This is a genomic window from Microbulbifer celer (assembly GCF_020991125.1).
In the GTDB taxonomy this organism is placed as follows: domain Bacteria; phylum Pseudomonadota; class Gammaproteobacteria; order Pseudomonadales; family Cellvibrionaceae; genus Microbulbifer; species Microbulbifer celer.
This window is the reverse complement of the sequence record NZ_CP087715.1, coordinates 2,165,648-2,223,318: the sequence shown is the minus strand read 5'-3', so window position 1 is coordinate 2,223,318 and position 57,671 is coordinate 2,165,648. Positions and strand designations below refer to the sequence as shown.

Below are 57,671 nucleotides of genomic sequence, written 5' to 3'. Positions count from 1 at the left end.
CCCACCGGTAATGGCATTGGCGGTGACTTGTTCGCCATTGTGTGGAGCGCCAAAGACAAGAAGCTGTTCGGGCTGAACGCCAGTGGCCGCTCCCCGAAGTCCTTGCCGTTCGAGTACTTTGCCAAGCAGGAGCTGGAGAGCATCCCATCCCACGGCCCGCTGCCCGTATCCGTACCGGGCGCGGTGGATGGTTGGTTCGAGCTGCACGAGAAGTTTGGTCGTCTGCCGATGAAAGACCTGCTGGCACCTGCGATACGCTATGCAAACCAGGGGTTTCCGGTCACTCAGTTAGTGGCCTACTACTGGAATCGGTCCGTCCCCATTCTGGAAAAATATCCGGGGTTTCGCGAAACCTACATGCCGGAAGGTCGCGCGCCACAAGAGGGAGAACTTTTCCGCAATCCAAGGTTGGCCAAGACACTGCAGAAAATTGCCGATGGCGGCCGCGATGCCTTCTACAAAGGGGAAATTGCCCGGGAGATTGATCGTTACATGAAGGAGAATGGCGGGTTTCTGTCCTACGAGGATCTTGCCAGTCACCAGTCCGATTGGATAGAACCCGTCTCTACCAACTACCGTGGTTATGATGTCTGGGAGTTGCCGCCGAACGGGCAGGGCATTGCCGCGCTACAGATCCTGAACATCCTGGAGGGCTATGACCTGGCTTCTCTGGGCCGCACCAGCCCAGAGTACGTACACCTGTTTGCAGAAGCAAAAAAGCTCGCGTTTGAAGATCGCGCCAAATATTACGCCGACCCGGACTTCAATCAGATCCCGGTTGAGGAGCTGATCTCGAAGCAGTACGCTGCCGAGCGTCGCAAGCTGATAGACCGCGAACGCGCCGCCAAGCGCTACGATGCAGGTAATGTCGCCCTGCGCCACGGCGATACCATCTACCTCACCACGGCCGACAAAGACGGTAATATGGTGTCGTTGATTCAGAGTAATTATCGCGGTATGGGCTCCGGCATGACACCCGGGGATCTTGGCTTTATCCTGCAGGACCGCGGTGAGATGTTCAGTCTCCAGGAAGGGCACTTCAACCAGTATCAGCCGGGCAAACGTCCGTTCCATACTATTATTCCGGCCTTTGTAACGAAAAACGACAAACCCTGGATGAGCTTTGGCGTAATGGGCGGCGCCACCCAACCGCAGATGCATGCACAGATCGTAATCAACATGGTGGACTTCGGCCTCAATGTCCAGGAAGCGGGGGACGCGCCGCGAATTCTACACAGCGGTTCGAGCCAGCCTACTGACGAAATCATGATCGATGGTGGCTATCTGAGTCTGGAAGATGGTTTCCCCATGGAAACCCGACGTGCGCTCGTGCATAAGGGGCATCAGATCCGGTTTGAGAGCGGCCCGTACGGCGGCTATCAGGCTATTCTGCGGGGAGACAACGGTGTCTACCACGGCGCTTCAGAAAGTCGCAAGGATGGCCAGGCTGCCGGATACTGAAGCCGGCAGGCGATGTTGTTTGAGAGTTTAAAAGAGAAGTTACGGGATGAAAGAAGCACAAGCACGCACTGTATACTTGAAGGACTATCGGGCACCGGATTACCTGATTGACCACACCGATCTCCATTTTGATCTGGAGCCGCAGGCGACCCTGGTCAAGTCCCGTCTGAAGGTCCGGCGCAACCCGGAGGCAATCAACGCCGGTGAAAAGACATTGCCGCCGCTTTGGCTCGACGGGGTTGACCTGGAGCTTCTTTCTATTGCCATCGACGGGAAATTGCTCCCGGCGCAGCGTTATCACGAGGGAGAAGGGGGGCTCACACTGGATGTGGAGACTCCGGAGTTCGAGTTGGAGGTTCATACGCGTATTGCGCCAGAGGCAAATACTTCCCTGGAAGGGTTATACCTTTCCAATGGTATGTACTGCACCCAGTGCGAAGCAGAGGGCTTTCGCAAAATCACCTACTACCCGGACCGTCCGGATGTCATGTCGGTGTTTACTACCACTATTGTCGCACCGAGCAAATATCCCGTGCTACTGGCCAATGGCAATAAAGTAGACAGCGGTACAACCGAAGACGGTCGGCTGCGTGTTACCTGGGAGGACCCTTTTGCCAAGCCCTCGTACCTCTTTGCTCTCGTTGCCGGAGACCTTCAGTACGTAGAAGACAGCTTCACCACTGCCAGCGGCCGCGAGGTGAAATTGCAGCTGTTTACCGAGCCGAAAAATATCAGAAAGTGCGATCACGCCATGATCTCACTCAAGCACGCGATGCGTTGGGACGAAGAAGTATATGGGCGGGAGTACGATCTGGATGTTTTCATGATCGTTGCGGTGGATCATTTCAACATGGGGGCGATGGAGAACAAGGGACTGAACATATTCAATTCCGCCTGTGTGCTCGCCAGCCCGGAAACCGCGACCGATGGCGCCTTCCAGCGCATCGAATCCATTGTTGCCCACGAGTATTTTCACAACTGGTCTGGTAACCGGGTAACCTGTCGCGACTGGTTCCAGCTGAGCCTGAAAGAAGGGTTCACCGTATTCCGCGATGCGGAGTTCTCCGCAGATATGAATTCTCGTGCTGTGAAACGTATTGAAGATGTTTCCCTGTTGCGCACCGCACAGTTTTCCGAAGACGCCGGGCCCATGGCGCACCCGGTTCGCCCGGACTCGTACATGGAAATTTCCAATTTTTACACCCTGACCATCTACGAGAAGGGCGCTGAAGTGGTGCGGATGATTCACACGCTTCTGGGACCAGAGGCGTTCCGTCGTGGCAGTGACCTCTATTTTGAGCGTCACGATGGATCAGCGGTGACCTGTGAAGACTTCATCTGTGCGATGGAAGATGCCAACAATGCGGACCTGCGGCAATTCCGCCGCTGGTATGAGCAGGCCGGTACACCGGTGCTGACGGTGACGGACCAGTATGATGAAGCCAGTGCGACTTATCGACTCACAATCGCCCAGCGCACACCGGCTACACCGGGGCAGACGGAAAAGCCTCCGCTGCATATCCCGGTATCGATTGGCCTGATCGGCGCAGACGGTAGGGATCTACCGCTGGACGACAGCGGTAAAACCTCGACGGTGTTGAACCTGACTGAGGCCGAACAGACATTTACGTTCTCAAATATTCCCCATGCGCCTCTGCCGTCGCTGCTGCGCGGCTTTTCTGCGCCAGTGAAACTGCATTACGGCTATTCGGAAGATCAATTATTGTTCCTGATGCAACACGACTCGGATGCGTTTAACCGTTGGGATGCCAGCCGGCGTTTGGCGATCAAGGCACTGGAATCGTTACAGGCCCAGTATCGCGATGGCTCGGAGATGACCGAGCCGGCTGCATTGATCAAAGGCCTCTCCGCGGTGCTGGAAAATGCGGCACTGGATCCGGCGCTGGTGGCAATGATGCTGGCGCTACCCAGTGCCCAGGAGTTGGCGGAAGAGTGTGAGGTGGTTGATGCCGGGGCGATTATCGCTGCGCGTAAATTTGCCCGGAATAGCCTGGCCAATGCATTGAGCGCGCCGTTACTGGCGCGTTATCAACAACTGGATCAGCGTAAACCCTATCGCCCTGTGGCGGACGATATCGCGGAGCGCAGCTTGAAGAATACGTGTCTGGGCTATCTCTGTGCCACGCTTGATCCATCTTCGCTGGACCTTGCTCGCCTGCAATTGCAGCGCGATGAGAATATGACCGACGTGGCTGCCGCTCTGGGTGCTCTGGTGGAATATGCGCCCAGAGAAGAAGCGGAGAAGTATCTCGGGGCATTCTATGATCAATGGCAGCAGGATACCCAGGTAGTGGAGAACTGGTTCCTGTTGCAGAGTGGCAGTGCCAGTTTTGGCACCCTGGAGAGGGTGCGTGAACTGATGCAGCACCCTGCGTTTGAGATCACCAATCCCAACAAGGTGCGTTCAGTAATATCCGGGTTTGCCTCGCGCAATTTTACCCAGTTCCACCGCGAGGATGGCAGTGGGTACAGATTTCTGGCGGAGCAGGTGAGCGTGCTGGATAAGCTGAATCCCCAGATCGCAGCTCGCCTGGTGATACCACTCACGCACTGGAAAAAATATTGCGACCACGAGTCTGCAAGAATGCGCGCCGCGCTGCAGGGGATTATGGACGCCGGCGAATTGTCGAGAGATCTGTATGAAGTGGTAAGCAAGAGCCTCGCCTGTGCTTGATACCTGACGTGGTACCGGCGGGACTTACTGAATCCGGTTCTTTTCCTGCGTACGCTCACGGCCCAGTTTCACAATCTCCAGATCCCCGTCTTTCAGGGCAAGTTCTGTACACGACGTATAATCTGGATAAAACTGGGCAACCTTGTCGTCATTACGCAGGGCCGCCACAACAGCGTTGATCACCATAAAGTGGCAGAACACCAGGCTTACGTGGTGGTTGCTGTCTTGGTGAGATTTCAGATAATTTATCAGGCCTTCTCGCCACACCTGCTGCGCGGGCTCGAGAGTATTCCACGAGCCCGCCAATAATTGCTTAATCCAGTGGCCGCGCTTTGCCAGTCCGACCCCCTGTGGCGATGGAACCTCTACCACCGCCGGCTCTTCCCGTACTTCGCACTGCCAGCGATCCGCGGTGGGGAACGCAGTCTGAAGGGCGCGGGCTTTAGGGCTGGACACCAGCTTTACACCACTACCGCCGGGAAATTCTGAGTCAAGCCAACTTGCCAGTTCGTGCGCCTGTTGCTGGCCGAGCTCGGTCAGTCTAGGGTCGGCATCCGTATTGGATTTCGCGGCTTCGCCATGGCGTATGAGTATGATTCTGTGCAAGATACGTGCTCCGTGACTTGTTCAGTACCAGTATACCGTGATGTAAACCGGGGGTTGCAAGCCGGGAACCTCTCACAAGTAGCCGCGTAAATGTTCGTCTTCCAGTGATTGCCAGAGTGCCGTGAGTTGATGGATATCGACCCTGTGGCCTGATGGGTGGTCTCCGAAGTGCCAGCTACCACCGCGGTCAAATGAGGGCCAGTCATCCCCCGGGCTGCCGGTCTCAGCAAAGCTCAGCCATGCCTCGCGCATCGCACTGCTTAGATGGTGGGGGTTGGATTCCGCACCATAAAAATGCGCGAGTTCCTCTTCATGATGGGTGCCAAACACATAGCCTAGCTCTGCGGCATGGCAGGCGCCCAGTACCGGCTGTGCAGTGAGTGGCTGAGTAAACTGGTAGTGATAGCAGGTTCCCCGGTGGGCACTGAGCAGTCTCAGTCCCGGCAGGGTAAATGTCATATCGGTGAGCAGCTGGTTCCAAGCTCTGCTCCATAAGGGCCAGGGGCTGCTACCCATGGCGGCAGCGCGCTGATGATAGTGGGATAGCAAAGGATCAATCAGGCCCGATGGCAGGCGTCTTTTCAAATGCGTGCGTATCTGTTGCTCATCCAGAGAAAAGGTTTCCGGTCTCGCCGCACTGAACAGGTTCCACTCCTCCAGATTACTGCCTGCCATCAGGGTGATGTCAGCCCCCGCTCCTTGCTGTATTGCCTGAAGAGGGGAGGTTGAGACTAAGCCGCCATCCAACACGGGTTTGAATGGCAGCTGTCCCCAATGGGATTCTATGCGCGGGTCGGCGATAATTGCCTCCTGCGCTTTCAGGATATCAGCGACGGGCGCGCACGTCAGGTTGCGGTTACCCGTGAGTTTTTGCAGGTAATCGCAAAAAGTGCTGGCGATCTCGTTGGCATCGTCAACTTTGTGCAGGGCCTCCGGGTTACCACTTTGCAGAATCGCCTTGTGAAATAAACGCGCCTTCTTTTTCCGTCCGTCAAGGGGTTGCGCAGCCAGCAGGCAGGTGATACTCATGGCGCCAGCAGACTCACCAAACAGGGTGATATTATCCGGGTCCCCGCCAAAAGCTTTAATATTTTCTTTGACCCATCGCAACGCCGCGAGCTGGTCGTGCAGCCCTTCGTTGCCGGTCGCGGGGACATCCGAGATATCGCACAGTCGCAAAAAGCCCAGTGCACCGAGACGGTAATTGGTGGTCACCACAATCGCGCGACCGGAAGCGGCCAGTGTGTTTCCGGAGTAAAGGGACTGACTTGCAGCCCCGAGATAGAAAGAACCACCGTGAATCCAGAGCATCACCGGCAGTGGTTTGTCACTGCAATTTGGCGGTGCAAAAACATTCAGGTAGAGACAGTCTTCGTTATCCAGTGGCGTTCCATCCGCCGCAGTAACCTCAAACAGGGGAGAAGGGCTTTGCGGTGCCGGTCTGCCATATTCGCAAGCAGAGAAAGGCGCGCTCCATGCGGAGAGTGGTTGTGGCGGCTGCCAGCGTAACACCCCGGTAGGCGCGGCGGCATATGGGATCCCCAGAAACTGGCGAACAGGAGTCTCAGTGTGTGGGCAGTGCGCGAATCTGCCCTGGATAGGTCCGGCGGGGGTGAGCACCCGTAGTGGCGCGGGTTCGGGTTGATTGGGTTTTCTGCGACGGCGATTCTCACATAAAGACCTATCGTCGAACCTGGGGTTGCGTTCGTTGACCATGTATCTGATTCCGCACCTGTTATCCAAATCATGACGAGAGTTCTTCAGTATAGGTGCTGCATTTCCCTCCACAATTTGTAAATAAACCGTAATATCACACGCGACACATTGAATGCTGCGTTCTCGATACATTGCGCGTACTCAAATGAGATCAGATTTTTCTGGTCACTATGCTGGTCAACGTGCTGAAGCTGTTTATTTACGCCCATAGGGACTCGAGCAATATCTGACTCAGCCCGCGAGATCACCGGCGGGGCCGAAGAACTCGAAGTGGACATCTGCTTCGTCCACACCGCGTGCTTTCAGTAGCTGCCAGGTGTGCTTCAGCATGGGGGTCGGGCCGCACAGATAGAACTCTGCGCTGCGCTCACCCAGCAATTCCCTCAGCAGCGCCGCATCCAGGAAACCTTCGCTATCGTAGTCTCCCCGTTCGCGGTCACTGTCTGACGGCTCGCTCAAGCGCAGGTGGGTGGTCAGATTCGAGTAGTCACGCTGCAATGCCGCCAGCTCTTCCCCGAAAGGCCGTACCGCATTATTCAGCGCACACTGGATGAAAATTATCTCCCGACCCTGCTGCCCGTCCAAGGCTGCATACAGCATGGACAGCAATGGCGTGATACCCACACCGCCGGCCATTAGTACCAGAGGACGTTGTATTTCATCCGGGCTTTGCAGGGTGAATGCGCCACAGGGCGGTGCCAGCTCCAGCATACCCCCTTCCTCAATCCGGTCGTGCAGGTGGTTGGAACAGACCCCGTTCGGCGCCTCATCCATAGCAGCCAGTTCCCGTTTCACACTGATCCGGTAGTAATCCACTCCCGGGCGGTTGGACAGGCTGTAGTTCCGCATCACCGGCTCGCCTCCTTCCGGGCTCACCCGCACGGTGATGTATTGCCCCGGCTGGTGGGCCTGGAGCGGCTGGCCATCCTCCGGCACCAGATACAGGGACATGATATTGTCGCTGGCCGCTTCACGCTTTTTGACCACAAAGCGCTTGAAGCCGGTCCAGCCGAAGTCCGTTTTCTGGTTCTGGTAAATCTGCTGCTCCCGGTTGATGAAGATGTCAGCCAGCGCGCCATAGGCTGCCGCCCAGGCATCAATGATTTCTGGGGTGGCCGCCTCTCCCAGCACTTCCTGGATGGAGGCCAGCAGGTTTTTACCCACGATGGGGTAATGCTCGGCCTGAATCCCCAGGGAGACGTGTTTCTGAGCAATCAGCTCCACCGCATCCGCTAGTGCTGCCGGGGTCTCGATATGCTGCGCATAGGCACAGATTGCCCCCGCCAGCGCCCGCTGTTGGGTGCCCGCCTGCTGATGGGCCGGATTGAAGAACGCCAGTACCTCCGGGTTTTCCCGGAACATACGCTCGTAGAAGTGCCGGGTCAGTACCTCGCCATTTTCCTGCAGTGCGGGAACGGTTTGTTTGATCACTGCCACCTGGTCCGCTGTCAGCATGATTGCCTCCTTAAAGTGGTATTTTACATGCCTGTTTTTAAAAGGCATATTAGATACCTCTTTTGAACGGGTCAAGCCATGCAACTCTCCACCCATACCGACTATTCCCTGCGCACCCTCATTTATCTGGCGTTGAAAGAGGGAGAGCGGCCGGTGACCGTGCAGGAAATCGCCCGGGACTACGCCATTTCTGTCAACCATATGGCCAAGGTGGCCCAGACCCTGTCGCAACTGGGTTATGTGAAGAGCCTGCGTGGCCGTGGTGGCGGCCTGGTACTGGCCGAGACCCCTGCGGCCATCAGCGTCGGCGCCCTGGTTCGGGAAACAGAAAACCTGAAACTGCTGGAATGCTTTGGCCCGAGCTCGTCCTGCCCCATCGAACCGGGCTGCAAGCTGAAAAATGTACTGAAGAAAGCGCAGAAGGCCTTCCTGGCGGTACTGGACGAGTACACCCTTGAAGACCTGATTAAAAATGACAGGGAACTGGAAAACCTGCTGTACCGGGGCGAGCCGGCCTGAAGAGAATGCTGGACAAAAAAACCGGCTCTGCTAATCTCAGGCCATGAACCCGATTCGTACCATTGTTGCCGTCAATGACGGCCTGATGTCTTGTCACTCTGCCAGCGCTTCTGCCCTGGTTGCGAGCACCCCTGCCTTTCTCTCCTGACGCCGAACGCCCGACAGAAACCGGGGGTTCGGCGGCCCCGGCGACACATTCATAACACCGTCAGGAGAATACCGTGAACACACTACCCCCTATTACCGTCAGCACTGCCGACCGCGATCGCCTTTTTGCCATGCTGGATAACTTCAACGGCGACTCGGACCAAATCGATTATCTCTACGATGAACTGGCCCGCGCCCAGTTTGTCGAAGTTGATGCCATGCCGAAAGACGTGGTAACCCTGGGTAGTCGTCTGCGTTTTCGCAATGAAGCCACCGGCAAGGAGCACGAACGGGTGCTGACCCTGCCCCACGCCCACGAAGCACAGTCAGTCAGCGACGCCGTCTCCATTCTCACCCCTGCCGGGGCGGCCCTGCTGGGCCTGAAAGTGGGTGATGAGATCCAATGGCCTCATCAGGGACATTTTCTGCGCTTGCGGTTGCTGGATGTGAGCCGTTAACTGACCGTTGAAATAGCGGAGTCCTGGTATCTGTGCCACCGGAGCGTGGCTGGCGGTGCAAAGACATTCGGGTGTAGCGACAGTTTTCGTTGAAGGCATTCGTTGACCATGTATCTGTCCGAGCACCTGTGCCCCCAGTAAAGACGAGAGTGACTCAGTGTAGCTGCTGTATATTCACCTCCATCATTTTTAAATTACCAGTAATATTGCGAACGGTGCTTGCAACGTTAGCAATCTCTTATATGATTACTAGATTGCTTTATGGCAATTCGTCAGGTAATCCGCTTTCCGGACAGGTTTCGGTACAGTCGGGTTCATTACGGGCCACACGTTTTCTGTATGGCTTAATTTCAGTTTGAGTTGATTGATTAGAATTTTCACATGAATTTCACCCACCCGGTCGCAACCGTCGAATCCCTGCAACGCTGTGTAGAATCTCAGCTGCTGGGCCGTGCTGCCGTGTGTGCAATCATGTGGTGTGCTATTGCTCTGCATGCGCTGACTGTGTCTGCACTGGTTATCCGTACACTCAAGACTCGCTATGTCGCTCGCAAACTGAAAACCTGACACCTGAAACACATTTGTGCTGGAAGGTGAAAACCTTCCAGAAGAAAACCCGGAAGGTTCGCCTTCCGGGTTTTTTTTTGCCTGCACGTATCCTGTGTAGGGACTCAAATGGAGGTGATGTATGGATAGAAAGTGGTGGCAGAGCGCCTATACAAGGTCGCAGGTAAGGTCACAGTTTTCATGGCCACCACTGGTGTGGGTGGTACTGATTGGCAGCTTCTTTGGCCGCGGCACCTACTATATGGTGTGGCCGTTTCTGGCCATTCTGCTTCATCAGAAGTTTTCCCTGGATCCGGCGGAAATCGGTACGGTGCTCGGTGCTTCCGCAATGGGGGCAGCTGTGCTCGGGTTTTATATGGGCAGTCTGTCCGATCGATACGGTCGCAGAAGTATTCTGCTGACCGGTACAGCAATCAATGCGCTGTCGTTCTTCCTGCTCGCTTACGCGGACACCTTGCTGGAAATCATTGTTCCTATCGTTCTGAGCTCGATCGGGCGGTCTATTTGGGAGCCCACGGCCGGTGCATTATTTGGCGATCTGATCCCTGATAGATCCCGCCGAGCACTGGCATTGCAATTCCGCTACTTCCTGGTCAATGCGGGTGCAGCACTCGGCCCAATTGTGGGCATCTGGCTGGGGCTCAGTGCACAACAATCAACATTCACATTGACAGCTCTCAGCTACGTCTTTCTGTGGGTTGGGTTCTTGTGGGCATTTTCTCACACTGCCAGCGGTGTGAGTTTGAGGCTGAAGCGGCAAGCTGAACATCGCTTTCGCGATACATTACGCGTGCTCAAACAGGATCAGGTTTTTCTGATCATTATTCTGGCCAACGTGCTGACGCTGTTTATTTACGCCCATATGGACACCAGCCTTGTGCAATATCTGACTTTGGCTGGTGCGCCAAAGCTGGTGGAGCTGATTTCCGCCATGATTCTGGTTAATGCTGGAACCATTGTCTTTTTGCAGTTTCCTTTGCTGCGGATTCTACGGCGCTTCTCCACCGCCGAGAGAATCAAGATCGGACTGTTGGTGTTGGCGGCTGGTCAGGTTGGCTTTGCGGTGTCGCCAGTTGAAGGGTACTGGAGCTGGTTGTGGGTCACTTTTGTTGTCAGCCTGGCAGAGGCGGTGTTGTTCCCGACCATGAGTGTTCAAGTCGATGAAATGGCACCGGATCATTTGCGCGGGAGCTATTTTGGCGCGTCGTCTTTCTACTCCCTCGGCTGGTCTTCCGCGCCGTTTATTGGCGGGATTGTTCTGCAATGGTGGAGTGGCGCGGTTCTTTATTGGGGGACTTTCCTCCTTTGCGGTGTTGCTCTGATGTTGTACCGGTTGAGTAAAACAGCAAACCGTCCAAGCTGGGAGTTAGTGAACCAGAACACAGCAACGGCGAAAGAAGTTTAATCAGAGCTTGGTAATTTATCTGCAACCGGTGGGATGAGAAACGGATAGGTAACTTATCTCATTTTGCGTGGAAACTGGGGGCATTCTTTGAAAAATTGAAATAAGTCGGCCATACCAAAGCTGAAGGTCGTGTGTTTTTTGCTCAATTTGAGTGGTGTGTCGCCACTTCTGCGATGGGTGACACACGGTCCAGCTTGAAGGGGTCAAGGAAGATCAATATTCGTAGTAGGTATGTAGGATGCAAACTCAGGTTGTAGATAAATTAAGCGGCGCACTGTCCGCGTTCGAAACCTCTAATGTGGTACTCGACTCACCGGCCTTTGTGAAGTTATCGCTTGCGCAGGATGAGGTTCAGTCAGTATCCCGCTTAGGTGCAGACTTGATTGTCACGCTGGAGTCGGGAGAAGTCGTCACAATAGAGAACTTCTACGCATTTAATGACGATGGCAAGCAAAGTAATCTGTTTCTTCAGCAGCTTGGGACAGATGACGTTTTGCTGGCACAGCTTGGCCCGGACGGTGCCTTATTTTCGCTGGCCCAGGTAACCTCCGCTAGTGATCTCGGGGATATGACATCTGAAGAAGATGACGATGATGGCCTGCTCCCCTGGATTTGGGGAGGCTTGGGGGCCATTGGACTGGGTATTTTGGCACATAACCTGGATGATGACTCCGGTCCCGGTGAGAGGGTATTCCTGAACCCGCAAGAACCGACGGACGGTGATCTGCCCCCACCTTCTTCCCCTCCTACCCCTCCATCGGATAGCGATGCGGATGCAGATTCGGATGCCGATGCAGATGCCGACGCAGATGCCGATGCTGATGCCGATGCCGATGCCGATGCTGATGCCGATGCCGATGCCGACGCCGACGCCGACGCCGATGCCGATGCCGACGCAGATGCCGACGCCGACGCCGATGCGGATGCCGATGCCGATGCGGATGCCGATGCGGATGCCGATGCCGATGCGGATGCCGACGCAGATGCCGACGCCGACGCAGATGCCGACGCCGATGCCGATGCCGACGCCGACGCCGATGCCGATGCCGATGCCGATGCGGATGCCGACGCAGATGCCGACGCAGATGCCGATGCCGACGCCGATGCCGATGCCGACGCTGACGCCGACGCAGATGCCGATGCCGATGCCGATGCCGACGCCGACGCCGACGCCGACGCCGATGCCGACGCAGATGCCGACGCCGACGCAGATGCCGACGCCGATGCCGATGCCGACGCGGATGCCGACGCGGATGCCGACGCCGACGCTGATGCCGATGCCGATGCCGATGCCGATGCCGATGCCGACGCTGATGCCGATGCCGATGCCGATGCCGATGCGGATGCCGACGCCGATGCCGACTGCGACAAGAAGTGCGATTTCAACGTGGAAGTTGATGTCGACCTTGAGTGCGATGCCGATGCAGACTCTGACGCGGATTCAGACTCCGATAGCGACTTCGAGTACGGTTTCGAGTTCGACTATCAGGGACATGAGTTCGAGGTTGATATCGCGGCGGATATCGATAAACAGCCGGCCCAGGGCGATGAGAATTGCGAGGTCAATCTGTACGTCGATATAGATATTGCCTACGAGCATACCTCTGGAACGACTACCTGCCCGAGTCCAGAGCTTGAAGAAGCGATCGAGACGGTCCTGGAAGAGGCGATCCAGGATCACCTTGAAAGCGTCATCCAGCTTTCAGATGGACACGGCGAGTGTGGTTGCGATGATGAAGGGGCGCCTGGCGATGGTCATGGCTATCCGTTACCCAACCTCAAGGATCTTCTGGAAGATTACTTTGAGGAGAATGATCTTGGACACTTGGGACTGGGTGATCTTCTTGATGGGGGGCAGGCTGACGTCGCAGCACTCGAGGATCATCACGATGTGCTGCCGCCGGAGATGAATGATCCGATGCAGGATATCTGGTCACAAAGCGGTAGTCAGGATATCTGAAGCTCTCCAGAGTGAATTGCCCGCATTGTGGGCGCGTGAAGCACCGGATCATTGGGTCCGGTGCTTTTTTATTGGACTAAACTAATTGCGCCAACTAAAACGCCTGTTCTCGGATTTTCGCGTCAGTACCATGAGGCAGGCCCAAAAATAGTGAAAAAAAGTGCGCCAATTCAACGGGATTCATAGTTATAAAGAGGTCCATCTGCGATCCGCAGGTATACACACACCAGTCCGGAATTCACTTCTGGTTCTTCTGCTTTCGATGTCCAGTGTTTGTGCAATTGCTCAAGGTGAAGCAGAGAGTTTGGAGGTGATCAGCCAGGATCAGTTGTTGGGCGACCCCTCAGATGACAGCAGCGTTGTTTCAGGCCCAACGGTCACCGCAGCGGCTGCCAGTAGCAGCGGATGGAAAGTTGATATCACAGAAGCTGTACAGCGGGCAGTGTCCTGGCATCCCGCGATAGGAGAGTCGGTTAGTGTCCTGAGTCAGCAAAAGCAGAATATCCGCTCTGCCCGGGCGGGGTATTTCCCCCAGCTCAGCATGAATGTGGTCGGGGGATACGACAGCGAGAAGAAGGGAAATGGCGATGGACACGCATTGCAGCTCTACGTCTCCCAGGTCATTTATGACTTCGGAAAAATATCCGGCAGTGTCGATTCCGCTACCGCTGTGGCCAATGCCTCCCGGGCACGTGTGCTGCAGCAGATCGATAGCGTAGCGCTGGACACGGCGCAAGCTGCGATTGAAGTTCAACGGTACCAAGCGCAGCTGGAATCGGCTGATGAGCAGATCGTGGGCGTCTCGGAAATCTCGCGGCTGGTGCGAATGCGTAACGAGAAGGGGGTCAGTTCCCGGTCTGATCTTCTCCAGTCTCAGGCGCGCGTGGAGTCTGCACGGGCAACACGACAGCAAATTCAGGCACAACTCAGTCGTTGGCAGAGCGTTTTACAGAATCTGATGGGGGTGCAGCACCCCGTAACTCTTTCAATGACTGTGCCCCCGAATCTGACCAGCGGTTGCATGGTAGAACCTTCTCAAGTCAACGCCTCGCCAGCAGTCATGGTTGCTGAGGCGGAAAGGGCGGCGGCGGTTGCTCAGCTGAAAGAAGCGCGCGCCGCCTCCTGGCCGACGTTGTCTCTAGACGGCAGTGTTAACCGTTATCTGGATCAAGAGTACGTGGATACATACGCGTTGGATGAAAATGAAAAAGCGATATTTCTGAATCTCTCTATGCCGATCTATCAGGGGGGCAGGATTTCAGCGGATAAAGATGCCGCCAGTTACGCCATGCGCTCAGCTGCCGCCGCCAAGGATAACGCCCGGCTATCCGTAGAGCGCGAGCTGCGCGTCGCGCAGAGCCAGACCTCCGGGTTGCAGCGGAGCCTCTCTATTCTCGATGCCAGGTTGGATGCAATCGCTGAAACCAGGAGGCTCTACCAGAAGCAGTACTCCTCTCTGGGCACTCGGACACTGGTAGAACTTCTCAATTCTGAGCAGGAATTGCATCAGGCCCGGATGGAAAAGCTGAATACCCGATTTGACCTGTATACGTTGCAGGTTGATTGCCTGTATACCGTGGGTGAAATTCGCAACGCTTTTCATCTCGAGGGTAGACCCATTCAGGGGGTAGAGGTGCTTCCATGAAGTTCTCGAGTGTTCGGTGGCAAACCCCAGAGTATCGCAGGGGCCGTTACCGGTTTGGACCACTAGAAGAGATTCCAGGAGAGCAGGCATGAGTAAACAAAATCGAAGCGGTAGTGAATACAACACCTGGCTCGCCGCTATACTAACGGTCGCGAACCACTATCGCCTTGAATACTCTGCAGAAAATGTGCGGATCTCTTCGCAGCTGGTAAAAGATGGAGGCTCTGAGCGGGCAATACGAAGTATTGCCAGACAAACGGGACTGGTTGCACGCTTTACCCAGTTTGATGCTTCCATGATCAGTCCCTGGCGTTTGCCCATCGTTGTTCAGTTCAAGGGTGGACAGGTCGGTGTTCTTGAGCGAGTGGATGCCGAGGGGCAGGTTTCAATCACCTTTGGTGGTGATGAAGGCGCGTCGAGTTCGACAACGGTCGCGATTCTGGAAGAACAGGTAAGCACGGTTGTTGTCCTGCGTCCCTCGAAAAACGTGTCCGACCTGCGTGTCGATGATTATGTAAAACCACCTGAAAAGCACTGGTTTCGAGCCATTGTACTTCGTGATCTGAAGCCATATGGACACGTAATCATCGCGACAACGATTGCCAATATTCTGACTTTGGCGGGCATTCTTTTCTCCAAGCAGGTATACGACCGGGTAATACCGGCAGAATCTACACCGACGCTTTATGTACTCTTCAGTGGCGTGATGATCGCGGTGCTATTCGACTTCATCATGCGCGTAAATCGGATGCGAATTACGGACCTGCTCGGCAAGCGCGCAGATGTCCGGGTTTCCGATTTGGTGTACGGCCATGCGGTCAGGCTGCGCAATAGCAGTAAGCCAAAGTCTACCGGCACGTTTATTTCCCAGATTCGGGAACTTGAACGTGTCAGAGAAATGGTGACATCCACCACCGTTCTGGGAATGGCGGATATGCCATTTTTCTTCCTGTTTCTCTTCGTCATGTGGTACATCGCCGGGCCATTGGCGCTGGTGCCTCTGTGCGCGCTGGTACTGCTGCTGGTGCCGGGGCTGCTTGCGCAAGGGAAGCTGGCGGAACTCGCCGCTGAATCGATGCGGGAATCATCACTGCGTAACGCGATGTTGGTCGAGAGCATACAAGGGATGGAGGATATCAAGGGGTTGCAGGCGGAGCAGCGCTTTCAGCAACAGTGGAATCACTTCAACGCGGTAACCGCGGAGGCCAACCTCAAACTTCGCAACCTGGTGGGTAAACTGGTGACGTGGACGCACAACGTTCAATCTTCGGTGTTTGCTGTCATTGTCTTGCTCGGTGCACCGCTCGTGATGGCCGGCGATCTGACGACGGGCTCTTTGGTAGCGGCGTCCATTCTCGGCTCCCGCATGATGGCCCCCATGGCACAACTCACTCAGGTTCTGAGCCGCTGGCAGCAGGCGAAAGTTGCGCTGGAGGGCGTGGATAAAATAATGCAGCTTCCGGTCGATCACCCTGAAGGCAGTAAAAGGGTCCATGTACCCAATATAACTGGCAATTTTTCTATTCGGCAGGCGACGTTCAAACACGACGCACACAGCGAAGTCACGGCCCTCGAAGTTGCTAGTCTCAGGATAAACTCCGGGGAAAATGTTGCAGTACTGGGCAGGAATGGTGCCGGTAAGTCGACCTTACTTCAGGCGCTGTCCGGGTTGCTGGAGGCTGCCAGTGGAGAAGTCATCCTGGAAGGTATCAGTCTTGCACACATAGACCCCGCGGACACGCGGCGGGATATCGGGTTGCTGACACAGAATGCAGCGCTGTTCCACGGCACCATCCGCGAAAATGTAACTCTGGGTGCGCCAGGAGCGACAGACCGTGAAATTCTAGCTGCACTGGACATGTCAGGAGCTCTGGAGTTTGTCCGCAAGCTACCTACAGGTCTCGATCATCAGATATTGGAAGGCGGTCTTGGGCTGTCAGGTGGGCAGAGGCAGTCATTGCTACTTGCCCGGCTGTTTATACGTGAGCCCAATATTGTACTGCTGGATGAGCCTACCGCTTCTCTGGATGAAGTGACTGAGAAGCGTTTCATAGCAAAGCTACAGCGTTGGCTCGAGGGGCGAACACTGGTTCTGGCAACGCATAGAAGCAGCACACTGCAGTTGGTTGACCGTATTATCGTGGTGGATAACGGAAGAATAATTCTGGATGCGCCCAAAGATGCCGCGCTGAGACAGTTGGCAGAGTCATCCCGTGAAGCGAAGAGTCGCGAAAAGGTAACCTGATATCCCGGGAGAGTTCGTATGGCAGACGAGAAAAGATATCAAAATAGTTCCAACAGTAGTAAGCCCGGTGAGGAATCGAATGGTGAAAGCGCGTCTCGGCCATCCGCGATCAGTAATGTGGCGGATGATGTCTACTCTGCGGAAAGTATTGCAATCCTGGAGGCCGACTTTCAGAATGCTGGTGCGCACTTCAGTGAAGAGTTTGACGACGTTCGATTAACAAAGTCGAAGCGTATCGTCTGGTTTTTTTTCTTGCTGATAGCGAGTTTGATCACGTGGTCCTACTTCGCAATTGTTGACGAGGTATCTACCGGCGCGGGAAAGGTGATTCCAACCTCTCGTGCACAGATCATTCAGTCTCTGGAAGGAGGTATTCTGAAGGAGTTGCGGGTTATAGAAGGAGATATTGTCGAGAAGGGGGAGGTGCTCGCGCAATTGGATCCGACGAAAATCCGATCCAATGTGCAGGAAGGCAAAGCAAGATACCGTGCCGCAGTTGCCAGCGCTGCGCGCTTGACAGCGGAAGTGAATGGTATTCCGTTAGCCTTCCCCAAGGAATTGCTGCCATTTGAGGAGTTGATCTCAAAAGAGAGAAAGCTCTATCAAACTCGGCAGTCAAGTCTGCGTGAATCATTAGGTAGCCTTAAAGAGTCTCTTGACCTGGTGGAAAGTGAGCTGGCTATTACCCGAGAGCTGGTCCAGTCTGGTGCTGCCAGTAATGTGGAAGTACTGCGCCTCAGTCGCCAGAAGTCTGAACTGGAACTTAAAATTAAAGAAACGCGTTCACAGTATATGGTCAGTGCCCGAGAAGAGCTGGCGAATGTGAGCGCTGAAGTTGAAGCGCTGAGCTCGGTAGTGATAGGGCGGTCAGATTCATTGACCCGGTTGACATTGAAGTCACCTGTTCGGGGTATTGTCAAAGACATCTCTGTGACCACTATTGGCGGGGTTATACCTCCAAACGGACGCTTATTGGAAATTGTTCCTCTGGACGACCGGCTTTTGATTGAGGCCAAGATTTCTCCAAGAGATATTGCCTATATCCACCCTGGGCAAAAGGCAAAGGTAAAAATTACTGCCTATGACTACTCCGTTTACGGTGGGCTGGACGGAAAAGTGACGATTATCTCGCCAGACACCATCGAGGACGAAACGCAGCCCGGGGATTATTATTATCACGTAAAGATTCTTACCGATAATCATGCACTGACGAATGATGTGGGTAAGGAGTTCCCGATTGTGCCCGGGATGGTGGCAACTGTGGATATCAAAACCGGATCAAAAACAGTTTTCGACTATTTAATCAAGCCGTTCAATCAGGCGGGAGAGGCACTTCGGGAAAGGTGAGAGTTCAGCGAGAGAAATCCCGCGCTTCAAACAATTGCGGGGCCGGGAGGCCCCGCGAGCGACCAGCAATTACTCTCGGTCCAGATACTCTCGGTTCAGATGGCTTCGTTCAGAGAGAGGCGGCGAGGCGAGAACCCTGGTCAATAGCGCGTTTGGCATCCAGTTCCGCCGCTTCAAACGCACCACCAATCAGGTGGCTGGTAATGCCCATGCCTGAGAGCGCTTCGTGCAAGGCTTTTAATGGCTCCTGGCCTGCGCAAACCACAATATTGTCGACATCCAGCACCTGAGTCTCATCGCCAACCCGGATATGCAGGCCGAGGTCATCGATTTTTTCGTACTGTGCACCGGCAATATTACGCACCTGGCGGTGCTTCAGACTGGAGCGGTGTATCCAGCCGGTAGTTTTGCCAAGGCCGGCGCCAACCTTTGAAGTTTTACGCTGGAGCAGGAATACCTCTCTCGGGCTGGTAACCGGGGCCTGGGCCTTGAGACCAGCGCGATTTTCCAGCGCGATATCCACACCCCATTCTTCAAAGAATTCCTCTTTGCTGCTTGCGATCAGTTCGCTCACGTGTTCATCGCTGTGGGTCAGATACTCGGCTACGTCGAAACCGATACCGCCGGCACCGATAATTGCCACCTTCTTACCCACCGGTTTTTTGTGTTTCAGAACATCCAGGTAACTCATTACCTTTGCATGCTCGATACCGGGGATTGGTGGCGTACGCGGCTGAATGCCGGTGGCGATGATCACTTCATCGAATGCTTTCAGGTTATCCGCGGTCGCGGGGGTACTCAGGTGTACTTCTACACCGGTCAGCTCCAGCTTGCGCTTGAAGTAGCGCAGGGTTTCTTCGAATTCTGCCTTGCCGGGAATCTGTTTGGCGATATTGAACTGCCCACCGACTTTGTCATCGGCTTCAAACAGGGTCACGGAGTGACCGCGCTCGGCGGCAACCGTGGCAGCAGCGAGACCCGCAGGGCCAGCACCCACTACGGCAATGCTTTTCGGTTTGTCTGTCGGCAGGTACTGCAGTTCGGTCTCGTGACAGGCGCGGGGGTTGACCAGGCACGAGGTGAGCTTCAGCTCAAAGGTGTGATCCAGGCAGGCCTGGTTACAGCCGATACAGGTATTGATCTCATCTGCGCGATTTTCTACCGCCTTATTCACGAATTCGGCATCGGCGAGAAACGGGCGCGCCATGGAGATCATATCCGCGTGGCCGGCGGCCAGTACGTCCTCACCCACTTGCGGCATATTGATGCGGTTACTGGTGATTACGGGGACAGAAAGGTGTTGCTTCACCTTCGCAGTCACCTCACTGAATGCCGCGCGCGGTACGCTGGTGGCAATAGTCGGTACCCGCGCTTCGTGCCAACCGATACCGGTGTTGATGATATCTGCACCGGCTTTTTCGATGGACTGGCCGAGAGAAATGACTTCATTAAAATCACTGCCGCCTTCCACCAGGTCCAGCATAGAGAGTCGGTAAATAATAATGAACTCTTTACCCACCGCTTCGCGGATGCGGCGCACGATTTCAATCGGCAGACGGGACCGGTTTTCAAAGCTGCCGCCCCAGCGATCATCGCGGTGATTGGTGCGCGAGACGATGAACTGGTTGATGAAATAACCCTCGGAACCCATTACTTCGATGCCGTCGTAGCCGGCCTCGCGGGCGAGGGTAGCGCAGCGGACATAGTCGTCGATTTGCTGTTCGACTTCCTCGTCGCTCAGCGCTTTTGGGGTAAAGGGGTTGATCGGCGCCTGAATAGCGGAAGGCGCGACCAGATCCGGGTTATAGGCATAGCGGCCCGCGTGCAGAATCTGCATGCAGATCTTGCCGCCTTCCTTGTGTACTGCATCGGTGATTTCCCGGTGTTCCTGGGCTTCCTCCGGTGTCGTCATTTTGGAGGAGCCCTGGAACACACCGCCCTCTTCGTTGGGCGCGATACCGCCGGTCACGATCAGGCCAACACCGCCGCGGGCACGCTCGCCGTAGAACGCGGCAAGACGGCTGAATCCGCCGGGATGTTCTTCCAGGTTGGTATGCATGGAGCCCATGAGTACCCGGTTCTTGAGCTGGGTAAACCCCAGATCCAGTGGGGCCAGTAAGTGCGGATAGGAATGTGACATGACGGTCATTCTCTTGTGGTTTGCGCTTAGTCGTCGCCTGGATATGCAATCTGCTTATATGCAACTTTTTGCATAGATTGCCGGAGGATAGCAAAGGGCGGGGGAAGGGGACACTGACCGATTCGACCGATTGCGGTGGCTTCAACGCAGTGAGCACTAATATATGTCGCTTACTGGCGGCACCTTCGCTTCGGCTGGAGGGGTTAATTCGTGGCGCCCGGCCCGCAGAACAGTTCGACCAGCTGCTCCCGTACCCAACGGTTTGCCGGATCTTCATGCTGGCTCCGATGCCACAACAGGTGCCAGTCCATCTGTGGTATCTGGTATGGCAGTTCGAACAGTTTGGCGGGGTACTGGCGGGCGAGGCTGGCGGGTACGGTGAGGGCCAGGTCGGTTTTCATTACCACCAGAGGGGCTACCCGGTAGTGCTGGACACGCAGTTTTACCTTGCGTCGTCGGCCGAGCTTGTTCAGCGCGATATCAGCCAGCCCCGGCCCGCTGCGGCGGCTGGAGACATGAATGTGCTCGAGCGCCAGATACTGTTCCAGATTGAGGCTGTCCGCCTGCGCCAGCGGGTGATCCGGGCGCAGCATACACAGGTAACGGTCCGCCACCAGGCGCTGTTGTTCCAGTTGGGTTGCGGAAACGATGGGGATGTCCAGCCCAAAATCGAGGCTGTTGGCCGCCAGCTCCTTCACCAGCTGATCCCGCGGAACATAGAACGACTCCACAGAAATACCCGGTGCCCGGTGTTGCAGATGTTCCAGCAGCCGCGGCAGCAACAGGGTTTCCGCCATGTCGTTCATTGACAGTCGCAGGGTCCTGGCAGCACTGGCTGGTTCGAACTCCTGATGCTCGGTAACGCTGCTATCGAGCAGTGCCAGGGCCTGCTGGACCCGCGGCATGATGCTCTCGGTCAGCGGCGTCGGGCTCATGCCGGCTGGTGTACGGATGAATAGCTGGTCATTGAGAGAGCGACGCAGTCTCGCCAGGGCGTTGCTGACCGCCGGCTGGGTGATATGCAGGCGCTCTGCGGCACGGGTGAGGTTGCGGGTGGCATAAATCGCGTCCAGCACCGGAAAAAGGTTCATGTCAATCTGTTGTAGTTGCATAAGTAATCCGAACTTGAGAGGCGCCAGGCCCCGGTACTGACTATCGGCTCCAATCATTCGCACTGTGAATGATTGGATATTCGCATAATAAACTTTGATGATCTATGCGCAGTGGTTAGTTTTATCTCTTAACAGAGGCCTATACGTGAATAACCCGGGATGTAATGCCGGGTTGTGAAACCGAGAGTGCCGAACTGAGCGTGCCGATGACTTAGCAGAAGGGGGGGAATCCGTGCCGGAAATATTTGTGGTTCGCCACGGCCAGGCATCTTTTGGCAGTGACAATTACGATCAGCTCTCTGAATTGGGCTGGCGTCAGGCCCGTTGGTTGGGGGAGCACTTTGCAGAAGATGGCGCCACTTTTGACCGAATTCTGTGTGGCGATTTACGGCGTCACCGGGAAACCGCTACGGGGATTTGTGAAGGACTCGGACTGACGGCGGATAGCCTGGAAGTTTCCCCCCAATTGAATGAATTCGATTTCCTGCGGGTGATGCAGGCCTACGGAGAGCGAGACCCGCAGTCGGTGCCGGCGAAAAAGTCCGAACGCGCCGACTATTACCGCTTTCTCAAAAAGGCAATGCACGCCTGGGCCAATAACGAGATCGTAGGTGCAGAGTCCTGGGCTGAATTCGAGCAGCGGGTAGAAGGTGCCCTCGGCCTTATCGGCAACCAGCCCAAGGGGCGCAAAACACTCGTGATCAGTTCCGGCGGCGCCATCGCCATGATGGTGCGGCAGATTCTCGGCGCGCCTGCGCACACCGTGACTGAGCTCAATATGCAGATCAAGAATACCGCGGTCAGCCGGTTCTTTGCCGGGCGCAGTGGCATTGGTCTGCACAGCTTCAATCACGTTCCCCATCTGGAAAGCCGCGAGCGGCAAGAATTTATCACCTACAGCTGAAGCGATATCAATTATGCACTTTGAATATTCAGAGAAAGTCCAGGACCTGCTCGCGCGGTTGCAGGCCTTTATGGCAGAGCATGTATACCCCGCAGAAGCCACGTATTACCAGCAGTTACAGGAAGATCGTTGGGGGGAACCTCCGATCATGGAAGCGCTGAAACAGAAGGCGCGAGATGCCGGTTTGTGGAATCTGTTTCTGCCCGATGAAAAGTACGGAGCCGGGTTGAACAACCTGGAGTACGCCCCGCTGGCGGAGGAAATGGGGCGTGCAATTTTTGCCTCGGAAGTCTTCAACTGTAGCGCCCCGGATACGGGTAATATGGAGGTGCTGGCCCAGTACGGTTCTGAGCAGCAGAAAAAGCAATGGATGGAACCATTGCTGCGGGGGGAGATTCGCTCCGCATTTGCGATGACTGAACCGAGAGTGGCGTCCAGCGATGCGACCAATATTGAAACCTCAATCGTGCGCGATGGTGATGACTACGTTATCAATGGGCACAAGTTCTATATCAGTGGCCTGATGAACAAGCGTTGCGACATCATGATCGTGATGGGCAAGACTGATCCGGATAACCCGAACCGTCATCAGCAGCAGTCACAGATTCTGGTTCCCACCAAAACCCCCGGGGTAAAGATCCAGCGCCCGATGACCGTGTTCGGTTACGACGATGCGCCGGAAGGACACGCGGAAGTCGTATTCAGCAATGTCCGCGTACCCGCAGAAAACCTGATCCTTGGTGAGGGGCGCGGGTTTGAAATCGCGCAGGGTCGTCTTGGCCCCGGCCGTATCCACCACTGTATGCGTTTGATTGGCCAGGCGCAGCGGGCGTTGGAAATGATGGCTGCTCGTGCCGAGCAGCGGACGGTATTCGGCCGCCCCATGAGCAAGCAGGGATCGGTGCGCGAGGATATCGCCAAGTCTGCCTGTGAGATCGAGCAGGCGCGCCTGCTGACCCTGAAAGCCGCAGACAAGATGGATCGCCACGGGAATAAAGCGGCGCGAGACCTCATCGCCATGATCAAGATTGTTGCCCCGCAAATGGCGTGTACGGTGATTGATCGCGCGATCCAGATTCATGGCGCTGCGGGGCTGGGGCAGGACTTCCACCTTGCTCAAGCCTACAGTTATGCGCGAACCATCCGCCTTGCTGACGGGCCAGACCAGGTACATATGATGCAGTTGGGGCGCAATCTGGCAGCCTATTTTGACACACTGGAAAAGGCGGAGGCGTGATATGAACGAAGCAACCGCGAAGTCAGAAAGCCCGGTAGATAAACTGGACGTTGCGCGCCTGGAAAGCTACCTGAAAGGGCGGGTAGAAGGATTTTCCGGCCCTGTTTCTGCCACCAAGTTTAGCGGTGGCCAGTCGAACCCCACTTTTAAACTTTCGACACCGGGAAGAACCTACGTACTGCGCCGCCAGCCGCCGGGTAAACTCCTCAAATCTGCCCACGCTGTCGATCGCGAGTTTCGCGTAATGCGCGCACTACAGGACAGTGCGGTCCCGGTCCCGCGAGTCATGCACTTATGCGAAGACCGTGACGTACTCGGTTCTATGTTCTATGTGATGGAATACTGCGAAGGCCGCATCTACTGGGACGCGGCATTGCCGGAACTGGACAACAGCCAGCGCTCCGCCATGTATGAGGAAATGAGCCGGGTACTCGCTGCCCTGCACAGCGTCGAAATCGAGGCGGCGGGGCTCACGGACTACGGTAAGCCCGGTAATTACTTTGAACGTCAGTTCGAGCGTTGGCAGGGGCAGTACCGCGCCTCGGAGCTTCAGCCCATCGCTGCCATGGATCAGCTGATCCAGTGGCTGGGGCAGCACCTGCCGGAAGATGATGGTCGTATTGCCCTGGTCCACGGGGACTATCGTCTCGACAACATCATGTTTCATCCCACTGAGCCCCGTGCCATCGCGGTGCTCGACTGGGAGCTTTCTACGCTTGGTCATCCGTTTGCCGATCTCGCCTATCAATGTATGCAACTGCGTATGCCGGCAGACAGCGGCAATATATCCGGCCTGATGGGCGTTGATCGGAAAGCTCTGGGTATCCCTTCTGAGCAGGAGTATGTGGCGCGTTACTGTGCGCGTATGGGAATCGAGCGTATCGACAACTGGGCATTTTATCTCGCGTTCAGCTTTTTCCGCCTGGCGGCGATTATCCAGGGGGTGGCCAAGCGAGCTGCCGACGGCAACGCGTCGAGCAAAAATGCAGCTCGTCTAGGCGCATTCGTTGAGCCGCTCGCCCAGCTGGCACTGGATGTCATTGCCAAAGAGGCGTGACGGAAACCATCACTGATTAGTCAAAACAGAACAAAGTATTGGAGAGAGATTGTGGCAACTGAATTATTTGATCTGAATGGAAAAGTTGCGCTGGTGACCGGTGCCAGCCGAGGTATTGGAGAAGCCATTGCCAAGCTGCTGGCAGAGCAGGGCGCTCACGTTCTGGTATCCAGCCGCAAGATCGAAGGCTGTCAGGCAGTCGCGGACGCGATCACCGATGCGGGTGGTAAGGCGGAGGCCCTGCCGTGTCATATTGGCAATATGGAGGAAATTGAAAAGCTGTTTTCCACGATTCGCAGCCGTTTCGGAAAACTGGACATTCTGGTTAACAATGCAGCAACCAACCCCTACTTTGGACACATTCTCGATACGGACCTGGGCGCTTTCCAGAAGACGGTAGATGTCAATATCCGAGGATACTTTTTCGCCTCTGTCGAAGGTGGAAAGTTGATGCGGGAAAACGGCGGTGGCTGCATCGTCAACACCGCCTCCATTAATGCGTTACAGCCAGGAGTTGGTCAGGGCATTTATTCCATTACCAAAGCTGCAGTGGTGAATATGACAAAGGCTTTTGCCAAGGAATGTGCGCAGTTCAACATTCGTGTCAATGCGCTGCTGCCGGGACTCACCAAAACAAAATTTGCCGGCGCTCTGTTTTCTCACGAAGAAATTTACAATGCCGCCATCGGTCATATCCCGATGCACCGACACGCCGAGCCGGAAGAGATGGCCGGCACGGTGCTGTACCTGGTATCCGATGCCTCGAGCTACACCAATGGTGAGTGCATCGTGGTGGACGGTGGCCTGACGTCTTGCGGAGGTCTGTAATGACTGCGAAATTTCAACGCGATCCGCTATTGGATTTTACCGACAAGGTTGTACTGATTACCGGCGCCGCCAGCGGCTTTGGTGCCCTGTTGGCAGAAGAGCTGGGGCGGCGTGGTGCCAGTCTGGTGCTGGGGGATATTAATGAAACCCCTCTGGATACCCTGGTGGAAAAGCTGGGTGGCAACGGTGTGTCCGTAGCCGCAATTCGGTGTGATGTGACTTCGGAGACGGATTGCGGAGCGATGGTGGCGTTGGCGAGGGAGCAGTTCGGGTGCCTGGATGTCGCGGTCAACAACGCCGGGATCGCGCCGCCCATGTTCTATTTCGAGGAGGTGGATGAGCAGACTTTTGACCAGCAGATCAACGTGAATGTAAAAGGCGTATTCTTCGGCATGAAACATCAGTTGAAACTGATGCGTGAACAGGGCACCGGTACCATTCTCAATGTCAGTTCCATGGCCGGTCTCGGTGGTGCACCGAAGGTAGCGCCTTATTCCGCTGCCAAGCACTCGGTAATTGGTCTCACCCGTACCGCCGCGGTGGAGTACGCGCGTCACAATGTACGCGTCAACGCCATCTGTCCTTTCTACACCCTTACCCCGATGCTGACGGATATGCCCGGGTCACCAGAACAGATTGAGCAGACCCACGCGATTTTTGCTGCTGGCACACCGATGAAACGGCTGGCAGAACCGGAAGAAATCGTCAGCGCTATGGTTATGCTGTGCTCGCCAGCACTGAGTTATGTCACCGGGCAGGCAATGGCGGTTGATGGCGGCGTATCCGCATTCTGACAAGGAGATTGTTATGGCTACTGTGATACCTACAACAGGGTTCAAAGAATATATCGGTCGGGAAACTGACTCCACGGATTGGCTGGTGATTGACCAGGCGCGAATCAGTGCATTTGCCGACTGTACGCTGGATCATCAGTTTATTCACGTCGACCCGGTCGCGGCAAAAAAGTCCCCGTTCGGCTCTACGATTGCCCATGGCTTTCTGACCCTTTCGCTACTGTCCCATTTCGCTGAGCAACTGCAGGTGGCCGTAGAAGGGGTCAAGATGGGCGTGAATTACGGTCTGGATAAAGTGCGATTTATCAATCCCGTCAAGGTGGATCAGCGCATTCGTGCCCGGGCAAAGATTAGTGATATCCAGCAGAAAAAACCTGGACAGTTCCAGATAAAGCTGGACGTCACGGTCGAAATTGATGGTGAGGACAAGCCGGCGATGATCGCTGAATGGCTGTTCATGCAGTTTGTATAACGGATCTGGAAGAAAATATGTCTATTTCGTTTGTAGGAAAAGTAGCAATTGTTACCGGTGCCGGGAATGGTTTGGGAAAATCTCATGCACTGGAGCTTGCCCGCCGCGGCGCGAAAGTGGTAGTGAACGATCTTGGCGGTGCGCGAGATGGTTCAGGCGGTTCGCTGAGTACCGCAGAGCAGGTGGTTGCGGAAATCGAAGCCGCCGGCGGTGAGGCCATGGCCAACGGCGCCAATGTTACCGACTATGCGCAGGTTGAATCCATGGTGCACGCGGCGCGGGAGCGCTGGGGCAGTGTGGATATCCTTGTCAACAATGCCGGGATTCTACGCGACAAATCCTTTGCCAAAATGTCATTGGAAGACTTCAAGCTGGTACTGGATGTGCACCTGATGGGAACCGTCAACTGTACCAAGGCGGTCTGGGAGATCATGCGTGAGCAGCAGTATGGCCGGATTGTCATGACAACATCCTCATCCGGGCTTTACGGTAATTTCGGTCAGTCCAACTACGGTGCGGCAAAAACTGCAGTCGTAGGCTTTATGAACACCCTGTGCATGGAAGGAGAGAAGTACGGCATCCGGGTGAATTGTCTCTCTCCCACCGCATCCACACGGATGACTGAAGATGTAATTCCCGACTCAAAGGCACTGGAATTGCTCACTCCAGAATCGGTGACAGCGGGCCTGATCGCGCTGGTCGCGGAAGAATCGCCCAACCGTATGATCCTGTGCGCCGGTGCTGGCGGGTATGCCTGCACCCGTATCTATGAAACCGACGGTATCTATTTACCGCCGGAGCAACAGACCGGGGAAAACGTATTGCAGAACCTGGATGCAATTCTTGATGGAGAAGGCCAGCAGGAGTTTGTTGGTGGATTCAATCAAACCATCAAATTTGTCCAGAAAGCAGCGGAATCCCTGGGCGTAAAGCTCGGCTAATAACGTTTTTACACAGAATGAGACAAGGAGTGCAGCAATGAAAGAAGCGGTGATCGTATCCACAGCGCGTACCCCCATTGGCAAAGCCTACCGGGGCGCATTCAATAATCTTGAGGGGCCGAGCCTGGCAGCCCACGCCGTGCGTGCCGCGGTATCCCGTGCCGGCGTCGAGGCGGCTGAAGTGGACGACTGTATTTTCGGCGTTGCACTGCAGCAGGGGACCACCGGTACCAATGTGGCACGCCAGATTGCATTGCGCTCGGGTCTGTCCACTACCGTGGCCGGGATGACGATCGACCGCCAGTGTTCCTCCGGGTTGATGGCCGTGGCTACCGCAGCCAAGCAAATTACCCAGGATGGTGTACCCATTGCTATTGCCGGTGGCCTCGAGTCAATTTCACTGGTACAGAACGACAAAATGAATAGCTTTCGTGTGGCAGATCCCGCGTTGCTGGAAATGCACCCCGATATCTATATGCCCATGATTGGCACCGCAGAGGTGGTTGCAAAGCGCTACGGTATTAGCCGTGATCTGCAGGATGCGTATGCACTGCAGTCACAAATGCGTACGGCGGCTGCTCAGGAGGCGGGACTATACAACGACGAGATCATTCCGGTCACCTGCAATAAGATTGTGGTGAACAAGGAAACCGGTGAGCAGTCCGAACAGGAAGTGACTTTGGAGAAGGATGAGGGAAATCGTCCTACGACCACCATTGAAGGACTGCATGGACTGAAACCTGTGCTGGATAACGGTGTGATTACCGCGGGTAATGCATCGCAGCTGTCGGATGGCGCAGCGGCCATGGTGTTGATGGATCGCAAACTTGCGGAGCAGCGCGGGCTGGCACCACTGGGTATCTATCGAGGTATGGCGGTCGCCGGGTGTGAGCCGGATGAAATGGGAATCGGTCCTATTTACGCTATCCCCAAATTGCTACAGCGCACCGGTCTCAGCATCGACGATATCGGCCTTTGGGAGCTGAACGAGGCATTCGCGGTACAGGTGCTGTACTGCCGTGACAAGCTGGGCATCGACAACGATAAGCTCAATGTCAACGGCGGAGCTATTTCTATCGGCCATCCTTATGGGATGAGTGGTGCGCGGATGGTGGGGCACGCCTTACTGGAAGGGAAGCGTCGCGGTGTGAAATATGTTGTTGTCACCATGTGTGTTGGTGGTGGTATGGGCGCCGCAGGCCTGTTTGAAGTGGTGTGATATTGCGTGAGTCAGTGAGGCGCCGGAAGAAGAGACTCTTCCGGTTTTTCTCATTGACTGATAATTAATGAATTATTGATAGGTAGAAAGGGGGGAATAGAATGCGTGCACTGGTATGCAAGTCCTTTGGTCCGGTGGAAGAGTTGACTATCGCGGAGCGTGAAACAGCGCCACTGAAACCGAATGAGGTAAAGCTTGATATTCGTGCGGCCGGTGTCAATTTTCCCGATGCTTTGATGGTCGCCGGAAAGTATCAGGTGCAGCCTGACCTACCGTTTATTCCCGGTGGGGAGTGTGCGGGGATTATTTCAGAGCTTGGCAGTGAGGTGCGCGGGTTTAATATCGGTGATCGCGTTATTGCGATGCCAGGACTGGCGGCCTTTGCAGAACAGGTCAATGTCGATCACAAACTCCTGATGCCGATGCCCGAGCAGCTGGATTTTGTTCAGGCAGCGGGGTTCTGTATCACCTATGCGACGTCCTACTACGCGTTCAAGCAGCGTGCTCAGCTGAAAGAGGGAGAAACACTGGTTGTCCTGGGCGCGGCGGGTGGGGTCGGCGTCACCGCTATTCAGTTGGGGAAAATCATGGGAGCGAGGGTGATTGCCTGTGCATCCAGTGATGAGAAACTCGGGTTCTGTCGGGAGATTGGTGCCGATGAGGTCATCAATTACAGTACCGAAAACCTCAAAGATCGCATTCGCGAGTTAACCGATGGCAAAGGCGCCGATGTGATTTATGATCCCGTAGGTGGGGACTTTACCGAGGCTGCGTATCGCTCAATTGCCTGGGGCGGACGTTACCTGGTTATAGGATTTGCGGCAGGAGATATTCCCAAGTTGCCTCTCAATCTACCGCTACTGAAAGCGGGTGATATCCTGGGTATTTTCTGGGGCGGCTGGGCCGCGAGGGATCCTAAGGGGAATATGCAGAACTTTTCCGAGTTGCTGCAGTTGGTAGCGGACGGAAAGCTTAATCCCTTGACTACCGAAGTCTTCCCGCTGGAAGAGTTTACCCAGGCGTTTGCGGCTATCACGGAACGTCGCGCCCGGGGTAAAGTAATCCTGTCGATGGAGAACTGACCTCGATAGGCTGTCCTTTTCAGGGCAGCAAGCGGCAGTGCGTCTGTGCCTTTGAGATCAGGTCTGCAGGAAGCGCTTCGTCAGAGCCCCCTCGCTGTGTGCGACGCCATTGGGCGCAAAGCCCAGCGAGGTTTCCTGCCTTGATCGCTGCACGCAGGGAGTGCCATTTGTCAGCAGCTGGCATGCCGCGCGGTTGCGCAACCTGTCGTTTGATTCGCTCGCGGCTGCTGACGCTACTCCCAAAGCCGTCTGATGCAGCTTGCGCGGGTGTCAGTGCCCCCAGGTATTGAGCCGGGTGTAACAAGATCACTGCGATCGCCAAGGCACCCAGCCCTGATGCAGCTTTAGACGTAATACGGCTTGTTTTTTTAATGGGTGCATAAGTTCTGGCTAGTGAAAAAATCCTCTCGTCCAGAGCATCCGGTGACCCAATTGCATCAGTGGCACGCCTGAAATCTTGTTCCCAATTTTTTCCGTTCATTTTTTCGTAATCCTTACTTCAAAAGCCAGAATTCCATGTCTGGATAGTCGAGCAGTCACGCAATTTTCTCTGTGCCGCCTACCGGGTGGTCTTCGCGACCAGCGACGGGAGGGGCAGACCATACTCGTACCTTTTCTTTGATTCGTTCCCAGATGCCAATGTCTGTATCTTCGACGGGGAGTTGAGCAGCGCAGTCCAGATTTTCAGCCAACTCTGTCTTCCATGGTTTGTGGGGGCTGCCATGCAGTGTTGTTTCTATCAATTCAAATGCTGAATGTAATAAATCGCGGCACTCTTTTAGTGAAAGTCGTTCTATGTCGGCAATAGTGGCGAGTGATAGCCGACATTCCCGGTGTAACAAAAAAATGTTTCTATGAGGCCTTGGAAGCTTTTGAACGGCATTAAATACCGTGTCTTTTAGTGCGGTCTGAATCTGCTGCTTTAGTTCCGCGTCAATCTTCTTGCCTTGTTTGTAATCTCTATCACCGCTGAATTCACCGCACTGCAACCTGCGGTTTATTTGTATGTAGAACCAGTTATTCAAACGCCTGCCCGACAGCTTCGGAGGTGCTTCCAGAATTTCTCTCCAGAGGTCTTCTAACAACTGGCAGCCTCTGGCCTGACTGATCTGAATGCAGTAGCGAAAGAGTTGATTGTTGTGCCGTTTATACAGCAGTTTGAACGCATTCAAATTTCGGGTTTGGTGGTAATGGTTGAGCAAGGCTTCATCTGTGAGACCATACAACTTGTCCGCATACATGGGATTTGCCTCCTTGGCGTCAAATGTCCCATCTACTCGGTGCACACTCCCTGTTATTGCGGTTTTTCAGGGATACTTCGTAATAACGAGTAAACTGTCAGTCTTCTTCAAATCCATTGAAGAGTGATTTTCTATCGCTAATTCACCTTTTTGGCTTTTCGTGCTTGCTCTGTGTCGGCGGGGCTTTCTGGTGTTTGCCCTCTATTTTCGGCTCCCAGTCTGGGACTTTGAGGTTGATTCTTTTGCTATAGGTTCGTTGACAATTTTCTCTTGTCTTGTCGTTGCATCTTCCTCAGTCTTCTCATGCCTTCTCCAGGATGCGAGAAATAGCGTCGCCAGCCCAAGCAGTAGCTCATCGACAAATGGAACCATATCGGGAATCAACAGGTCGAAAAGAAAGAGTGCACAAACCCACTTGAATAGCGTTGGATGCTTGAGCTTTCGGGCATAGTTGAGAAACCAGCCAACTAACGCACTGGGCAGTACACGTTTCATATAAATGGCAGCGATTACGTACTTTCAGGACCGTGTTGGGAGTATAGACCGAGGGTTTTGCGGCTTTCACCGGCAAGGCCATTTTAGGTATGAATGGGCGGCGTTGTTGACGTGAATAGCAACTTGGTAGATTTGCATTGTGCCAATTTGGGTGGATTAAATAACGCCACAATTGGTCGAAAGCTAGGCAGTTAGTCGCTGTGTTTGGGAGAAGGGTAGGGGCAATTGCTCTGGCCCCAATTCGGCGCGCAAGTCCTTGAGTTTGATGCCGACACCCAGCAGTCGGATAGGATCATTGCGCTTGTCCCAACATTGTTGCAGCAGCTGTTTAAACTCTGATATGCGGGCTGCTCGGCTGCCGCGCTCGTGGGTCATCTGGGTAAAGTCGGCATATTTTACCTTTACCTGGACTCCGTTGATCTCATAGCGGGCGTCCAGTTTTTCGAGGCGTTCCTGCAGGCGGCCGAACAGGTTGGTCATTTCTTCCAGCCAGTCTTCCTGGTGGATCAAATCCGACTTGAAGGTGTGTTCAACACTGACGCTCTTGCGTGATTCGTTACTGCTGACCGGGCGCTCATCGATACCGCGGCAAAGATGGTACAGACGGTTGCCAAACTTGCCGTAACGCTGGACCAGCTCGATCAGAGACAGGGGCCGCAGGTCGCTGCAGGTATGGATGCCCTGCCGATGCATTTTTTCAGCTGTAACCCGGCCCACACCGTGGAGCTTGGCAATTGGCAACCTGAGAACAAAGTCCTCTACAGACTGGGGCGTGATAACCGTCAGGCCGTCCGGCTTTTCCCAGTCGCTGGCAATTTTGGCGAGGAATTTGTTGGGAGCCACACCGGCAGAAATCGTAATGCCCAATTGGTCGCTCACCCGGCGGCGAATCTCACGGGCAATCAATGTTGCGCTTCCGTTGAAGTGAAGGCTATCGCTCACATCCAGATATGCTTCATCCAGAGATAGGGGTTCTATTCTGTCGGTAAATTCTAGAAATATTTCCCGGATCTGCGCGCTTACTTCTCGATATTTTTTCATGTTGCCCGGTACTACAATCAGATCAGGGCACAACTTCATTGCTTGCGCACTGGGCATGGCTGAGCGAACACCAAAGGTGCGCGCCTCATAGTTGCAGGTTGAGATGACCCCCCTTCGTTCGCTGGCACCACCCACAGCGATTGGTCGCCCCTGTAGATTGGGGTCGTCACGCATTTCTACAGAGGCGTAGAAGCAGTCGCAATCGCAATGAATGATCTTACGCATGCTGGGATTATATACAGTATTATGCCCGGGAGGAATACATGTGTCCCTGGATTGGGCCGCGGTGCAGATACAGACCGTTCCGTTTTTGCTTTGAGGTGCCAGATGAGCCGGATAACGTTGATTGAGAATCCTGCAGATGAGCGGGTGAAAGCAATTTTTGAGGATGTTCGTACCCAGATGGGCGGTATTCCATACCTGTTCAGAGCGTACGCCAACAGTCCACCGCTACTGGAGCATTTCTGGGAACAGTACCGCAACCTGATGTTTATCGGCCGTTTATCCAGGCCGCTTAAAGAGGCTATTGCTCTGATGGTTTCTGCAGACAACCACTGTGACTACGGAATTTCTCTTCACAGCCATGCTCTGGAGTCTCTGGGTGTGCCGGCGAAGGAGATTCTGCGTATCCGCACCGACCCGGATCACGCGCACTTCCCCCCTAAAGAGCATGTGCTGCTTGAAGTGGCACGACATGCAAATATCGCTCCCCATGACCACGGTGAACGTCTGATCACGGAGGCGCGAAAAACGGAGGCGACTGACGCTGAAATTCTGGAGGCTCTGGCGGTTTCTGGAATGATTGCGGGGACCAATCGTACAGCGGATATGTTGGGTCTTCAGGCAATGATTTGATTTTCATATGAGAGCATGCCCGGCGCATGCAAGGCGATCATTGTAATAGAGACCAGCTCGATGCTCGAACTGGTCTTTTTTGGTGCCCGCAACATATGCGGACATTTTTGTGCGCTATTCGGGCGGTGTTCGGTGGTCGAAAATGAGTACCAGCACATCCTACGTGCCCGGTATCACCTCTGTTAGTCCTCCTGAGTTAATTGTCGTCAAATAGCCCAGACAGCGTCACAAAGACAAAACTTGGGCATCTATCGATCTGAATGAAATTGCGTTATACGGAAGTGCTACCTATAACTGAAGTCGGTCAACGTGAATGGCGTCCCGGTAATAGATGTATTTTGGTGTCACGGCAATAATTATGACGCCATAGAATTTGGAATCTCCAAGAGATCGTTGGACTGGAGCGTTCATTTCACAAGTAGTTGCAATGATTGAAGGGTGATCTGCACAGGGTTGGGCAGGTTGAGGTAGAGAGTAAAGTCAGGATCAAGCGCAATGGAAGCGACAATTTTTGATAAGGTGACTGGGACAGCACAAAAGATCGATGCGACCAATAATATTGGGGTGACATCTCCAAGCATCGTAAAGCTGGATGTTGGACCTGAGGAAGTTGCCTCATTTGTTCAATCGGGTTTCGACCTGGTAATAACGCTAAAGAACGGTGAAACAATAACGCTGTATAACTTCTTCCAGGTCGGAGAAAACGGCCTTAGAAGCGAGCTTGTTCTCGAAGATGACGATTCAGTTCTTTGGTGGGGCCAGCGTGGCGAGACATTTACCGAGTTTTCATTTACCGAAATCCAATCGTTGGATGACCTTCTGGCGATCACCCAAGCCGATGGAGCTATACCTGTCTGGGCCTGGGTCGGTTTAGGCGCGCTGGGGCTCGGCGCGATTGCCGCCTCTTCGGACTCCTCCTCAAAAGGTGGAAGCAGAGAATTTCTGGATGATACCGACTCTGATGATGATCCCGCTCCCCCAACTTCTCCTCCTCCTGTAGATCCTCCTGACGAATCAGATGCCGATGCTGATACGGACGCCGACGCAGATGCTGACGCCGATGCGGATGCTGACGCCGATGCGGATGCTGACGCTGATGCGGATGCAGATGCCGATGCGGATGCAGACGCAGACGCAGATGCAGATGCGGACGCCGATGCGGATGCCGATGCGGATGCTGATGCCGACGCGGATGCCGATGCAGATGCTGATGCCGATGCCGATGCCGATGCCGATGCCGATGCCGACGCGGATGCCGATGCAGATGCTGATGCCGATGCCGATGCCGATGCTGATGCGGATGCCGACGCTGATGCGGATGCCGACGCGGATGCCGATGCAGATGCCGATGCCGACGCGGATGCGGACGCCGACGCCGACGCCGACGCCGATGCGGATGCGGATGCCGATGCGGACGCCGACGCTGATGCGGACGCCGACGCCGACGCCGACGCCGACGCTGATGCGGACGCCGACGCCGACGCCGACGCGGATGCCGATGCAGACGCCGATGCCGACGCGGATGCCGACGCGGATGCCGACGCGGATGCGGATGCCGATGCAGACGCCGATGCCGATGCGGACGCGGATGCCGATGCCGATGCGGACGCGGATGCAGATGCGGATGCGGACGCAGATGCCGACGCGGATGCCGATGCTGATGCCGATGCTGATGCCGATGCCGACGCCGATGCCGACGCGGACGCCGATGCGGACGCGGATGCCGATGCGGACGCCGATGCCGATGCGGACGCCGATGCCGATGCAGACGCGGATGCCGATGCGGATGCAGACGCCGACGCCGACGCCGACGCTGATGCGGATGCGGACGCCGATGCTGATGCCGACGCGGATGCGGATGCGGACGCCGATGCGGACGCCGACGCTGATGCGGACGCCGACGCCGACGCCGACGCCGACGCCGATGCCGATGCGGATGCTGATGCCGACGCTGATGCGGACGCGGATGCCGATGCCGATGCGGACGCTGATGCCGATGCTGACGCTGACGCTGACGCTGACGCTGACGCCGACGCCGACGCCGACGCCGACGCCGACGCCGATGCCGATGCCGATGCCGATGCCGACGCCGACGCCGACGCAGATGCTGACACCGACTTCGAACTAGTCGATGTGGACGATGACGCGGTCCTGGAGTGCGAGATCAGCTTGGAGCCTGAAGCAGAGCCTGATCAAGACAGTGATGAGCAGTTTAATGCGCTGGGTATCAGCATCGCTGACCTCGCCAGCCTGGATATCGGCTCTGGTGATCAGCCACTCGTAGGGTTCGATCTAACTGAGGACACCAACGAGACGGTATTTGACCTCGACATCGATGGCGTGGTGGGTATCGGTGTGCTGGATCAATACGTCTTGATTGTTGAGCGTTTTGAAGACGGGGAGTGGGTGCGCGTTGAGGACGCCGAGAATAATCTCGATGACGGTATTCTCTCACTCAGCCTACTCGGCCTGGGTGGCACTTCCGGGCAGGTAACTCTGGAGAACCTGGATGCGGGTGAATATCGAGCGACACTGGTTCCCGACCCGGGGCTGATCAGTGTTGGCGTGGCCATCACCCGTACTATCGACGTCACCGCAACGGACTTTGTGGAGGTCGAGACGATCGTCGGAAGTCAGCCTGCGGAAGGCAACTTCATAGATCAGTCTGCCAGTGGGGATACGGATAACCTTGAAATCCAGTCGGTTACCTTTGACGGTAACCTGGTGACACCCACCGGCGGTGAAATAGAAATCGAGGGTGACTATGGCACCCTGGTAATGCAAAGTGATGGCAGTTACGTCTACACGCCGAATGAAGCGTTGGGCGAGGCCGGCGTAGACAACTTTACCGTCACGGTTGTAGACACTGAAACGAATGAAGCGTTGTCAGCCAACCTGAATATCGAAGTGACCAAGGAAGTAGTGCCTGACGACGGGGATGCAGATGCTGATGCCGACGCCGACGCCGACGCCGACGCCGACGCCGACGCCGACGCGGATGCCGATGCGGATGCGGACGCAGATGCCGATACCGATGCGGACGCAGATGCCGACGCCGACGCGGATGCCGATGCCGATGCGGATGCAGATGCCGATGCGGATGCCGATGCCGACGCTGATGCGGATGCGGACGCCGATGCGGACGCAGATGCCGACGCAGATGCCGACGCAGATGCCGATGCGGACGCCGATGCAGACGCCGATGCCGATGCGGACGCCGATGCAGATGCCGATGCAGATGCAGATGCAGATGCAGATGCCGATGCCGATGCAGATGCAGATGCCGATGCCGATGCAGATGCCGATGCAGACGCCGATGCTGACGCTGATGCCCCGGCGGCACCAACAGCCACCCTGACCAACGACACGGGTGTCGACGACACCGATGGCATTACCAGTGACGGCAGCGTGACTGTCAGTGGTCTGGAACCCGATGCCACCTGGGAGTACTCCATCGACGGTGGTGCGACCTGGACTACCGGCACCGGTACAGAGTTCACCCTGCCGGAAGGTGAATACCCCGACGGCGAGGTACTGGTACGGCAAACCGACGCGGCCGGCAACATCAGCCCCGAAGGTTCGCTGGGTCCGGTGACCATCGACAACACCGCCCCGGCGGCACCAACAGCCACCCTGACCAACGACACGGGTGTCGACGACACCGACGGTATTACCAGTGACGGCAGCGTGACTGTCAGTGGTCTGGAACCCGATGCCACCTGGGAGTACTCCATCGACGGTGGTGCGACCTGGACTACCGGCACCGGTACAGAGTTCACCCTGCCAGAAGGTGAATACCCCGACGGCGAGGTCCTGGTACGGCAAACCGACGCGGCCGGCAACATCAGCCCCGAAGGTTCGCTGGGTCCGGTGACCATCGACAACACCGCCCCGGCGGCACCAACAGCCACCCTGACCAACGACACGGGTGTCGACGACACCGATGGCATTACCAGTGACGGCAGCGTGACTGTCAGTGGTCTGGAACCCGATGCCACCTGGGAGTACTCCATCGACGGTGGTGCGACCTGGACTACCGGAACCGGTACAGAGTTCACCCTGCCGGAAGGTGAATACCCCGACGGCGAGGTACTGGTACGGCAAACCGACGCGGCCGGCAACATCAGCCCCGAAGGTTCGCTGGGTCCGGTGACCATCGACAACACCGCCCCGGCGGCACCAACAGCCACCCTGACCAACGACACGGGTGTCGACGACACCGACGGTATTACCAGTGACGGCAGCGTGACTGTCAGTGGTCTGGAACCCGATGCCACCTGGGAGTACTCCATCGACGGTGGTGCGACCTGGACTACCGGAACCGGTACAGAGTTCACCCTGCCGGAAGGTGAATACCCCGACGGCGAGGTACTGGTACGGCAAACCGACGCGGCCGGCAACATCAGCCCCGAAGGTTCGCTGGGTCCGGTGACCATCGACAACACCGCCCCGGCGGCACCAACAGCCACCCTGACCAACGACACGGGTGTCGACGACACCGATGGCATTACCAGTGACGGCAGCGTGACTGTCAGTGGTCTGGAACCCGATGCCACCTGGGAGTACTCCATCGACGGTGGTGCGACCTGGACTACCGGCACCGGTACAGAGTTCACCCTGCCGGAAGGTGAATACCCCGACGGCGAGGTACTGGTACGGCAAACCGACGCGGCCGGCAACATCAGCCCCGAAGGTTCGCTGGGTCCGGTGACCATCGACAACACCGCCCCGGCGGCACCAACAGCCACCCTGACCAACGACACGGGTGTCGACGACACCGATGGCATTACCAGTGACGGCAGCGTTACTGTCAGTGGTCTGGAACCCGATGCCACCTGGGAGTACTCCATCGACGGTGGTGCGACCTGGACTACCGGCACCGGTACAGAGTTCACCCTGCCAGAAGGTGAATACCCCGACGGCGAGGTCCTGGTACGGCAAACCGACGCGGCCGGCAACATCAGCCCCGAAGGTTCGCTGGGTCCGGTGACCATCGACAACACCGCCCCGGCGGCACCAACAGCCACCCTGACCAACGACACGGGTGTCGACGACACCGACGGTATTACCAGTGACGGCAGCGTGACTGTCAGTGGTCTGGAACCCGATGCCACCTGGGAGTACTCCATCGACGGTGGTGCGACCTGGACTACCGGCACCGGTACAGAGTTCACCCTGCCAGAAGGTGAATACCCCGACGGCGAGGTCCTGGTACGGCAAACCGACGCGGCCGGCAACATCAGCCCCGAAGGTTCGCTGGGTCCGGTGACCATCGACAACACCGCCCCGGCGGCACCAACAGCCACCCTGACCAACGACACGGGTGTTGACGACACCGACGGTATTACCAGTGACGGCAGCGTGACTGTCAGTGGTCTGGAACCCGATGCCACCTGGGAGTACTCCATCGACGGTGGTGCGACCTGGACTACCGGCACCGGTACAGAGTTCACCCTGCCAGAAGGTGAATACCCCGACGGCGAGGTCCTGGTACGGCAAACCGACGCGGCCGGCAACATCAGCCCCGAAGGTTCGCTGGGTCCGGTGACCATCGACAACACCGCCCCGGCGGCACCAACAGCCACCCTGACCAACGACACGGGTGTCGACGACACCGACGGTATTACCAGTGACGGCAGCGTGACTGTCAGTGGTCTGGAACCCGATGCCACCTGGGAGTACTCCATCGACGGTGGTGCGACCTGGACTACCGGCACCGGTACAGAGTTCACCCTGCCGGAAGGTGAATACCCCGACGGCGAGGTCCTGGTACGGCAAACCGACGCGGCCGGCAACACTAGCCCCGAAGGCTCGCTGGGTGCTGTGAGTGTCGTCTCCCTGGATGGGGTCGATGAAGTGGCAACAGCGCTGCTGAATATCCTGGCTGCGGAATCGGCCGCGGATCATGGAGAAGCCGATTATGGATTGCTCGGCGTCTACCTGAATCTGATTGGGCTTGATTTGCAGGCAAACGTTCTCGGTACGTCGACCGTGGAATTTGAAGTTGACCCGGGACATACCCAGGATCTGACATTCGAGTTCGACTCGACGCTATCTGCAGCGGTGCTTGGCGACCTGCGTATCGTCATCCAGAAGTGGGATCCCGCTACGGAAGCCTGGACAGCCATCGATAACTCCGAGGACGAAGCCTCGATACTCGAGATCGGGCTGCTAGGTGGTGGTGGTGATGGCGTCACTGTCGAGGGGCTGGGTAGCGGTGAGTACCGTGCCTTTATCGCCGCTGACGGCGTTGTGGCTACGGTAGCCAGTTCATTGTCTGTCAGTGGCACAGACTACGACAACACCGTCATCGTCGGCTACGAGGGTGTCGCTGTGAACGGCAATGTTCTCGACAACGATGCCGCGGACACGATTGTCGAGAGTGTGAATAGCGAACCCGTTGGGGCCGGCGGCGCTACCATCGTCGGAACTTACGGCACGCTGGAGATCGATCAGGACGGCACTTACACCTATACGCCATTCGACGCCGACGACTCCGGCATCGGACAGGTGGATGTGTTCGAGTACACCCTGACTGATACGATCAGTGGCGCCAGCGCGCTAGCGACGCTGTACGTCCAGATCGACAGTGAGAGCGTCGAGATGACCTGGGATGAGAACGATCCCTCCCTGCCTGCAACATTTGCATTTTCCGCATCGGATGATACGGCGGATGCATCGGTGGTCTGGGCCAATGTGGTCGACGAAGACTTCTTTACGGAGGCCGATGGTGAGCTGATTGGCGTAGGCGATCAGACCTATATCAGCGATACATTCACTATCACTGAAAATATGGAAGTGTCTGGCAGTGTCGAGGTATCGGTACTCCTCGCTGCAATCGCCAGCGGGGAAGTGTTCCTGGAAAGGGAAGCTTCCCCCGGTACTTGGGAAACCGTTGCCAGTGATAGCTTTAGTATTGTTCTTGGCGGTCTTGGCACGGTGTCTACGATAGACCTTTCCACAGTCGACTTTACTGCTGGCGACTATAGAGTACGCGCAACCAAGTCTGGGCTGGCCTCGGTGACACTCAACATCGCAACTGACGTTGATGTTGTTTACCTCGACCAGTTTGAAATCGAAAGCGCTGTTGGCGCCGTCGGAAACCTCCTCGACAACGACGTCGAAGGCTCCGAGTTCTCCACACTTCAGGTCGACAATGGCTCCGGCTTCGTGGATGTCACCGACTCGACCGTTGTGGCGGGTGACTTCGGTACCCTGACCATCGATGCCGACGGCAACTACACCTACACCCCGGATGGAACCTATTTTGACACCACATCGCAGGATGTCTTTGACTATCAATTGGTTCATCCCGTGACGGGAGCCGTTGCTGGTGGATCTCTGACGGTTACGTTGGAACCATCGGGGGCCGGTGTCTTGTTAGCGCCTTCCGTGGAGCCATTTGCAATGGCATTTGCCGAAGAGAGTGACGGATCGCAGGAAAGCGACTTTGCTCAAAGTCACGATGCCGGTTTGGAAACACTCAATTGGCAAGGTGGAGATGATGTTATTGCGCTGGGTGACTATGTAGGTGAGTTCTCAAATATCCAGGCCATTGATCTGGATGAAGAGAACGCGGTGACACTGTCTGTTGGTCTGGAAGACTTGCTGTCTATCTCCAGTGGTGATGAGAGTTTCTACATCAATGGCGATGGCAGTGATACCGTGGACATACTCGCTGAGTGGGACGCAGCTGATAGCGGTTCTGCCCATGGAGACGACTATAACATCTACGTGTCCATTGATGATCCCACTCAAGAGCTGTGGGTAGAGAATGGCATCAACGTTGTCTGATCCGATGCCACGATCTAACTGACTTTTACGCCGGGCCTTGTGCCCGGCTTTTTTTTGCCTGATGTGACCCTCTGGGTGGGTAAACCGGAATACACAATCGTCAATCTGGTTCAGTTCTGAGAAAGTTCGACCGTACTGTGGACAAAAGACTTAGATCACATGTGGTCGAGAAAAACAGGATAGAGGTGGGATAATACAAGGCATTACAACGGTTGGCATCTCAGGTTTGAGAGTGTCGAATTGGCAAGAGACAAGAGAGGAAGGTGAGTAAAGTGCACTGTGCGATGATTATGGCAATGCGTCAACACCTTGTATGTGTAGGCAAACAATTGAACAAAGAGAGCTCTCAAGATGAGGTGCGAGATTGGTTGAAATCTGAATTCCTCTTAGGAAACCTCTGTTAATTGATAGTGGCCTCTGCACAATCTGAAAGGTGTTTTCGTAAGGCGGTTTGCGAAGCCGCTGGTTACCTTTCCTAGCGAGTCAACGCCGCCAGCGCCTGTTAGGCCGTACCCGCAGGGGCGTACAGGCTGGTCCGCACTCCGCGTTGCAGCTGCTAGACGGGCAACCAGCGTGCCTGTGTCTTGATCGCGAACCTGTCTGTACGCCAGAGGCCGCAAGCAATTATCAACGGAGGTACCTTTAGTTCTGGGATAGGCCGTGGAGGTGTTTTACAATTTTGTGTAGGCCAGTCCCATGGGATCCTTTGATAAGGATAAGCTGATCGCGGTCTATTATTTGTTTTAAGTCAGACTGGAGTGCTGATAAGTCATTGTATTGGGCATTTACAATATCGTTTTTACTCAGTTCTTGCTGAATGCTCTGTATTTTATCACCGAGTAGAATAACACGGTCCGGTTTCGAGCGAATGATATCCTTGCTAAGCCCTTTGTGCAGGAGAATCGATTGGTCGCCGAGCTCAAGCATGTCTCCAAGTATCAGTATTCTCTCGTTATAATTTTTACGTCGATAAATCTCTTCTGACGTTTGAATGGCGGCGCGTACAGAAGCCGGATTAGCGTTGTAGGCGTCATCTATTATATCAATATATTTTCCATTTATGTTTAGTGTCGATACGACGCCTCGACCTGCGATTGGAGTGAATAACTTAAGTAAGTGTGCTGCTGATTTTAAGTCCAGGTCGAGTGTGTCTAGCACTGCGAGGCTGGCAATTCCATTCATTGCCATGTGAAATCCAGCTCCTCCCATTGTGAATGACAGGAAGGAACCGTTGGCATTTACCGAGGTCTCACCAGATTTTCTATCATAGTCTAAGATGCGAAATTGGGCGTCTTTATGTAAGCCAAAGCTAATGATTTTTAGTTTTCGGTCATTTGCGGCCTCTTTGAGAATGTCCCACTCTTTAATATCTCGGTTTATGATCGCAAATGATCCTGGGGTCATGCTGGAGAATATCCCGGATTTTTTCTTCGCTATTTCTTCCGTACTCTTGTGATACTCGATATGCGCTTCATGAATATTGCTGATGATGGCGATGTCTGGCCGCACAATTGCGGAATTTTTGATCATGTTTCCAATAGCCATTTCTATCACAGCATACCGAGTGTCCCAGCTTATTGAGGCTAAATTCCATGATATTCCCATCGGGAGATTGGCGCTGAATTCAGATTTCCCTGATTTCCCCCAAGGGTTTAACAAGTGTTGTAGTAAAGCAACCGTCGTAGTTTTTCCTGCACTTCCAGTTACGCCAATTACGGTTCCTTTGAATTTGTTGCGGGAGTAAATTCCCATATCAATAACTGCTTGACGGCAGTCCTTTACCAATATGGTTGGAATGTTAAGGTCATGGAGATCGTTAAATTCTTCACTAACAATAAGTGCTTGCGGCGTAAAGGGGAGCCTGCTGATTTGTGATGGAGGAATAAGACCCTTTCCGTCCCTTGGTCTTATAGCTACAATTTGGCCCGGCTGCATGCTTGGGGGGAATATACACAGCCCGGTCGCTCTCCACTGCTTTGATTTCGGAGGGGAAAGCCATTTTCCTCCCGTTGCTTCCACAAGGTTTCTTTGATTCCAACCTGTCGATCCACTATTGGATAGGCTAATGCGGTCTTTCATGCTCTAGATCTTTAGTGACTGTTTTTTGCTTTTCTATAAGGTAATTCCGATAAGCAATAAAACCAGATAGATAGTGCTCCACGTCATCAATTCGCACCCGAAAAGAGTGGTGACGAATAAAGAAGCTCCCCAGGATTTTTTCCGGATTCTTGAAGTACATAGCGTATTCAGGCCAGAAGTGCCCGTTGAGCAAGTAGTGTGCACGACACTCAAGGGCATGATAAAACTTCTGTTCATCCAGAAGTTCTAGCAGCCCTGGGAACTGATTCTCCGACTTCATACGGCAAATCATCTTCTCTGCAGCCATCATGAGCTCCAGAAGGGTGGGGAAGGTGGTTATTCTTTTCTCCACAAAATCCAGATAACCGGCGACATTCTGTATCCCAAACCGGTAGTATTTTTCTTCCGGTCGGTAGCGAGTTATTTCATTAACGCAATAGCTGAGCCAGTGATCATGGGCCTTCCAGTGGTTGGACTGGATGAAATAATCGAACGCTTTTTCAACGGTGTTGAGCCAGCGCGGATCTCGTGTTAGTCCGTAAAGGCGAATAAGGCCGAAAGCGGCCTCCCCATCGTAGTAAATAATCCGGAAAAACTCTTTTATAGTGAGATCGGGGTAGTTCAGTACATGCGCAAACTGGCCCGTGGAGACATTTTGCATTTTCTGAATGCCAATGGCGAGCAATTCCATCAAGGACAGATACTGATCATCTCCCGTTAGCTCGGAATATTTAACCAGCGCCAGTAGGCAGACAGCGTTGCCGCCGAGTTTTATCTCCTGGTGCTGGTCGACAAGAAATGCAGCATGACTTCCGTCGGGCAGGGGAACCGTTTTGATCAACTCAGTCGTGAGCTGGTGCAGTGCTCGATCAATGGCCGTCTTGAGACTTGCGTCTTTGGTGACTTCCCACGATTCCAGCATGGCATAGGTGGTGCTGGCGTGGCGCAAATTATTATAGGTGGCAATGCTGCGATCAAAGCAGGGGTGCCATCCATAATTAAACAGGCCACTCTTGCGTACTTGTCGGGTCAGGTATTGGCTTGCTGAATCGATCAGCTCGTATACGGTTTCATCGTCCAGGTTCTTGATGATTCTGCGGCCGGCATTTCTTCCGGTAGCGTATAAGATTTTGAGTGGCTCCGCCCCCTTTGAGAATATACCTTGGGTATTCAAAAGATACACGGGGTTTTCTGCGCACGACTGTAAATTCAGATCCAGTCCGAATCGTTTCCTGGCATATGCCCGGATATTTTTTTCGTTGATGGTGGCGTGGGCAATTTTGTTGCCACCATACAGCATGGCATTTCCGTTGATTTCCTGCTCAAGAAAGGCGATGTCGAGCTGCTTATCGAATGCCAGGCCAAATCGGAAGTAGTTGCGCTTGGTGTTCTTGAGGCGTTCGAGTAATTCTTGCCAGCTGATTTCGATGGATTCACGGACCCAGTCTACGCGTAGCCATTGATAGTCAATTTTAGCTTTCTGTTTTACTTGCTGCACCTGGCGGGCACCACGTTGCCAGGTTTCCTCTACGGTCGCACCCGTTACATGGAGGACCGTCGCACGTTGTACACCGTTGCATAGGGAGAAAAACAGGCAGTAAGGCGGTTTTCTATGCTGGAGATTCCGCGCAACGAGTGGGCGAATGCGCGAGAGCTGCTCGGATAGGGACATAGTCTAGGCCCTCAGTTGCTGCTGGATACGGCGCTGCTGGAATAAGTGGTTCCTTCATCCCGGTCTGGTTGAAGTTCTATGACTTCAACTTGCGCGCGTCTGTTGGGCGCAAGACAGTCTTTAAGCTCTGCGGTGATTTTGTTGCCGGCGCACTGAACTAGTGGCTCGCTTTTCCCGCGCCCTTCAATCTGTATTTGGCCCGCGGGGACACCCGCGGCGACCAAGTGGTGGGCAATTGCATGTGCACGGAGTTCGGACAGGATCTGGTTGTAATCTTCGGTACCGATTCTATCCGAATGCGCGGTGATGGAAATCTGAGGCTGGGCATAATTATTCAGTAGCGCATTGGCTACTTCATTGATGCGCTCTTTACCTTGTTCGCTCAGGTTTGCGCTGGAAAAGTCGAACAGAATGTCCGCTGAGGTGACAAAAACTTCTGTAGGCAGCTTGGGAACCTTTTCATATAGGGATTCACACTGCGGACGACGCCAGGCCAGATTGCTCACTTTCTCGTCCGTGAATGCCACCTGATACTGACATACGATGACATCATTCTCTGTTATGGGGAGATTGATGTGGTATTCCCAGGCTTCACCACCGGGATACTGCCCTTTGAGGTACGGCATTCCAAGGTAGGTAATGACCTGCTGCTGTGAGGTGCCGGGTTGTACCTTGGCCATTTTTTGAGCTTTGACAAAGCTGCCCGTACGAAGATAGTTCTCTCCCAGTTTTGAGAGGGAGACACTGATATCACTAAAGGGAAGTTCCGAGCTCGATTCGGGGTTGGGGTCTTGGTCTATCGGTTGGTCCTGGCCGTTCGGTTGAGCGGTCGCGTCGCCGGTGTATATGCACGCCAGCAATATTGCCAAGAGTGGAAATAAGCACTTGTTCATCCCTGTTCCTCGGTGCTTGGTATGGCTGCGTTATTATTCGGGTGAAGTATAGACGCTGCACGGTTATGCGCCAGAAATGGGAATCGGAGGAAGTTGTCGCAGGTGCCGGGTTCCGGAAAGCGTCAGGTGTTACTCAATGTGGGAGCCGTTGGGTAGGATTCACGCAGTGATTGATAGGCATCAATCGGGTGAGCCCTGTGGAGGTGTAGTAAACGGCGGTAATAACAGGTCGCGTACAAAAAAGCCGCCTCTGTCAGGCGGCTTTTTCATTGTATAGGCGTATGGGAGGTGGGTGGATCGTGTTATCGCTCGAGGTGCTCGAGCTTGCCTTTTACGCCATCCCACTGTTCTGCATCCGGTAGCGGGTCTTTCTTCTCGGTGATATTCGGCCACACTTCAGACAGTTCAGCATTCAGCTCGATATATTCCTGCTGATCATCCGGCACCTCATCCTCTGAGAAGATGGCATTGGCCGGGCACTCGGGCTCGCACAGGGCGCAGTCGATACACTCATCGGGGTGAATCACCAGAAAGTTGGGGCCTTCGTAGAAGCAGTCTACCGGGCAAACTTCCACACAGTCGGTGTATTTGCACTTGATGCAGTTTTCCCCAATTACAAATGTCATGCTTGTCCCTCGATAATGCTGTGGCGTTGCCGCTGTTCGGTCGCGCTGTGCACCAAACCCGAACCTTATTTTGAAAGCAGCGGATTTTAGCAAGGTCTGGCGCGATTTGTAGTGGCTTTTGAGTCGAATTGGTTGGGTGCTTATAACAATTTACGCAACGCGTAGAGTTGCTCCAGCGCCTGACGCGGGGTCAGGCCGTCCGGATCCAGCTCTTCCAGGGCTTCTACCGCCGGGTGTGGAGCACTGCCAAACAGGTCTACCTGGGCGGGGCTGCCGGCCGGTTGCGGTTCGGGAGCGGGGCGCGCCTGCGGCGCGTTTGCGGAGCTGGGGTTCCGCGGTCCCGGGCCGGAATCGCGGGTGGTGTGGCCGGCTTCCAGTGCGGAAAGGCGTGCTTTGGCTTCCTCCAATACTTCCTGGGGGATGCCGGCCAGTTTGGCGACCTGCAGGCCGTAGCTCTTGGAGGCGGGGCCCTCCTGAATGCGGTGCAGGAACACGATGGAGTCCCCGTGTTCGGTGGCATTCAGGTGGATGTTGGCCGCCTCCGGGCTCTGCTGTGGCAGTTCCGTGAGCTCGAAATAGTGGGTCGCAAACAGGGTAAAGGCGCGTACCCGGTCGGCCAGGAACTGGGCGCAGGCCCAGGCCAGGGAGAGACCGTCGTAGGTGCTGGTGCCGCGGCCGATTTCATCCATCAGAATCAGGCTGTGTTCGCTGGCGTTGCGCAAGATGTTGGCGGTCTCGGTCATCTCCACCATAAAGGTGGAGCGGCCGCCGGCCAGGTCATCGGCGCTGCCGATGCGGGTAAAGATACGGTCCAGTAGACCGATACGGGCGCTGTCTGCGGGCACAAAGCTGCCGCAGTGGGCGAGCAGGGCGATCAGCGCGGTCTGGCGCATGTAGGTCGATTTACCGCCCATGTTCGGGCCGGTGATCACCAGCATACGGCGGGACTCGTGCAGGTCGATATCGTTGGCTACAAACGGGTCGTCCAGAACCTGCTCCACCACCGGGTGGCGGCCGCCTTCCACATGGATGCCGGGCTGTTCCGACAGCTCGGGCTGGATCAGGCGCAATTGGTCCGCGCGCTCGGCCATATTGGCCAGTACATCCAGCTGCGACACGGCGGCAGCTGCCGCCTGCAGTTCCGCCAGGTGTTCGTTCAGGGTGGTGAGTAGCTCTTCGTACAGGAATTTCTCGCGGGTGAGGGCGCGGCTCTTGGCCGACAGCGCCTTGTCTTCGAACTCTTTCAGTTCCGGGGTGATAAAGCGCTCGGCATTCTTGAGCGTCTGGCGGCGGATATAGTCCGCGGGTGCCTTGTCGCTCTGGCCGCGGCTGATCTCGATAAAGTAACCGTGTACGCGGTTGTAACCGACTTTCAGGGTTGGTATGCCGGTGCGTTCTTTCTCCCGCACTTCCAGCTGTACCAGGTAATCACCGGCGTTCTCGCTGATGCCGCGCAGCTCGTCCAATTCCTCGTCGAACCCCTCCGCGATCACGCCGCCATCGCGGATCACCACTGGCGGGTTCTCTACCAGTGCGCGTTGCAATAGCTCCACGGTTTGTGGCCACTCACCCATCTCGCGGCTGAGTTCAGACAGCAGTCCGGCGTCGGTCTCAGACAGCTGGCTTTGCAATTCCGGGAACTGGGCCAGGGACATACACAGACGGGAGAGATCCCGTGGGCGCGCGGAACGCAGGGCCAGGCGACCGAGAATACGCTCCATATCACCGATGGCTTTCAACGCTTCCCGCAGCGGTTCAAAGCGGTAGTCACCGATCAACGCAGTGATGGCCTGCTGACGCTGTTGCAATGTATGCAGATTGCGCAGGGGATTGTTCAGCCAGCGGCGCAGCAGGCGGCTGCCCATGGCGGTTTTACAGGCATCGAATACCGACAGCAGGGTATTGTCGTCGCCCCCGGTGAGATTGGTATCTATCTCCAGATTGCGGCGGCTGGCCGGGTCCAGGGCGACGGTATCTTCACTGCGTTCGGTGCGCAGGGTGCGGATGTGGGGCAGTTCAGTGCGCTGGGTGTCGCGGGCGTATTGCAACAGACAACCGGCGGCACCCAGTGCCGCGTGCAAGTGGCTGCATCCGAAGGCCTCCAGATCCATGGTGCCGAATTGGCGGTTGAGCAGGCGCAGTGAGCTCTCCAGGTCGAACTCCCAGGGCGCGCGGCGGCGCAGGCCGGGACGACGCTCGATCTCGGTCAGCAGGTCCAGGTCTTCGGACGCCAGCAGTTCCGTGGGACTGTAGCGCTGGATCTGTTCTGCCAGGGCCTCCAGGGTATCTACTTCCTGAACGGCAAAATACCCGGTACCTACATCCAGCAGAGCCAGACCGTACTTTTCACCCACCAAAACCGTGGCGGCCAGCAGATTGTCCCGACGCTCGTTCAGCAGTGCCTCATCGGTGACCGTACCCGGGGTGACGATGCGCACCACCTTGCGTTCCACCGGGCCCTTCGATGTGGCCGGGTCGCCGATCTGTTCGGCAATGGCGACAGACACCCCCGCCTTGATCAGGCGGGCCAGATAGCCCTCGGCTGCGTGGTAGGGAATCCCTGCCATAGGAATCGGTTGCCCGCCGGACTTGCCGCGGGCGGTCAGCGTTACGTCCAGCAGCTCCGCCGCCCGCTTTGCATCATCGTAAAACAGCTCGTAAAAGTCCCCCATACGGTAGAACACCAGCTCTTGAGGGTGTTCAGCCTTGATGCGGAGGTACTGCTGCATCATCGGCGTGTGTTCGGTTTTCTGGTTCTTGCTCGGGGCGGATGTCGGCATGGATGAGAAAGTCTTTAAAAATCAGATGGTTGGTTGTTCTGGTGCGCAGGCCTGTGCGGCCGACGTCGGGTCAGATGACAGGGCCGAATGAGTCCCGTTGCGGGGGCCATGTGCAAGCGCGCAAGGATACCAAAGCGACACTGAAACCACTATCTGACTGGGAAGTCTGAAAGGGCGTGTCAGGATCTTCCTGCATCTGCGGAGACGTTGGTTCGGGAGAGCTGAAGGGGGGAGGGCGTATTGTCAAAAACAAACGCCCCTATAGTGCCTGGGGAAAAGTTTCCCGAAAGGGCCGTAGCATAGGGGCGTTAGCGCTATTACCGGATCAGGAAGCGGCAGGCTGCACGGTTGCGGCCCGTTCGCCTTTGTCATCATCCTCGGCCGTCGGCATGCTCAGCGGGTTGGTCACTTTCGAGCCCCACAGCGCATAGAACAGCACGTACAGCTCACAGGCAGCGGTGAGCAGGAAGGAAAGCTGCAGGCCGTAAATGTCTGCCATCCAACCCTGGACCACCACCAGTGCGCCACCGGCGATCGCCATGATCAGCAGACCGGACCCTTCTTCGGTCAGTGGGCCGAGGCCGCGAATGCCGAGGGTGAAGATGGTCGGGAACATGATGGAGTGGAAGAAGCCAACCAGGATCAGCGCCCACATGGCCATCGGGCCGGACGTGAATACGGTGACCAGCATCACAAGAAACGCGCCGATGGAGAAGGCCGCGAGTACGGTTTCTGCACGCACCCGCATCATGATCGCGGAGCCCACAAAACGACCTACCATCATGCCGCCCCACAGAAAGGTGAGATAGTGGCCGGCTTTCTCAAACGTCAGGCCGGCGATATCCGGTTGTGCGACAAAATTGACGAACAGGTTGGCAACGCCGATCTCCGCGATCAGGTAGATGAAGATGGCCGGCACCCCAAATACCAGATTGCGGTGCTTCCACAGGGAGTGCTTCTTGCGTTCTTCCTTGCTGGCGCGGCTGGTGGCGGAGCCGATGCTGGGCAGGGGGAAGCGCGCGATGATGATGGCCAGAATCACCAGCGCCACGGCGACCATCGCATAGGGCAGAATGGTGGACTGCGCATCGGCAAGACGCTCTGCCTGAGTCAGTACGGTGCCGGCCTCAGAGGTGCCGCCCTTTGTGCGGCCGAGAATCAGGTAGGCACCGAAGATAGGCGCGAACATGGTGCCGGCGGAGTTCATTGCCTGTACCAGGTTCAGGCGCGATGAGGCGGTTTCCGGGGAGCCGATCACGGCGACGTACGGGTTGGCCGCCACCTGTAACAGGGTGATGCCACTGGCGATGACAAACAACATGACCAAGGTCACGTAGTAGGAAGGCAGACTTGCAGCCAGGGTCATCCCCATTGCGCCCGCGGCCATAATCAGCAGGCCGGTAACCAGGGCTTTCTGGTAGCCGATACGTTCAATCAGTTTGGCGGAGGGGATGGAGGCGACGAAGTAGGCAATAAACCAGACCGATTCGATCAGTGTGGTCTGGGTGTAATTCAGTTCGAACACGCTGCGCAGATGCGGTAGCAGGGTGTTGTTGATGACCGTGATAAAACCCCACATAAAAAAGAGGCTGGCTAGCAGGGTGAGTGCCTTGGTATACGCCGGGGTACCCGACTGGTTTGCACTGGAAACCTGACCCGCTGAGATTGCTGGTTCCGCCATCGCTTTGCTCCGTTATTTTATCTTTTAATTTTTAGCTGCTGGATCAGGAGAATCGATGATCGCCTCTCATCCCCTCTCGCTGTTCCTGTCGTTTTATTCGTGTCAAAGTAATATGTATTACTATATTATCTAGCTGCTGGGTTGGTCAACGCTAGTGCGAAGCACCACCCAAAAGCACTGAATCGGTGCGTTGGCGTGGGATCGGGGTGCTATTTTCGCGGTACCCGGGATTGCCCGAGAAAGAATCCATGGGGCCATAATGCCTGGTGCTCATGGAGCCCAAATAATAAAGAATGGAGGACCGATTGATGGGAATTGATGTACGCAACAGCCTGCTGGCCCTGGCGACAATGGCCTTTGTGGGAAATGCAGCGGTGGCAGCCGAAGCCAAGCGCGATACGTTTGGCACCTTGCCGGGGGGCGAGAAAGTCGAATCCGTTACGTTGACGGGGGAGAACGGCGTCAGCGCGGTGATCATCACCTACGGTGCAACGCTGCAGGCGCTGAACGTGCCAGACCGCAACGGCCGAGTTGCCGATATCACGCTGGGTCACGATGCCCTTGCGGGTTACCTGGAGCAGCCCAACTACTGGGGCCAGACCATTGGTCGCTATGCCAACCGGATTGCCGGTGGGCGCTTTGTGCTGGATGGTGAAAAATATCAACTCAGCCGGAACGATGACGACAACTCCCTGCACGGTGGTGTCGAAGGATTCGATAAGCGAAACTGGAAAATCGAATCGGTGAACGAGGGCCAGCAGGCCAGCGTGACCCTGACCTTACACAGTGCCGATGGCGATCAGGGTTATCCGGGTAACATGGATGTGTCGGTGACCTACGCGTTGGACGATAACGGTTCTCTGGTGATTGATCACAAAGCCGAGACCGATGCACCCACCATCGTCAACCTCACCAACCACGCACTTTTCAATCTTGCCGGTGAGGGTTCTGCGCTGGGAGTTTACGACCAGAAACTCACTATCCCCGCCAGCCACTATTTGCCAGTGAATGAAAAGCTGATCCCTACCGGTGAACGCCGCGCAGTGTCTGGCACTGTGTTTGATTTCACTAAAGGACGTTTGATGTCCGACGGCATCCGCGATGGTTCGGACGAGCAGATTGTGATGGGGCGCGGCTGGGATCACAACTGGATTCTGGACAAGGGGCGCACGGAAAAGCCCGAGCTGGCAGCCAGGGTCGAACACGCACAATCGGGTAGAGTGCTTGAAGTGCTGAGCACCGAGCCCGGCCTGCAATTTTATTCAGGCAACTTTCTGGTAGGCGATATTGTCGGTAAGAACGGCCATGCGTATCGGATGGGCGCCGGCATCGCGCTCGAGCCGCAGCTGTTCCCCGATACCCCGAATCAGCCGGAGTTTGGTTCTGCCCGGTTAAATCCCGGTGAAACTTATCATCACCGTATGATTTATCGCGTGTCCGTGGAAGGTTGATACCCGATATCCACCGGCCCCGATAGCCGCATCGGGGCCGGCGTTTTACCGAGGCAGGAGCTTTTGCCTCAGCCTCTGATGACCCGGTAACAGGGCTTGTACTCTTTGCCGGGCAACTTCATTCGTTGTTGTTGAACGAATGAATCCAGTAGCGTATCCATACTGCGCATGAGTGCGGGATCGCCCAGCAGTTCGTAAGGCCCATTGTTCTCCACTCTGCGTATCCCCTCATCCTTCACATTGCCAGATACAATCCCGGAAAAAGCACGCCGCAGGTTGGCAGCCAGCAGGTAGGGCTCCTGATTGGTGTGCAGTGCGAGCTTGCGCATGTTTTCGTGGGTGGGCACAAACGGACGCTGGAACTCGGTTGAGACTTTCAGTTGCCAATTGTAGTAATAGGCATCCCCTTTTTCTTTGCGGTATTCCCGGACTTTCTGAATGCCCGCAGCCATTTGTCGCGCCACTTCCGAAGGATCGTCGATGATGATCTGGTAGCGTGAACGGGCAGCCTCGCCCAGAGTCTGGGTAATAAACTGATCGATGCGAATGAAATAGTCTGCAGCGGTTCTGGGGCCGGTAAAAATGACGGGGAATGGCTGCGCTTTATTGTCTTCGTGCAGCAGGATGCCCAGCAGGTAGAGGATTTCTTCTGCAGTACCTGCGCCACCGGGAAATACCACAATGCCATGTCCGGTGCGTACGAAAGCCTCCAGCCGCTTCTCGATATCCGGCATGATCACCAGCTGGTTGACGATGGGGTTTGGCGCCTCTGCGGCAATGATGCCGGGCTCGGTAATGCCCAGATACTGTCCGTCCCGATCCCGTTGTTTGGCGTGGCCGATAGTTGCCCCTTTCATCGGCCCCTTCATCGCACCTGGTCCGCAGCCAGTGCAGATGTCGAGCTGCCGCAAGGCAATCTCGTAACCCACCTTCTTGGTGTAGTCGTATTCTTCCCGTGAAATAGAGTGGCCGCCCCAGCAGACTACAAGGCGCGGCGAACGGTCGCGGTCAAAGGTGCCCGCGTTGCGCAGAATATGAAATACCGCATCCGTGACACCCTGGGCGGAAACCAGATCGTAGCGCGGGTCGCAGGTGATTTCGCTGCTGACGTAGATAATGTCACGCAGTACCGCGAACAGGTGCTCGGCAATGCCCTGGATCATCCTGCCGTCCACAAACGCAGTTGCCGGGGCATTGCTTACCTTGAGTTTGACACTGCGCTCGGTGGGAATGACGGCAATATCAAAGTCTGCATATTTTTCCAGCAGCTCCTTGCCGTCGTCCATGTAATTCCCGCAGTTGAGTACCGCCAGAGAACAGTTGCGGAACAGTTGGTACTGAGGGCCGCGGCTGGCATCCGTGAGCTTGTGGATTTCGTATTTGGACAGGATGTCGAACTGTCCGGTTGGTGATACCTGTGCGTTGACTAGTCCCGTATTCATTAGTCCCCCAGATAATTTCATTGTTATAGGGTAATCAGGTTTCCCTGGCTAACTATAGATGCTGGAAGTATACAGCGTGTAACAAATAGCGGTTCAGGTGAAATTCGTTTATACGGAGTAGGCCGATTTACTGATTGTTTACATAGGGTTAACGCTTCTTTACCGGCAGCTGGGTCATTATATAGGTACAGTTCATAACAACAGTTTCTACCGTGCACACTCTGACCTATCGCCAAAACTCGCTGGCAATACGCGCCGTTCTCGTCTTCGTTTTGATGCATTTTTCGGCGGTGGTTCTGGCGGATACCGAGCCGGAGCGCGGTAGTAGCCCGGAAAATCTTGATGTCCCGTAGTCCAGCGAAGCTGATGCTTTTCGAAGGGACTGGTGGCAGAGCTTCGACGATCCCTTGGTGGTGGATCCGATCGACGCACTGCGCCACGAATTAGCCCGTTCCGACAAATGGGGTGGAAGATTCAGCTACAGAGGCACTCCCCATCCCGTATAATCCGGCTGTGCAATGGAAATATGGGAGCGGCCTGACGGCGCTATGGCATTTGAGGTATTGACCGACAGGAACTACGCGCTCTACCTGGCGGGTAATACCGTTTCCTGGATCGGCACCTGGATGCAACGCACGGCCATCGGCTGGCTGTCGTGGGAGTTGACGGAATCGTCATCCTGGGTGGGTATCATCGTGCTCGCCCAGTACCTGCCGCTGGTGTTCATTGCGCCACTGTTTGGCGTATTGATTGATCGCATGGATCGCCGGCGCTACGCCATTGCCTGCTTACTGGTGCAGATACTGTTCAATGCCGGGTTATTGATCACTTATGCCCTGGGCCTTCTCAATATTCACGCCTTGCTCGCCTGCTGTGTGCTGCTCGGTATCGGCAACGCCGCCTACCAGCCGATCCGTCTGACCCTGATTCACGATATTGCGCCGAAGGATTTTCTCACCCAGGCCATCAGCCTGAATGCGGTGATATTCAATGTCACGCGGATGGTGGGGCCGGCCCTGGGGGGGATTTCCATCAGCGCTTTCGGCGTTGGCGGAACGTTTCTGATCAATACCCTGAGTTTTCTCGGCACCCTGTTTTCCCTGCTGGTAGTGCATATCCACCCCAGCGCGCGCAGTGCCAAAGGGGGCAGCGTGCTGTTCCAGTTGCTGGAAGGGCTGCGCTATATAAAAAGTGTGCCGAAATTTCTCGAACTCTTCATTCTCTCCGTCGCCATTGCCGCGTTCGGCCGCGGCGTGCTGGAACTGTTGCCGGCCTTTGCCGGCGGTGTGTTTGACAGTGGCAGCAGTGGTCTCGCCACGCTGATGGCTGTGGCCGGTGCTGGCGGCATTGTTGCGGGGGTATTGCTGTCCGGAACGACCAGACGCAGTACGCTGGTGATCTTTATTTCCGTGGGCTGTGGCCTGCTGGGGCTGTTTGTTGCGCTGCTGGGCATTTCCAGTCTGTTTGTGCTGGCGATGCTGAGTATCTTCGGCATCGCCGCCATGTCCACCCTCGCCAGTATCGGTATGCAGGCCGCATTACAGGCGGACCTCGACAGCAAGTTTCGCGGTCGCGTGGTCAGCCTCTGGGGGATGACCACGGTGGCAGGGCCGGCACTGGGGGCCTCCATTCTTGGGGCACTTGCGCATGTAACCGGCCTGCCGATGGTGGCAGTTATCAGCGGTGTCTTCTGTTCCGTGGTCTGTATTGGTGTGATGTGGCGCAGCCGCTATTTTCCCTTAGGGAGTTAATACCTGCGATCTACCTTTGCGCCGGACGCGGACGGCCTTTGTAAAAGCCTGTGAATATGGATGCCAGGGCACTGATCCCCAGCAGCCAGCAGTAGTGAATACTCCCCGCCAATGCCAGTGGCGAGACTTTTGCCAGCGACGATGCCAGCAGTATCTGCGCACCGTAGGGAAGTAACCCCTGCACCGTGCAGGAATAGATATCCAGCAGGCTGGCGCTGCGGCGCGGGTCTACACCATAGCGCTCGGCCATATCCTTGGCGAGGTGGCCGGTAAGCAGAATGGCGACGGTATTGTTGGCGGTGCAGACATTGGTCAAGGCTACCGCGGTACTGATACCCAGTTCGCCGGTTTTGCGTCCGGGTTTGCCGCGGCTGCCAATCTGGCTGATCCGATCGATCCGTTGTCCCAACCACGCCAGGCCGCCGCCGGCGCGCATCAGTGCACCGAGGCCGCCGATCATTAGCGACAGAATCAGGATTTCCTGCATGCTGGTGTAACCTGCATAAATATCTTTGGACAAGGCCCCGATGGAGTAGTCCGGCTGTAATCCCAGCCCGACAGCGCCCGCCAGCAGGATACCGATAAACAGCACCAGCAATACGTTTACACCACTTACAGCCAGTACTAACACCACGATGTAGGGCAGTACCCGGATCAGCTCGTAGTCACCGGGCGCGGTGATTTGCGCGGTGGTGCCGGAGAAATACAGCCAGATCAATGCGACCGCAGCGGCGGGCAGGGCGATCAGCAGGTTCATGCGGAACTTGTCCCGCATTTTTACCCCCTGGGTGCGGGTGGCGGCAATGGTTGTGTCGGAAATGATCGAGAGGTTGTCGCCGAACATGGCCCCGCCCACTACGGTGCCGATGGTGAGCAGCATTGGCAGTTCGGTGGCGTTGCTGAGTCCCACCGCGATGGGGGCAATGGCGGCGATGGTGCCCATGGACGTACCCATGGCGGTGGCGACAAACGCGGTGATCAGAAACAGCCCCGGCAATACCAGTGTCGGTGGAATGTAGCTGAGGCCAAAGTTCACCGTAGCGTCCACCCCGCCCACCGCCTTGGCGACACTGGCGAAGGCGCCGGCAAGCAGGTAGATCAGAACCATGGTGATAATTGTGGGATCACCGATGCCGCGGATGAAGGTGTCAATGCGCTGACTCAACCGCCCGTGGGCAAGTGCTATTGCCAGCGCGATTGCCGGCAGAATCGCCACTGGTGCCGAGACCTGATAAAACGCCATCGCCGTACCTTGAGACTGATACCAGAGTCCCGCGCCCACAAACAGGGCGAGAAAAAGCAGTAGTGGCAGCAGGGCGATGGCGGAGGGAGAGGAAGCGACGGAATCTTGTTTCATGAGTACCGCTCTGACCGTGTTTGCCCGACGTTGGTAAAAGGTTGTCTGCCGGGGCGCGAAAAAGGCGCGGATTCTAAACAGTGTAGGCCGCGGTTGGCCAATAACCCTTTCATCGCGGTTTTTTTCAGTTGGTTATATCCCATTCGTGACTTTTTTGCGGTAGCGAATTGGTGAAATGCACACCACTGGAAATCCGGGCCAATCCCCCTATCATCTGGCGCAGAATCCAAGTTGGGAAATAATAATAATCATGATTGACCGGCAGACTTTTGTTTTGATCGGCCCGCTTTTGGCGGTGGCCTTTTATGGGGTGTTGAGCCACTACGGCATGCCCTATTTGCCCGCCGTGACCGCGGCGATCACTCTGTTGACCGTCATCTGGTGGATTACCGAGGCGCTGCCGATTCCGGCTACCTCTCTGGTGCCGTTTGTATTGCTGCCCCTATTCGGTGTGGCGGATCACAAGCTGGTGGCGTCCTCAATGGGCAGCCATGTGATTCT

Annotated in this window: 40 protein-coding genes (2 of these 40 running past the window's edge); 24 read left to right on the top strand and 16 right to left on the bottom strand. The window is 55.6% G+C overall.

What is annotated here, in order from left to right; all coding sequences use genetic code 11:
• A protein-coding gene (gene ggt, locus LPW13_RS09355) for a gamma-glutamyltransferase (RefSeq protein ID WP_230434856.1) crosses the window boundary here: on the top strand, window positions 1-1,461 show its 3' portion. It extends 264 nt beyond the left edge of the window; only the last 1,461 of its 1,725 coding nucleotides appear in the window; its start codon lies beyond the left edge, outside the window; it ends in the stop codon at window positions 1,459-1,461.
• 46 nt (window positions 1,462-1,507) lie between these two features.
• A complete protein-coding gene (pepN, locus tag LPW13_RS09350; RefSeq protein WP_230434854.1) occupies window positions 1,508-4,156 on the top strand; it encodes an aminopeptidase N in 2,649 nt (882 codons plus the stop codon).
• 24 nt (window positions 4,157-4,180) lie between these two features.
• Here pepN and LPW13_RS09345 read toward each other — a convergent pair whose 3' ends face one another.
• From LPW13_RS09345 to hmpA, 3 genes are all read right to left on the bottom strand, one after another.
• Window positions 4,181-4,762 (bottom strand): histidine phosphatase family protein, encoded by a 582-nt coding sequence (locus LPW13_RS09345; RefSeq protein WP_230434852.1) that lies wholly within the window; start codon window positions 4,760-4,762, stop codon window positions 4,181-4,183.
• A 72-nt stretch (window positions 4,763-4,834) separates the two neighbouring features.
• Window positions 4,835-6,382 carry a carboxylesterase/lipase family protein gene (locus LPW13_RS09340; protein WP_230439180.1) on the bottom strand — a complete coding sequence of 516 codons (1,548 nt, stop codon included), beginning with the start codon at window positions 6,380-6,382 and terminating at the stop codon, window positions 4,835-4,837.
• Window positions 6,383-6,709: 327 nt separating this feature from the next.
• Window positions 6,710-7,933 carry an NO-inducible flavohemoprotein gene (hmpA, locus tag LPW13_RS09335; RefSeq protein ID WP_230434850.1) on the bottom strand — a complete coding sequence of 408 codons (1,224 nt, stop codon included), beginning with the start codon at window positions 7,931-7,933 and terminating at the stop codon, window positions 6,710-6,712.
• A gap of 78 nt (window positions 7,934-8,011) precedes the next feature.
• Here hmpA and LPW13_RS09330 point away from each other — a divergent pair, with 78 nt between their 5' ends.
• The 8 genes from LPW13_RS09330 (at window position 8,012) to LPW13_RS09290 (ending at window position 18,226) form a co-directional block, all read left to right on the top strand.
• Complete coding sequence (locus LPW13_RS09330) at window positions 8,012-8,452, top strand: RrF2 family transcriptional regulator (protein WP_230434849.1); 441 nt, start codon at window positions 8,012-8,014, stop codon at window positions 8,450-8,452.
• Window positions 8,453-8,673: 221 nt separating this feature from the next.
• Window positions 8,674-9,057 (top strand): nucleoside diphosphate kinase regulator, encoded by a 384-nt coding sequence (gene rnk / locus LPW13_RS09325; protein WP_230434847.1) that lies wholly within the window; start codon window positions 8,674-8,676, stop codon window positions 9,055-9,057.
• A gap of 381 nt (window positions 9,058-9,438) precedes the next feature.
• Window positions 9,439-9,624 carry a hypothetical protein gene (locus LPW13_RS09320; RefSeq protein WP_230434845.1) on the top strand — a complete coding sequence of 62 codons (186 nt, stop codon included), beginning with the start codon at window positions 9,439-9,441 and terminating at the stop codon, window positions 9,622-9,624.
• Between the two features lie 121 nt (window positions 9,625-9,745).
• Window positions 9,746-11,029, top strand: a complete 1,284-nt coding sequence (locus LPW13_RS09315) for an MDR family MFS transporter (RefSeq protein ID WP_230434843.1) — start codon at window positions 9,746-9,748, stop codon at window positions 11,027-11,029.
• A 238-nt stretch (window positions 11,030-11,267) separates the two neighbouring features.
• Entirely contained in the window at window positions 11,268-12,989 is a 1,722-nt protein-coding gene (locus LPW13_RS18205) for a BapA/Bap/LapF family prefix-like domain-containing protein (RefSeq protein ID WP_277611123.1), read from the top strand.
• A gap of 160 nt (window positions 12,990-13,149) precedes the next feature.
• Window positions 13,150-14,634 carry a TolC family outer membrane protein gene (locus LPW13_RS09300; RefSeq protein WP_230434842.1) on the top strand — a complete coding sequence of 495 codons (1,485 nt, stop codon included), beginning with the start codon at window positions 13,150-13,152 and terminating at the stop codon, window positions 14,632-14,634.
• 88 nt (window positions 14,635-14,722) lie between these two features.
• Complete coding sequence (locus LPW13_RS09295) at window positions 14,723-16,879, top strand: type I secretion system permease/ATPase (RefSeq protein ID WP_230434840.1); 2,157 nt, start codon at window positions 14,723-14,725, stop codon at window positions 16,877-16,879.
• 18 nt (window positions 16,880-16,897) lie between these two features.
• The gene (locus LPW13_RS09290) at window positions 16,898-18,226 is read left to right on the top strand and encodes an HlyD family efflux transporter periplasmic adaptor subunit (protein ID WP_230434838.1); all 1,329 of its coding nucleotides are present in this window, start codon (window positions 16,898-16,900) and stop codon (window positions 18,224-18,226) included.
• Between the two features lie 109 nt (window positions 18,227-18,335).
• Here LPW13_RS09290 and LPW13_RS09285 read toward each other — a convergent pair whose 3' ends face one another.
• On the bottom strand, window positions 18,336-20,366 hold the full coding sequence (locus LPW13_RS09285) for an NADPH-dependent 2,4-dienoyl-CoA reductase (protein ID WP_230434836.1): 2,031 nt from the start codon (window positions 20,364-20,366) through the stop codon (window positions 18,336-18,338).
• Window positions 20,367-20,569: 203 nt separating this feature from the next.
• A complete protein-coding gene (locus LPW13_RS09280) occupies window positions 20,570-21,478 on the bottom strand; it encodes a LysR family transcriptional regulator (RefSeq protein ID WP_230434834.1) in 909 nt (302 codons plus the stop codon).
• A gap of 232 nt (window positions 21,479-21,710) precedes the next feature.
• Between LPW13_RS09280 and LPW13_RS09275 the strand changes: the two genes are divergently transcribed.
• The 9 genes from LPW13_RS09275 (at window position 21,711) to LPW13_RS09235 (ending at window position 30,012) form a co-directional block, all read left to right on the top strand.
• Window positions 21,711-22,382, top strand: a complete 672-nt coding sequence (locus LPW13_RS09275; RefSeq protein WP_230434833.1) for a histidine phosphatase family protein — start codon at window positions 21,711-21,713, stop codon at window positions 22,380-22,382.
• 13 nt (window positions 22,383-22,395) lie between these two features.
• Window positions 22,396-23,619, top strand: a complete 1,224-nt coding sequence (locus LPW13_RS09270) for an acyl-CoA dehydrogenase family protein (RefSeq protein WP_230434831.1) — start codon at window positions 22,396-22,398, stop codon at window positions 23,617-23,619.
• A 1-nt stretch (window position 23,620) separates the two neighbouring features.
• The gene (locus LPW13_RS09265; RefSeq protein ID WP_230434829.1) at window positions 23,621-24,676 is read left to right on the top strand and encodes a phosphotransferase; all 1,056 of its coding nucleotides are present in this window, start codon (window positions 23,621-23,623) and stop codon (window positions 24,674-24,676) included.
• 51 nt (window positions 24,677-24,727) lie between these two features.
• Window positions 24,728-25,504 (top strand): SDR family oxidoreductase, encoded by a 777-nt coding sequence (locus tag LPW13_RS09260; RefSeq protein WP_230434827.1) that lies wholly within the window; start codon window positions 24,728-24,730, stop codon window positions 25,502-25,504.
• Complete coding sequence (locus LPW13_RS09255) at window positions 25,504-26,298, top strand: SDR family NAD(P)-dependent oxidoreductase (RefSeq protein ID WP_230434826.1); 795 nt, start codon at window positions 25,504-25,506, stop codon at window positions 26,296-26,298. Before LPW13_RS09260 ends, LPW13_RS09255 begins: the two co-directional genes overlap by 1 nt.
• Before the next feature lie 13 nt (window positions 26,299-26,311).
• Complete coding sequence (locus LPW13_RS09250) at window positions 26,312-26,770, top strand: MaoC family dehydratase (protein WP_230434824.1); 459 nt, start codon at window positions 26,312-26,314, stop codon at window positions 26,768-26,770.
• Window positions 26,771-26,787: 17 nt separating this feature from the next.
• A complete protein-coding gene (locus tag LPW13_RS09245; RefSeq protein WP_230434822.1) occupies window positions 26,788-27,711 on the top strand; it encodes an SDR family NAD(P)-dependent oxidoreductase in 924 nt (307 codons plus the stop codon).
• 37 nt (window positions 27,712-27,748) lie between these two features.
• Window positions 27,749-28,930, top strand: a complete 1,182-nt coding sequence (locus LPW13_RS09240) for an acetyl-CoA C-acyltransferase (RefSeq protein WP_230434820.1) — start codon at window positions 27,749-27,751, stop codon at window positions 28,928-28,930.
• Between the two features lie 101 nt (window positions 28,931-29,031).
• The gene (locus LPW13_RS09235; RefSeq protein WP_230434818.1) at window positions 29,032-30,012 is read left to right on the top strand and encodes an NADPH:quinone oxidoreductase family protein; all 981 of its coding nucleotides are present in this window, start codon (window positions 29,032-29,034) and stop codon (window positions 30,010-30,012) included.
• A gap of 536 nt (window positions 30,013-30,548) precedes the next feature.
• On the opposite strand, the gene LPW13_RS09230 is transcribed toward LPW13_RS09235, so the two are convergent.
• The 3 genes from LPW13_RS09230 to dinB form a co-directional block, all read right to left on the bottom strand.
• Complete coding sequence (locus tag LPW13_RS09230) at window positions 30,549-31,253, bottom strand: sigma-70 family RNA polymerase sigma factor (RefSeq protein ID WP_230434816.1); 705 nt, start codon at window positions 31,251-31,253, stop codon at window positions 30,549-30,551.
• Between the two features lie 201 nt (window positions 31,254-31,454).
• Window positions 31,455-31,748 (bottom strand): DUF6116 family protein, encoded by a 294-nt coding sequence (locus LPW13_RS09225; RefSeq protein ID WP_230434814.1) that lies wholly within the window; start codon window positions 31,746-31,748, stop codon window positions 31,455-31,457.
• A gap of 183 nt (window positions 31,749-31,931) precedes the next feature.
• A complete protein-coding gene (dinB, locus tag LPW13_RS09220; protein WP_230434813.1) occupies window positions 31,932-33,014 on the bottom strand; it encodes a DNA polymerase IV in 1,083 nt (360 codons plus the stop codon).
• Window positions 33,015-33,065: 51 nt separating this feature from the next.
• Between dinB and LPW13_RS09215 the strand changes: the two genes are divergently transcribed.
• Window positions 33,066-33,644 (top strand): carboxymuconolactone decarboxylase family protein, encoded by a 579-nt coding sequence (locus LPW13_RS09215; protein ID WP_230434811.1) that lies wholly within the window; start codon window positions 33,066-33,068, stop codon window positions 33,642-33,644.
• Window positions 33,645-34,139: 495 nt separating this feature from the next.
• Complete coding sequence (locus LPW13_RS09210; protein WP_230439229.1) at window positions 34,140-41,438, top strand: BapA/Bap/LapF family large adhesin; 7,299 nt, start codon at window positions 34,140-34,142, stop codon at window positions 41,436-41,438.
• 642 nt (window positions 41,439-42,080) lie between these two features.
• On the opposite strand, the gene LPW13_RS09205 is transcribed toward LPW13_RS09210, so the two are convergent.
• The 6 genes from LPW13_RS09205 to LPW13_RS09180 form a co-directional block, all read right to left on the bottom strand.
• Entirely contained in the window at window positions 42,081-43,517 is a 1,437-nt protein-coding gene (locus LPW13_RS09205; RefSeq protein WP_230434809.1) for a UDP-N-acetylmuramoyl-tripeptide--D-alanyl-D-alanine ligase, read from the bottom strand.
• Window positions 43,501-45,189 (bottom strand): glycoside hydrolase family 127 protein, encoded by a 1,689-nt coding sequence (locus LPW13_RS09200; protein ID WP_230434807.1) that lies wholly within the window; start codon window positions 45,187-45,189, stop codon window positions 43,501-43,503. Before LPW13_RS09200 ends, LPW13_RS09205 begins: the two co-directional genes overlap by 17 nt.
• A gap of 11 nt (window positions 45,190-45,200) precedes the next feature.
• Window positions 45,201-46,082, bottom strand: a complete 882-nt coding sequence (locus LPW13_RS09195; RefSeq protein WP_230434805.1) for an OmpA family protein — start codon at window positions 46,080-46,082, stop codon at window positions 45,201-45,203.
• Window positions 46,083-46,384: 302 nt separating this feature from the next.
• Window positions 46,385-46,708, bottom strand: coding sequence for a ferredoxin FdxA (fdxA, locus tag LPW13_RS09190; RefSeq protein ID WP_230434803.1), 324 nt, complete (start codon window positions 46,706-46,708; stop codon window positions 46,385-46,387).
• A gap of 140 nt (window positions 46,709-46,848) precedes the next feature.
• Window positions 46,849-49,488 carry a DNA mismatch repair protein MutS gene (gene mutS / locus LPW13_RS09185; RefSeq protein WP_230434801.1) on the bottom strand — a complete coding sequence of 880 codons (2,640 nt, stop codon included), beginning with the start codon at window positions 49,486-49,488 and terminating at the stop codon, window positions 46,849-46,851.
• Between the two features lie 325 nt (window positions 49,489-49,813).
• On the bottom strand, window positions 49,814-51,169 hold the full coding sequence (locus tag LPW13_RS09180) for a sugar MFS transporter (RefSeq protein WP_230439126.1): 1,356 nt from the start codon (window positions 51,167-51,169) through the stop codon (window positions 49,814-49,816).
• Window positions 51,170-51,477: 308 nt separating this feature from the next.
• Between LPW13_RS09180 and LPW13_RS09175 the strand changes: the two genes are divergently transcribed.
• Window positions 51,478-52,620 (top strand): aldose epimerase family protein, encoded by a 1,143-nt coding sequence (locus LPW13_RS09175; RefSeq protein ID WP_230439125.1) that lies wholly within the window; start codon window positions 51,478-51,480, stop codon window positions 52,618-52,620.
• Window positions 52,621-52,688: 68 nt separating this feature from the next.
• Here the strand turns inward: LPW13_RS09175 and ppnN are convergent, their stop codons facing one another.
• Window positions 52,689-54,062 (bottom strand): nucleotide 5'-monophosphate nucleosidase PpnN, encoded by a 1,374-nt coding sequence (gene ppnN, locus LPW13_RS09170; protein WP_230439124.1) that lies wholly within the window; start codon window positions 54,060-54,062, stop codon window positions 52,689-52,691.
• Between the two features lie 548 nt (window positions 54,063-54,610).
• Here ppnN and LPW13_RS09165 point away from each other — a divergent pair.
• Window positions 54,611-55,813, top strand: a complete 1,203-nt coding sequence (locus LPW13_RS09165; RefSeq protein ID WP_230439123.1) for an MFS transporter — start codon at window positions 54,611-54,613, stop codon at window positions 55,811-55,813.
• 10 nt (window positions 55,814-55,823) lie between these two features.
• On the opposite strand, the gene LPW13_RS09160 is transcribed toward LPW13_RS09165, so the two are convergent.
• Complete coding sequence (locus LPW13_RS09160) at window positions 55,824-57,242, bottom strand: Na+/H+ antiporter NhaC family protein (RefSeq protein ID WP_268932701.1); 1,419 nt, start codon at window positions 57,240-57,242, stop codon at window positions 55,824-55,826.
• Window positions 57,243-57,420: 178 nt separating this feature from the next.
• Here LPW13_RS09160 and LPW13_RS09155 point away from each other — a divergent pair, with 178 nt between their 5' ends.
• On the top strand, window positions 57,421-57,671 hold the start of the coding sequence (locus LPW13_RS09155; protein ID WP_230439121.1) for an SLC13 family permease. 1,123 nt of this gene lie beyond the right edge of the window; the window shows 251 of its 1,374 coding nt (coding positions 1-251); its start codon is at window positions 57,421-57,423; the stop codon falls past the right edge of the window.

Bases quoted from the DNA above. Each gene is read 5' to 3' on its own strand.
- pepN (WP_230434854.1), top strand. From the start codon at position 1,508: ATGAAAGAAGCACAAGCACGCACTGTATACTTGAAGGACTATCGGGCA.
- hmpA (WP_230434850.1), bottom strand. From the start codon at position 7,933: ATGCTGACAGCGGACCAGGTGGCAGTGATCAAACAAACCGTTCCCGCA.
- LPW13_RS09330 (WP_230434849.1), top strand. From the start codon at position 8,012: ATGCAACTCTCCACCCATACCGACTATTCCCTGCGCACCCTCATTTAT.
- LPW13_RS09320 (WP_230434845.1), top strand. From the start codon at position 9,439: ATGAATTTCACCCACCCGGTCGCAACCGTCGAATCCCTGCAACGCTGT.
- LPW13_RS09315 (WP_230434843.1), top strand. From the start codon at position 9,746: ATGGATAGAAAGTGGTGGCAGAGCGCCTATACAAGGTCGCAGGTAAGG.
- LPW13_RS18205 (WP_277611123.1), top strand. From the start codon at position 11,268: ATGCAAACTCAGGTTGTAGATAAATTAAGCGGCGCACTGTCCGCGTTC.
- LPW13_RS09295 (WP_230434840.1), top strand. From the start codon at position 14,723: ATGAGTAAACAAAATCGAAGCGGTAGTGAATACAACACCTGGCTCGCC.
- LPW13_RS09290 (WP_230434838.1), top strand. From the start codon at position 16,898: ATGGCAGACGAGAAAAGATATCAAAATAGTTCCAACAGTAGTAAGCCC.
- LPW13_RS09285 (WP_230434836.1), bottom strand. From the start codon at position 20,366: ATGTCACATTCCTATCCGCACTTACTGGCCCCACTGGATCTGGGGTTT.
- LPW13_RS09280 (WP_230434834.1), bottom strand. From the start codon at position 21,478: ATGCAACTACAACAGATTGACATGAACCTTTTTCCGGTGCTGGACGCG.
- LPW13_RS09270 (WP_230434831.1), top strand. From the start codon at position 22,396: ATGCACTTTGAATATTCAGAGAAAGTCCAGGACCTGCTCGCGCGGTTG.
- LPW13_RS09265 (WP_230434829.1), top strand. From the start codon at position 23,621: ATGAACGAAGCAACCGCGAAGTCAGAAAGCCCGGTAGATAAACTGGAC.
- LPW13_RS09255 (WP_230434826.1), top strand. From the start codon at position 25,504: ATGACTGCGAAATTTCAACGCGATCCGCTATTGGATTTTACCGACAAG.
- LPW13_RS09250 (WP_230434824.1), top strand. From the start codon at position 26,312: ATGGCTACTGTGATACCTACAACAGGGTTCAAAGAATATATCGGTCGG.
- LPW13_RS09245 (WP_230434822.1), top strand. From the start codon at position 26,788: ATGTCTATTTCGTTTGTAGGAAAAGTAGCAATTGTTACCGGTGCCGGG.
- LPW13_RS09240 (WP_230434820.1), top strand. From the start codon at position 27,749: ATGAAAGAAGCGGTGATCGTATCCACAGCGCGTACCCCCATTGGCAAA.
- LPW13_RS09235 (WP_230434818.1), top strand. From the start codon at position 29,032: ATGCGTGCACTGGTATGCAAGTCCTTTGGTCCGGTGGAAGAGTTGACT.
- LPW13_RS09230 (WP_230434816.1), bottom strand. From the start codon at position 31,253: ATGTATGCGGACAAGTTGTATGGTCTCACAGATGAAGCCTTGCTCAAC.
- LPW13_RS09225 (WP_230434814.1), bottom strand. From the start codon at position 31,748: ATGAAACGTGTACTGCCCAGTGCGTTAGTTGGCTGGTTTCTCAACTAT.
- dinB (WP_230434813.1), bottom strand. From the start codon at position 33,014: ATGCGTAAGATCATTCATTGCGATTGCGACTGCTTCTACGCCTCTGTA.
- LPW13_RS09210 (WP_230439229.1), top strand. From the start codon at position 34,140: ATGGAAGCGACAATTTTTGATAAGGTGACTGGGACAGCACAAAAGATC.
- LPW13_RS09205 (WP_230434809.1), bottom strand. From the start codon at position 43,517: ATGAAAGACCGCATTAGCCTATCCAATAGTGGATCGACAGGTTGGAAT.
- LPW13_RS09200 (WP_230434807.1), bottom strand. From the start codon at position 45,189: ATGTCCCTATCCGAGCAGCTCTCGCGCATTCGCCCACTCGTTGCGCGG.
- LPW13_RS09195 (WP_230434805.1), bottom strand. From the start codon at position 46,082: ATGAACAAGTGCTTATTTCCACTCTTGGCAATATTGCTGGCGTGCATA.
- fdxA (WP_230434803.1), bottom strand. From the start codon at position 46,708: ATGACATTTGTAATTGGGGAAAACTGCATCAAGTGCAAATACACCGAC.
- mutS (WP_230434801.1), bottom strand. From the start codon at position 49,488: ATGCCGACATCCGCCCCGAGCAAGAACCAGAAAACCGAACACACGCCG.
- LPW13_RS09180 (WP_230439126.1), bottom strand. From the start codon at position 51,169: ATGGCGGAACCAGCAATCTCAGCGGGTCAGGTTTCCAGTGCAAACCAG.
- LPW13_RS09175 (WP_230439125.1), top strand. From the start codon at position 51,478: ATGGGAATTGATGTACGCAACAGCCTGCTGGCCCTGGCGACAATGGCC.
- ppnN (WP_230439124.1), bottom strand. From the start codon at position 54,062: ATGAATACGGGACTAGTCAACGCACAGGTATCACCAACCGGACAGTTC.
- LPW13_RS09165 (WP_230439123.1), top strand. From the start codon at position 54,611: ATGGCATTTGAGGTATTGACCGACAGGAACTACGCGCTCTACCTGGCG.